The organism is Adhaeribacter soli (assembly GCF_008727925.1).
Taxonomy (GTDB): domain Bacteria; phylum Bacteroidota; class Bacteroidia; order Cytophagales; family Hymenobacteraceae; genus Adhaeribacter_A; species Adhaeribacter_A soli.
In genome coordinates this window covers 403,700-461,164 of record NZ_VTWT01000002.1, presented here as the reverse complement: position 1 = coordinate 461,164, position 57,465 = coordinate 403,700, and the positions used below count along the sequence as shown (strand labels likewise).

At 48.0% G+C, this 57,465-nt stretch carries 51 protein-coding genes (2 of these 51 only partly in view); 25 read left to right on the top strand and 26 right to left on the bottom strand.

Annotated elements, in window-relative coordinates:
* Nucleotides 1–17, bottom strand: partial view of an adenine deaminase gene (ade, locus tag F0P94_RS05365; protein ID WP_150902786.1) — the 5' portion only. 1,621 nt of this gene lie to the left of the window's left edge; only the first 17 of its 1,638 coding nucleotides appear in the window; its start codon is at nt 15–17; its stop codon lies beyond the left edge, outside the window.
* Between the two features lie 252 nt (nt 18–269).
* Here ade and cmk point away from each other — a divergent pair, with 252 nt between their 5' ends.
* From cmk to F0P94_RS05345, 4 genes are all read left to right on the top strand, one after another.
* Complete coding sequence (gene cmk / locus F0P94_RS05360; protein ID WP_150902785.1) at nt 270–971, top strand: (d)CMP kinase; 702 nt, start codon at nt 270–272, stop codon at nt 969–971.
* Between the two features lie 14 nt (nt 972–985).
* Nucleotides 986–1,870 (top strand): 4-hydroxy-3-methylbut-2-enyl diphosphate reductase, encoded by an 885-nt coding sequence (locus tag F0P94_RS05355; protein ID WP_150902784.1) that lies wholly within the window; start codon nt 986–988, stop codon nt 1,868–1,870.
* 219 nt (nt 1,871–2,089) lie between these two features.
* Nucleotides 2,090–2,653, top strand: coding sequence for a DUF502 domain-containing protein (locus tag F0P94_RS05350; RefSeq protein WP_150902783.1), 564 nt, complete (start codon nt 2,090–2,092; stop codon nt 2,651–2,653).
* 224 nt (nt 2,654–2,877) lie between these two features.
* Nucleotides 2,878–3,687 (top strand): alpha/beta fold hydrolase, encoded by an 810-nt coding sequence (locus F0P94_RS05345; RefSeq protein WP_150902782.1) that lies wholly within the window; start codon nt 2,878–2,880, stop codon nt 3,685–3,687.
* An 84-nt stretch (nt 3,688–3,771) separates the two neighbouring features.
* Here F0P94_RS05345 and F0P94_RS05340 read toward each other — a convergent pair whose 3' ends face one another.
* A complete protein-coding gene (locus tag F0P94_RS05340; protein WP_150902781.1) occupies nt 3,772–4,341 on the bottom strand; it encodes a hypothetical protein in 570 nt (189 codons plus the stop codon).
* Between the two features lie 152 nt (nt 4,342–4,493).
* Entirely contained in the window at nt 4,494–5,006 is a 513-nt protein-coding gene (locus F0P94_RS05335) for a hypothetical protein (protein ID WP_150902780.1), read from the bottom strand.
* A 183-nt stretch (nt 5,007–5,189) separates the two neighbouring features.
* Here F0P94_RS05335 and F0P94_RS05330 point away from each other — a divergent pair, with 183 nt between their 5' ends.
* From F0P94_RS05330 to F0P94_RS05315, 4 genes are all read left to right on the top strand, one after another.
* Nucleotides 5,190–5,660 carry an ATP-dependent zinc protease family protein gene (locus tag F0P94_RS05330; RefSeq protein ID WP_150902779.1) on the top strand — a complete coding sequence of 157 codons (471 nt, stop codon included), beginning with the start codon at nt 5,190–5,192 and terminating at the stop codon, nt 5,658–5,660.
* Nucleotides 5,660–6,574 (top strand): 30S ribosomal protein S6--L-glutamate ligase, encoded by a 915-nt coding sequence (rimK, locus tag F0P94_RS05325; protein ID WP_150902778.1) that lies wholly within the window; start codon nt 5,660–5,662, stop codon nt 6,572–6,574. Before F0P94_RS05330 ends, rimK begins: the two co-directional genes overlap by 1 nt.
* 505 nt (nt 6,575–7,079) lie before the next feature.
* On the top strand, nt 7,080–9,452 hold the full coding sequence (locus F0P94_RS05320) for a TonB-dependent receptor (protein ID WP_150902777.1): 2,373 nt from the start codon (nt 7,080–7,082) through the stop codon (nt 9,450–9,452).
* A gap of 5 nt (nt 9,453–9,457) precedes the next feature.
* Nucleotides 9,458–10,423, top strand: coding sequence for a DUF4249 domain-containing protein (locus tag F0P94_RS05315; protein WP_150902776.1), 966 nt, complete (start codon nt 9,458–9,460; stop codon nt 10,421–10,423).
* 304 nt (nt 10,424–10,727) lie between these two features.
* Here F0P94_RS05315 and F0P94_RS05310 read toward each other — a convergent pair whose 3' ends face one another.
* The 5 genes from F0P94_RS05310 to F0P94_RS05290 form a co-directional block, all read right to left on the bottom strand.
* Nucleotides 10,728–11,285, bottom strand: coding sequence for a hypothetical protein (locus F0P94_RS05310; protein ID WP_150902775.1), 558 nt, complete (start codon nt 11,283–11,285; stop codon nt 10,728–10,730).
* A gap of 70 nt (nt 11,286–11,355) precedes the next feature.
* Nucleotides 11,356–12,138, bottom strand: coding sequence for an SAM-dependent methyltransferase (locus tag F0P94_RS05305; RefSeq protein ID WP_150902774.1), 783 nt, complete (start codon nt 12,136–12,138; stop codon nt 11,356–11,358).
* 477 nt (nt 12,139–12,615) lie between these two features.
* Nucleotides 12,616–13,281: an oxidoreductase gene (locus F0P94_RS05300; protein WP_150902773.1), complete on the bottom strand. Its 666-nt coding sequence runs from the start codon at nt 13,279–13,281 to the stop codon at nt 12,616–12,618.
* A gap of 115 nt (nt 13,282–13,396) precedes the next feature.
* Nucleotides 13,397–14,233, bottom strand: coding sequence for a CvfB family protein (locus tag F0P94_RS05295; RefSeq protein WP_150902772.1), 837 nt, complete (start codon nt 14,231–14,233; stop codon nt 13,397–13,399).
* Nucleotides 14,234–14,646: 413 nt separating this feature from the next.
* A complete protein-coding gene (locus tag F0P94_RS05290; RefSeq protein ID WP_191906926.1) occupies nt 14,647–16,527 on the bottom strand; it encodes a BamA/TamA family outer membrane protein in 1,881 nt (626 codons plus the stop codon).
* A 207-nt stretch (nt 16,528–16,734) separates the two neighbouring features.
* On the opposite strand from F0P94_RS05290, the gene F0P94_RS05285 reads away from it, so the two are divergent.
* From F0P94_RS05285 to F0P94_RS05280, 3 genes are all read left to right on the top strand, one after another.
* Nucleotides 16,735–18,000 carry a putative DNA modification/repair radical SAM protein gene (locus F0P94_RS05285; RefSeq protein WP_150902770.1) on the top strand — a complete coding sequence of 422 codons (1,266 nt, stop codon included), beginning with the start codon at nt 16,735–16,737 and terminating at the stop codon, nt 17,998–18,000.
* Nucleotides 18,001–18,068: 68 nt separating this feature from the next.
* Nucleotides 18,069–18,233: a hypothetical protein gene (locus F0P94_RS19595; RefSeq protein ID WP_191906925.1), complete on the top strand. Its 165-nt coding sequence runs from the start codon at nt 18,069–18,071 to the stop codon at nt 18,231–18,233.
* Between the two features lie 254 nt (nt 18,234–18,487).
* Nucleotides 18,488–19,267, top strand: coding sequence for a TIGR03915 family putative DNA repair protein (locus F0P94_RS05280; RefSeq protein WP_150902769.1), 780 nt, complete (start codon nt 18,488–18,490; stop codon nt 19,265–19,267).
* Between the two features lie 192 nt (nt 19,268–19,459).
* Here F0P94_RS05280 and F0P94_RS05275 read toward each other — a convergent pair whose 3' ends face one another.
* The 7 genes from F0P94_RS05275 to F0P94_RS05245 form a co-directional block, all read right to left on the bottom strand.
* A complete protein-coding gene (locus tag F0P94_RS05275; RefSeq protein WP_150902768.1) occupies nt 19,460–20,518 on the bottom strand; it encodes an MJ1255/VC2487 family glycosyltransferase in 1,059 nt (352 codons plus the stop codon).
* Between the two features lie 65 nt (nt 20,519–20,583).
* The gene (locus F0P94_RS05270; protein ID WP_150902767.1) at nt 20,584–21,435 is read right to left on the bottom strand and encodes a DUF1571 domain-containing protein; all 852 of its coding nucleotides are present in this window, start codon (nt 21,433–21,435) and stop codon (nt 20,584–20,586) included.
* 351 nt (nt 21,436–21,786) lie between these two features.
* Nucleotides 21,787–22,470 (bottom strand): YdeI/OmpD-associated family protein, encoded by a 684-nt coding sequence (locus tag F0P94_RS05265; RefSeq protein WP_150902766.1) that lies wholly within the window; start codon nt 22,468–22,470, stop codon nt 21,787–21,789.
* 193 nt (nt 22,471–22,663) lie between these two features.
* The gene (gene rplS, locus F0P94_RS05260) at nt 22,664–23,020 is read right to left on the bottom strand and encodes a 50S ribosomal protein L19 (protein WP_150902765.1); all 357 of its coding nucleotides are present in this window, start codon (nt 23,018–23,020) and stop codon (nt 22,664–22,666) included.
* Nucleotides 23,021–23,136: 116 nt separating this feature from the next.
* Entirely contained in the window at nt 23,137–23,814 is a 678-nt protein-coding gene (gene trmD, locus F0P94_RS05255; protein WP_150902764.1) for a tRNA (guanosine(37)-N1)-methyltransferase TrmD, read from the bottom strand.
* Nucleotides 23,815–23,817: 3 nt separating this feature from the next.
* Nucleotides 23,818–24,399, bottom strand: coding sequence for a ribosome maturation factor RimM (gene rimM / locus F0P94_RS05250; protein WP_150902763.1), 582 nt, complete (start codon nt 24,397–24,399; stop codon nt 23,818–23,820).
* Between the two features lie 14 nt (nt 24,400–24,413).
* On the bottom strand, nt 24,414–24,953 hold the full coding sequence (locus F0P94_RS05245; RefSeq protein ID WP_150902762.1) for a 30S ribosomal protein S16: 540 nt from the start codon (nt 24,951–24,953) through the stop codon (nt 24,414–24,416).
* 167 nt (nt 24,954–25,120) lie between these two features.
* On the opposite strand from F0P94_RS05245, the gene F0P94_RS05240 reads away from it, so the two are divergent.
* From F0P94_RS05240 to F0P94_RS05230, 3 genes are all read left to right on the top strand, one after another.
* On the top strand, nt 25,121–25,870 hold the full coding sequence (locus tag F0P94_RS05240) for a WbqC family protein (protein WP_150902761.1): 750 nt from the start codon (nt 25,121–25,123) through the stop codon (nt 25,868–25,870).
* Between the two features lie 360 nt (nt 25,871–26,230).
* Entirely contained in the window at nt 26,231–27,187 is a 957-nt protein-coding gene (locus tag F0P94_RS05235) for a glycosyltransferase family 2 protein (protein ID WP_150902760.1), read from the top strand.
* Nucleotides 27,180–28,316, top strand: coding sequence for a sulfotransferase (locus tag F0P94_RS05230; protein ID WP_150902759.1), 1,137 nt, complete (start codon nt 27,180–27,182; stop codon nt 28,314–28,316). The genes F0P94_RS05235 and F0P94_RS05230 overlap by 8 nt, the downstream gene beginning before the upstream one ends.
* A 265-nt stretch (nt 28,317–28,581) precedes the next feature.
* On the opposite strand, the gene F0P94_RS05225 is transcribed toward F0P94_RS05230, so the two are convergent.
* The 6 genes from F0P94_RS05225 to F0P94_RS05200 all read right to left on the bottom strand — a co-directional run bounded on the left by F0P94_RS05225 (nt 28,582) and on the right by F0P94_RS05200 (nt 35,592).
* Nucleotides 28,582–29,028, bottom strand: a complete 447-nt coding sequence (locus F0P94_RS05225) for a hypothetical protein (protein WP_150902758.1) — start codon at nt 29,026–29,028, stop codon at nt 28,582–28,584.
* Nucleotides 29,029–29,164: 136 nt separating this feature from the next.
* Nucleotides 29,165–29,905, bottom strand: a complete 741-nt coding sequence (locus tag F0P94_RS05220; protein ID WP_150902757.1) for an acyl-CoA desaturase — start codon at nt 29,903–29,905, stop codon at nt 29,165–29,167.
* Nucleotides 29,906–30,098: 193 nt separating this feature from the next.
* Nucleotides 30,099–30,776 carry an RluA family pseudouridine synthase gene (locus F0P94_RS05215; protein WP_150902756.1) on the bottom strand — a complete coding sequence of 226 codons (678 nt, stop codon included), beginning with the start codon at nt 30,774–30,776 and terminating at the stop codon, nt 30,099–30,101.
* Between the two features lie 34 nt (nt 30,777–30,810).
* The gene (locus F0P94_RS05210) at nt 30,811–31,323 is read right to left on the bottom strand and encodes a DUF6756 family protein (protein ID WP_150902755.1); all 513 of its coding nucleotides are present in this window, start codon (nt 31,321–31,323) and stop codon (nt 30,811–30,813) included.
* A gap of 179 nt (nt 31,324–31,502) precedes the next feature.
* The gene (gene panB / locus F0P94_RS05205) at nt 31,503–32,318 is read right to left on the bottom strand and encodes a 3-methyl-2-oxobutanoate hydroxymethyltransferase (RefSeq protein WP_150902754.1); all 816 of its coding nucleotides are present in this window, start codon (nt 32,316–32,318) and stop codon (nt 31,503–31,505) included.
* Nucleotides 32,319–32,961: 643 nt separating this feature from the next.
* The gene (locus F0P94_RS05200) at nt 32,962–35,592 is read right to left on the bottom strand and encodes a putative LPS assembly protein LptD (RefSeq protein ID WP_150902753.1); all 2,631 of its coding nucleotides are present in this window, start codon (nt 35,590–35,592) and stop codon (nt 32,962–32,964) included.
* Nucleotides 35,593–35,755: 163 nt separating this feature from the next.
* Between F0P94_RS05200 and F0P94_RS05195 the strand changes: the two genes are divergently transcribed.
* Both F0P94_RS05195 and F0P94_RS05190 read left to right on the top strand, forming a co-directional pair.
* Nucleotides 35,756–36,535, top strand: a complete 780-nt coding sequence (locus F0P94_RS05195; protein WP_150902752.1) for an N-acetylmuramoyl-L-alanine amidase family protein — start codon at nt 35,756–35,758, stop codon at nt 36,533–36,535.
* A gap of 17 nt (nt 36,536–36,552) precedes the next feature.
* Nucleotides 36,553–37,566 carry an MlaD family protein gene (locus F0P94_RS05190; protein ID WP_150902751.1) on the top strand — a complete coding sequence of 338 codons (1,014 nt, stop codon included), beginning with the start codon at nt 36,553–36,555 and terminating at the stop codon, nt 37,564–37,566.
* A 769-nt stretch (nt 37,567–38,335) separates the two neighbouring features.
* On the opposite strand, the gene F0P94_RS05185 is transcribed toward F0P94_RS05190, so the two are convergent.
* On the bottom strand, nt 38,336–40,288 hold the full coding sequence (locus tag F0P94_RS05185; RefSeq protein ID WP_191906924.1) for a T9SS type B sorting domain-containing protein: 1,953 nt from the start codon (nt 40,286–40,288) through the stop codon (nt 38,336–38,338).
* 1,491 nt (nt 40,289–41,779) lie between these two features.
* On the opposite strand from F0P94_RS05185, the gene F0P94_RS05180 reads away from it, so the two are divergent.
* The 3 genes from F0P94_RS05180 to F0P94_RS05170 all read left to right on the top strand — a co-directional run bounded on the left by F0P94_RS05180 (nt 41,780) and on the right by F0P94_RS05170 (nt 44,801).
* Nucleotides 41,780–43,408, top strand: a complete 1,629-nt coding sequence (locus tag F0P94_RS05180) for an acyl-CoA carboxylase subunit beta (RefSeq protein WP_150902969.1) — start codon at nt 41,780–41,782, stop codon at nt 43,406–43,408.
* A 79-nt stretch (nt 43,409–43,487) separates the two neighbouring features.
* Nucleotides 43,488–43,850: a four helix bundle protein gene (locus tag F0P94_RS05175; RefSeq protein WP_150902749.1), complete on the top strand. Its 363-nt coding sequence runs from the start codon at nt 43,488–43,490 to the stop codon at nt 43,848–43,850.
* A 57-nt stretch (nt 43,851–43,907) separates the two neighbouring features.
* Nucleotides 43,908–44,801 carry a transglutaminase-like domain-containing protein gene (locus tag F0P94_RS05170; protein WP_150902748.1) on the top strand — a complete coding sequence of 298 codons (894 nt, stop codon included), beginning with the start codon at nt 43,908–43,910 and terminating at the stop codon, nt 44,799–44,801.
* A gap of 338 nt (nt 44,802–45,139) precedes the next feature.
* Here F0P94_RS05170 and F0P94_RS05165 read toward each other — a convergent pair whose 3' ends face one another.
* Both F0P94_RS05165 and F0P94_RS05160 read right to left on the bottom strand, forming a co-directional pair.
* The gene (locus F0P94_RS05165) at nt 45,140–45,751 is read right to left on the bottom strand and encodes a thioredoxin family protein (RefSeq protein ID WP_150902747.1); all 612 of its coding nucleotides are present in this window, start codon (nt 45,749–45,751) and stop codon (nt 45,140–45,142) included.
* A gap of 14 nt (nt 45,752–45,765) precedes the next feature.
* A complete protein-coding gene (locus tag F0P94_RS05160) occupies nt 45,766–46,401 on the bottom strand; it encodes a 4'-phosphopantetheinyl transferase superfamily protein (RefSeq protein ID WP_191906923.1) in 636 nt (211 codons plus the stop codon).
* A gap of 164 nt (nt 46,402–46,565) precedes the next feature.
* On the opposite strand from F0P94_RS05160, the gene F0P94_RS05155 reads away from it, so the two are divergent.
* From F0P94_RS05155 to F0P94_RS05135, 5 genes are all read left to right on the top strand, one after another.
* Nucleotides 46,566–47,534 (top strand): WD40 repeat domain-containing protein, encoded by a 969-nt coding sequence (locus F0P94_RS05155; RefSeq protein WP_150902745.1) that lies wholly within the window; start codon nt 46,566–46,568, stop codon nt 47,532–47,534.
* Entirely contained in the window at nt 47,494–48,648 is a 1,155-nt protein-coding gene (locus F0P94_RS05150; RefSeq protein ID WP_150902744.1) for a DivIVA domain-containing protein, read from the top strand. Before F0P94_RS05155 ends, F0P94_RS05150 begins: the two co-directional genes overlap by 41 nt.
* A gap of 375 nt (nt 48,649–49,023) precedes the next feature.
* Nucleotides 49,024–49,383, top strand: a complete 360-nt coding sequence (folB, locus tag F0P94_RS05145; RefSeq protein ID WP_150902743.1) for a dihydroneopterin aldolase — start codon at nt 49,024–49,026, stop codon at nt 49,381–49,383.
* 388 nt (nt 49,384–49,771) lie between these two features.
* Nucleotides 49,772–50,251: a DUF6252 family protein gene (locus F0P94_RS05140; protein WP_150902742.1), complete on the top strand. Its 480-nt coding sequence runs from the start codon at nt 49,772–49,774 to the stop codon at nt 50,249–50,251.
* 149 nt (nt 50,252–50,400) lie between these two features.
* Nucleotides 50,401–53,271, top strand: coding sequence for a TonB-dependent receptor domain-containing protein (locus F0P94_RS05135; RefSeq protein WP_150902741.1), 2,871 nt, complete (start codon nt 50,401–50,403; stop codon nt 53,269–53,271).
* A gap of 309 nt (nt 53,272–53,580) precedes the next feature.
* Here F0P94_RS05135 and meaB read toward each other — a convergent pair whose 3' ends face one another.
* Nucleotides 53,581–54,564 (bottom strand): methylmalonyl Co-A mutase-associated GTPase MeaB, encoded by a 984-nt coding sequence (meaB, locus tag F0P94_RS05130; protein WP_150902740.1) that lies wholly within the window; start codon nt 54,562–54,564, stop codon nt 53,581–53,583.
* Nucleotides 54,565–55,098: 534 nt separating this feature from the next.
* On the opposite strand from meaB, the gene F0P94_RS05125 reads away from it, so the two are divergent.
* Entirely contained in the window at nt 55,099–56,493 is a 1,395-nt protein-coding gene (locus tag F0P94_RS05125; protein ID WP_150902739.1) for a DUF5723 family protein, read from the top strand.
* 159 nt (nt 56,494–56,652) lie between these two features.
* On the opposite strand, the gene F0P94_RS05120 is transcribed toward F0P94_RS05125, so the two are convergent.
* On the bottom strand, nt 56,653–57,465 hold the final stretch of the coding sequence (locus F0P94_RS05120) for a T9SS type B sorting domain-containing protein (RefSeq protein WP_150902738.1). Its footprint extends 1,467 nt past the window's final position; 813 of the gene's 2,280 nt are visible here — the last part of the coding sequence; the start codon falls outside the window, past its right edge; its stop codon occupies nt 56,653–56,655.

Genomic DNA, 57,465 nt, shown 5'->3' with positions numbered 1-57,465 from the left:
AAATCTCGTTTATTCATAAGGAGCAGGTGCTGATAATTTTGATTTTAAAAGCGTTAATGGAACGGTAAATTAGCTTATCTTTGCCGAAAAAACCGCGATTTGAGAAAGATATTTTCATATTTCCTGTTACTGCTGATGCTCACGGTTCTGCTGGAATCGAGCTGCAGTCCGCGGGCGCGACGTTACAAAAACCGGAAACCGCCTAAGGCAGGCAAGGCGATTCCGTGTCCTTTAAAAGACTGCTAGCTTACCTTTAGAGTACCCGAATTATGAAGAAAATAGTTGTTGCCATCGATGGTCATTCTTCCTGTGGTAAAAGCACCACGGCCAAACTGGTAGCCAAAGAACTGGGCTATGCCTACATCGACACCGGCGCCATGTACCGGGCCGTAACGCTGTATTTTCTTCAGAACTACATCGATGTGGCCGACGACCACGGCATAAAAAAAGCGCTCGAAAATATTTCGGTAACCTTTAAGCGCAACGTTAAAACCCACCGGAACGAAACCTACCTGAACGGCCTGAACGTGGAAGACGAGATCCGCAAAATGTACGTAACCGACAAGGTAAGCGAAGTAAGCGTGATCCCGGCCGTGCGCCACGCCATGGTGAAAGAGCAGCAGAAAATGGGTAAAAAGCGGGGCGTAGTAATGGACGGTCGCGACATAGGAACCACTGTTTTTCCGGATGCCGAAGTAAAAGTTTTTATGACCGCCGACGTAATTACCCGCGCCCAGCGGCGCCAGCAGGAATTACTGGCCAAAGACCAGATGGTTGATCTGGATATTATTATCGAGAACCTGAAAAAACGCGACCACATCGACTCTACCCGGGCCGAAAGTCCGTTGCGCCAGGCTCCGGATGCCGTACTGCTCGACACTTCTCATATTACCATCGATGAGCAGGTAGATTTTGTAATGGATAAAGTGGCAGCAAAAATTTTCACAAAAGAATTTTCTGAACGGATTTAGTGTTGAAGTAGCGCATGGAAATTACAATCGATAAGAATTCTGGTTATTGCTTCGGAGTAGAGTTTGCCATTCAGATGGCCGAAGATGAAATGCAGGAAGTGGAAGAGCTTTATTGCCTCGGCGATATTGTACACAACAGCATGGAAGTAAAGCGCCTTTACGAAAAAGGCCTCCGCATTATAGACCACGAACAGCTTAAAAACCTGCACGACTGCAAAGTGCTGATCCGGGCGCACGGCGAACCGCCGGAAACCTACCAGATCGCGCTGCAAAACAACATTGAACTCATCGATGCTTCCTGCCCGGTAGTATTGAAATTGCAGAACCGCGTAAAGCACGCCTACGATTCTATTTCCCAGCAGAACGGTCAGATCGTGATCTACGGGCAGCAGGGCCACGCCGAAGTGATCGGTATTGCCGGCCAGACCCGCGACGAAGCCATCATCGTGACCACCGAGGCTGACTTGGATAAAGTGGATTTCAGCCGTCCGGTAACGCTTTTCAGCCAGACCACCAAAAGTACCAAAGGGTTCTACCACATTAAGAGCGTAATTGAAGAACGGATGCTGGCGGCCCAAGGCTCGCTCCAGAAGCTCGATGCCAACGACAGCATTTGCCGCCAGGTAAGCAACCGCGAACCACAGCTAACCGTTTTTGCCCGCCAGCACGACGTAATCATTTTTGTTAGCGGCAAGAAAAGCTCCAATGGAAAAGCCCTTTATGCGGTTTGTCAGCGCGAAAACCCGCAAAGTTATTTTGTAGAGAACGGAGAGGAACTGGATGCCGCCTGGTTCGATAATGCCAATTCCGTAGGCATTTGCGGCGCCACCTCCACCCCAATGTGGCTCATGCAGCAGGTAGCAGACCATATCCGGGAAATAACCCTGCAAAGCGCCTGAGCAAAGCCAGAAAACGGTAGCATTCCTGCTTAAAAAGTAATAACCGAAACCGTACAGAATATCGTAACTTTAAGCCCTGCAAATGCAGGGCTTTTTGTTTGACCGTCTTTCAAATTAAAGAGTCGGATATCAGACAAATTCCTTTTCAGCTGTGACTAAATGCTTTCAGTTTTAACAGAAATAGCACATTAGCACATTAAAAAATTAGCTCATTATTGCATGAAACGCCTTTTTAAATACTTCCTGAATGGCTTCCTGATCATAGCGCCGATCACGCTTACCATTTACATAATCGTAGCCGTAATTGCCTGGCTCGATGAAATCTTTGATATCGGGGAATTGCCGATGATTGGCCGGATCCCTGGACTGGGTATCTTCATTATCATTATCCTGCTTACTGTTGTCGGTTATCTGGGTTCCTCGTTTTTAGTGCGGCCTTTCCTGGTACTTGCCGAGCGCATTCTTACCAAAGTGCCGCTGGTAAGCATTATTTACTCTTCCCTGAAAGACCTTTTCGATGCCTTTGTCGGCGATAACCAAAAATTCAATTGCCCGGTAATGGTAAAAATGCACGACACACCCGAAACCTTCCGCATGGGCTTCATTACCCAGGATAACCTCGAAAGCCTGCACATGGAAGACCTGGTAGCCGTTTATTTTCCCGATTCCTATAATATTTCCGGCGAACTCTGGTTTGTGAAAAAAGACAATGTCCGCTTTATCCAGCTACCAAGCAGCGAAGTGATGAAGTTCGTCGTTTCTGGCGGTGTGGCGAAATTGTAGTTGTTGGTTGCTGGTTGTTCGTTGTTGGTTTTTTGGGAAAAGGGTAGGGTTTGGGTTGAAAAAACAGGTCGTGATGGTGGAAAACCCGGTGGTAAAGACGCGATGCATCGCGTCTCTACAGCAAATGAAAACCGTCACCCGGAATTCCATATTTCCAAATTGCTCCATTTTCAAATTTCCAAATTAACAAATTAGCACATTAAAAAAAATAGCACATTAAAAAAATGCCTTTCATAACCGAAGGAAAAACTAAACTGCACTACCGGAAACTGGGGCATGGGCCGCGGGTGCTGCTGGCGTTCCACGGTTTCGGACAGGACAGTTCCTATTATGAGCCGGTGGCCGATGCCATCAAAGACCAGTACACCATCTTCGCCTTCGATCTGTTTTACCACGGCCAGAGCTGGCTCGATAAACCGCACGCGCCGCTTACCAAAGAATTCCTGACTACCTTAATAAACCGATTTCTGGAAACAGAGAATATCAAGTCGTTTTCGGTGGCCGGTTTTAGCATGGGAGGGAAGTTTGCTTTAACGGTACTGGAGGGTTTTACGGACAGAATTCATAGCATTTTTCTGGTTGCGCCCGATGGTATTAAAACCAGTTTCTGGTACAACGTTGCTACTTATCCCGGTTGGTTGTCCGGCTTATTTAAGCGCACGGTGGTAAAGCCGGAGCCCTTTTTTAAATTCGTGCGGGTAATGGGGCGCTACAAACTCATGCACCCCGGCATTTTGCGGTTTGCCGCCCACCAGATGAACAGTCCCAGTAAACGCCTGAAGATCTACAAAAGCTGGACCGGCTTCCGACTGCTCGTTTTCGACATTAACCAAACCATCGAACTGCTCAACAGCACCCGAGTTCCCCTCGTGCTTTTCCTCGGCCATTTCGACCAGATCATCACCGCGCAAGGCCTGAAATTCTTTACCGATGCCCTGCAAAACTGCCAGGTAATTACCCTGAAAACCGGGCATTCTCATCTTTTAGCCGAAGTAGGAAACTACCTGCACCAGCATCCGGATTTTAAGAAGTGAAATCGAATCTATAAGAAACCAAAAAGTCCCGGAGCAATCCGGGACTTTTTCATATCAATTTCATAGCATTAACACGCCAAAAACTTACGGCTTTTCTTCCAGCAAATTGGCCACCTGCATTTCCTTTTTAGCCTGGATCTGGCGGAACAGAAATACCCGTTTATCGATCTTCAGCGCTTCAAAGGTCAGAGTGTAAGGCCGCTCTTTCTCATCCGTCAGGTTTACGGTTACGGCCGTAATATTAGGCGTTTTGGAATTGGGGCGGGTGCCGGTAACTGAAACCAGAGTGCTGTTATTTACCCGGAACGAATCGGCGGCCATCTGGCCTTTCAGCGCGTCGATTTCCTGTTGCAGGTTGCTTTCCAGCTGGTCTGCGCCTACGCTGCTCACAATATCCTTCATTTCATCGGTTGTGGCATTGTTTTTCTTTAAATCCTTTAATTCCGCATCGCTGGGCAGGTAAATGGTAAGCCGGTCGGTGTTGCCGGTTTGCAAAGCGGTGTATAATTCCTTGCCAAGTTCCTTAACGCTGGCTTTGCCGCGGGTAGAAGGCAGCGGTTTCTTTTTTCCAAACAGCGGGTTTTGCGCTGAAGCGGTTCCGATAAATAAAAGCACTAGCAAAAAGCTGAAAGCCCACGTGAAAGTCTTCTTCATGATAATTCCTCCCTCGGTTTGTTCTTAGATTTGTAATAGATTGGTTTTGTTTGTTTTTAGAACTATACGCGGAAAGAAGCTGGTCATGTTGAAATAAAATTGTAATTTATTTGTACTTACCTGATATGATGGTAAACGCCTGAATTAAAAAGTTAAATTTCGGAGGTAAAATCGAGCTGTTTGAAAAGAAAGTAGCGGTTGCGGATCTGAAAGGCTTCGAAAAGCACGTACTTTTCATTGGCTGCCGCATCGGCAATGGCCACCCGTACCTTATATAAAAGCGGGTTCTTCGGATCTTTCCGGGTAGCTTTGGTAGCAGCCAAAGTCCAGGCCGACCAGTTGAACATGCCCGCACTGGCCCGGTCCATCATAAAGGAAAATTGTTTCTGCAGGTTTTGCCGCACGGTATCCGGCGTGGTTCTTTCCAGTACCAGCCGCATATCTTCGGAGCTTTTTCTTCGCAAAGCCTTCAGGTCGGTTTCATCGGGCAGGAAATTATCCAAGCCACTGAACTGGTTTTGCTGCAAAGCATTAAAAACCGCCTGACCCAGTTCCTGCATCGTAGCTGCGCCATGGCCTTGCCGCGAAGCAGCGTTTTGCGCCTGGACCTGAAAGGCGCTGCAGAAAAGGAATAAAACTGAAAATATGAACAGAAACTTCTTCATAAGCAGGAACTTGATTTGTTCTGGGTATACGGCAATTGCCTCTAACTGATATACTTAAGAGCGGGTAATCTGAAAAGGGTAGGTTTTTTGCCCGAAAAGTGAAAAATAATGTTGGATCGGGTCAGGGCATAAAGGGCCGGAAACCGTATCTTGGAAGCGGAAATAAGTACAGAATTTTACCCGATGCACAAACGTCCTCAAAAGCGAACCATTGGCCGCCGCGAGCTGGTCGATTTTCCGGAGCTTGAACTCTATGAAGTGGAAGCGAAAGTTGATACCGGTGCCTACACTTCCGCCCTGCACTGCACCGACATCCGCGAAGAAACCCTGGAAGACGGCTCCATCGTGATCCGTTGCAAATTCATGGACGAATCTCACCCGCATTACAACAACAAGGTTTTCGAGTTCCGGGAGTTCGATCTTCGCGATATCAAGAATTCGTTCGGCGATGTGCAGCAGCGTTACGTAATCAAAACGCCGATTCAGTTGTTTGATAAAACCATTTTAGCTGAATTTTCGCTTTCCGACCGGAGCGATATGCGTTACCCCGTTTTAATAGGCCGGGTGCTGTTAAAGCGGCATTTTATCGTGGATGTTTCCCGGAAAAATGTGGCTTATAAAAAACGTCAGAGACAAAAACAAAACAAAGATTAATGAAAATTGCCATTCTTTCGCGTGACGCTAAACTATATTCTACCCGCCGCCTGGTGGAAGCTGCCCAGCAACGCGGCCACGACGTACTGGTGCTCGACCACCTCAAATGCGATTTGCTCATCGAAGCCGGGCACCCTTACATTATGTACAAAGGCGAAAAACTGACCGGTATCGATGCCATTATTCCGCGCATCGGGGCTTCGGTTACGTTTTACGGCACGGCCGTAGTACGCCAGTTCGAAATGATGAAAGTAAAAAGTGCCGTAGATTCCCAAGCCATTGTGCGTTCCCGCGACAAGCTTCGCTGCCTGCAGATCCTGTCCAAAGCCGGACTCGGCATGCCGAAAACCGCTTTTACCAATTACGGCGTTAAAGTAAAGGAACTTATTCAGCAAGTAGGCGGTGCACCTTTAGTAATTAAGTTACTGGAAGGCACCCAAGGCTTGGGTGTAGTGCTAGCCGAAAACGAAAAAGCCGCCGAATCGGTGATCGAAGCATTTCATAACCTGAAAGCCCGCATTATTGTGCAGGAATTCATCTCCGAAGCCAAAGGCGCCGACATCCGGGCCTTTGTGGTAAACGGCCAGGTAGTAGGCGCCATGAAACGCCAGGGCAAAGAAGGCGAATTCCGCTCCAACCTGCACCGCGGCGGCACCGGCAGCCTCATAAAACTTTCCCGCGCCGAAAGGGCCGCTGCTTTGCTTGCAGCCAAAACCCTGGGCCTGGACATTGCCGGAGTAGACATATTGCAATCCAAACGCGGCCCATTAATTCTGGAAGTAAATTCATCGCCCGGCCTGGAAGGCATCGAAAAAGCCACCAAACAGGACATTGCCGGCAAGATCATCGAATATACCGAAGAGTTAGTGAAAAAGAAACGGGCAAAAAAAGAGAAAAGAGAAACCGGCCATTAAAAACCACAAACGCCAGAACCACTGGCCGAACAAATGTTGGGGCGATCCTTGTGGTCGCCCTTTTTCCTGTACCAGCAATAAAATATCAGAATCAGAATTTTCAGAATTAAAGAATTTTTAGAATTTCCCGTTGTAATACATACCAAAAGAACCTGATTTTACGGAAAATTAAGAGATTGTGTAGCTGGGTTTAAATGGCGGAGGTACAACCACCCCCAACCCCTCCTTGAAAAAAGGAGGGGAGCTTTACTTCACTCCAGCCTTCTCTTAAAATAGGAGAGGGACCTGTTTTAAAAAACAAATTCCCCTGCATAATCAGAAAAAATAACCAACCCCTAAGGGTACCCACCAGGAAAGTTGTCTGAAGAATAAGTTGTACCTTTGTTAGAAAGGAATTTCAGGGAAAGCGGCTTTATAATCACGAACTTATAATAGCAGCTGACGCCGGAAGATCATTCCCGATAAAAGTACCACCCGAACCAGGCCCTTAACTTTTTCGAAGAAAATGCTACCATTTTTCCCGGCTTTCCGGCAATCCAGAATCCGTTTCCCGAAGGTGATCGGCAGTTTGCTTTTCCTGCTGCTGCTTTCCGGCATAGCACAGGCGCAAACCGCTAAATTCACCATTAACGGCTTTATCCGCGACAGCGAATCAGGCGAAAACCTGATTGGGGTAAGTATTTACAACCCTAAAACCGGCCAGGGCACTTCCACCAATAACTTCGGTTTTTACAGCATCACCCTGCCCCAGGATACCGTTTCGCTGGTCATTACGTACGTGGGCTACGAGCGTATGGCCTACACCACCTACTTGAACCGCAACCTGGAGCAGAATTTCAGCCTCCGGAATAACAGTCAGCTGGAAGCCGTGGAAGTGATCGGGGAAAGAAGCGAAAAAATAAAGGAAAGCACCCGCATGAGTACCGTTTCGGTGCCCATTGCCCAGATCAAGAAACTGCCGGCGCTTTTCGGGGAAGTGGACGTACTGAAAACCCTGCAGTTGCTGCCTGGGGTACAATCTGGTGGTGAGGGTTCAAGCGGCTTATACGTGCGCGGCGGCAGCCCCGACCAGAACCTGATTTTACTCGATGGCGCGCCGGTGTACAATGCCTCACACCTCTTCGGTTTCTTTTCCGTCTTCAATGCCGATGCTTTAAACAATGTGGAACTGATAAAGGGAGGTTTCCCGGCGCGTTACGGCGGCCGCCTTTCTTCGGTGCTCGATATTAACATGAAAGAAGGCCACATGAACGAGTACCACGGCGAAGGTTCGGTAGGCATTATTGCAGCCAAAGCTACGGTAGAAGGCCCGATCAAAAAAGATGTTTCCTCTTTTATCATTTCTGCCCGCCGCACCTATATCGATGTCCTGATGCGCCCGTTCATGAACATTCAAACCGGGGTGGCAGGCTATTATTTCTACGACCTGAACGGAAAAGTAAACTACAAATTCGGGCAGCGCGACCGTCTTTACTTAAGCGCCTACACTGGTTACGACAAGTTCTACGTGCGTTTCAAAATGAGCGATGAAGAAAATAATTCGAGGCTGGGCTGGGGGAATTTAACTACGGCGCTTCGCTGGAACCACATCGTAAACAACCGGCTTTTTGCCAACACGCATTTTACCTACACCAAATACCAGTTCGACGTCGGAAACGAGTATAATTCCACGTATCCGGACCAGAACGGCGAACTGAAAACGGATAAGTTCCTGCTGCATTATTTTTCCAACATCCGCGACCTGAGCCTGAAATCCGATTTCGATTTTACCCCGACCGCCAACCATTACATCCGCTTCGGCGGCCAGTACATTCTGCACAGCTTTAAACCGGGAGCCCTGCAGGTAAAAGATAACTTCTCCGACGGAGCCAACAACATCGATAAAGGAACCCAGGTTTTAGGCCACGAGGCAGCCGTGTACATTGAAGATGATATAAAACTGACTGACCGCCTGAAAGTAAATGCCGGCTTGCGCTTCAATAATTTCCTGGTCGATAAAAAGGTTTATCCATCCTTGGAACCCCGTCTTTCAGCCCGTTACCTCCTTACTGAAGACCTGGCCTTGAAAGCATCGTACGCCAAAACCACCCAGTTCATTCACCTGCTTACCAACAGCACCATCGGCTTGCCGACCGACCTTTGGGTGCCGGCCACGAAGAAAGTGAAACCACAGTCGGCGGAGCAGGTGGCCCTCGGCCTGGCCCGCACGGTTTTCGACGATAAGTTTGAAGTAAGCCTGGAAGGGTATTACAAGAAAATGAACCACCTGATCGAGTTTAACGAAGGTGCCGACTTTTTAGGGACCACCGATAATAACTGGGAAGATAAAGTTACTTCCGGCCAGGGCTGGTCTTACGGCATGGAGTTTTTTATTCAGAAAAAGTTGGGCAAAACCACCGGTTGGGTAGGCTATACGCTGGCCTGGGCCACCCGGAAATTCCCCGACCTGAATAACGGCGAAATTTACCCGTACCGCTACGACCGCCGCCACGATGTTTCCATTGTGGTTTCGCACCAGCTTACCGAAGACATCGATGTTTCGGGTACCTGGGTTTATGGCACCGGCAACGCGGTTACCTTAGATGAAGTGCAGTATTACATGGGCGGTTCCGGCCCGATCGGGGATTCCGGCAGCCGCAATAACTTCCGGATGGCGCCTTACCACCGCATCGATTTCAGCCTGAACCAGACCAAAAAGAAAAGCTGGGGCGAAGTGGTGAACAGCTTTGGCGTGTACAATGCCTATAACCGCAAAAACCCGTATTTCATTTACTTCGACGAAGGCTACAGCTACGGCAACGGTCAGCGCCGCCCGAAATTCAAGCAGATCAGTTTGTTCCCGATCCTGCCTTCGTTCACCAAAAGCTTTAAATTTTAAACGCTATGCTTTCTCTGAAAAAAGTAAGAAACCTGGCCCTTCTTTTAGCGGGAACGGCAATTTTACCTGCTTGCGAAACCACCGTAGAAGTACCCATTCCGGAACATACGCCTAAACTGGCGGTACGCTGTACCATCGGCAACGAAAAGCTGGACAGCAGCCTGTACGCATATTTTCCTACCTTCCGGCCTTTTGTAAGCTTCAGCCAGAGCATTCTTTCTACCCAGGAAATGGACGGTTTGAACAATGCCAGTGTGGTAATTACCGATGCCAATGGCAAAGTTGTGGAAACTTTCACGAACGATGCCGAAACGAACCATTATTTCGGCAACGGCTACTACAAACCGGTTACAGAATTCACGCCTCAGGCCGGTCAGCGCTATACCTTAACCGTTTCCGCGCCTGGCTACGAACCGGTAACCAGCACTTTAACTCTGCCGAACGAAATTTCTGGCATTCAGGGCTCCTTTACCAAAACCGGCGATGAGTACTATTCTGTAAACGGTCGGGTTACGTTAACGATCCCGGATAAAGGCAACGAAAACAATTATTATCTGATCTACGGCGTGTTGTTAGATGAACAGAAAAAGATCTCGGAGCGGAATTATTTCGATGAAGAGGAAGACGATTCCGGCATTGGTACCGACATCAACGACATTCATTTTTCCGATGTGCGCTACAACGATTTTTACGGTTTCCGGCCTTTCGACGACAAGAGTTTTAACGGCACCACAGTTACCATTTCCCGAAAAGTGAATTGTTACGGTACCGATTCTTTTCAGCCGAAGTACCTCCGCCTGATCGTGAGCAGCATTACCGAAGACAATTACAAATTCCTGAAAAGCCTGCAGCTCTATAACGATTCCAACGGAAACCCATTTGCCGAACCGGTACGGGTAAAAGGCAATATACAGAACGGCTACGGTTGCTTCGGTGGTTTCACCAATACGTACTTCGATATTCCGCTGTAAAAAGGGTAGGAGCTGTCTCAAAAATCCACCTGTCATCCTGAGCGAAAGCGAAGGACCTCGTTGGCTCTCAGCACCAAAGCCAGATGTAACGGTTTTATTAGTAGCCGACGAGTTGATTCAGCGCTACGCTCGCAAGTTACGCGCTCCCTCACGCTCACTTGTGCTCAACATGATCGCCATTTTTGAGTTAGCCTCCAGATTTTCGGAGGAAAAAGCAAGAAAGTATTTTGTGCTCCAGAAAGATATCTTTGCCGGTTCAAAACTCCAAACCTCACAGGTCTCTAAGACCTGTGAGGTTTTTCTACTAGAAGGCGTACTTAATGGAAAGCGCCGCATCGATGCCGCCCAAGTGACCGCTTACGTTGCTCAGGTAGGGTTTAAAATCGACACTTAAGGCCAGGGGAATAAAAGCGAATCCATATTCCAAGCCGATGATGCCGTCGACGCCGGCTTCCACGAAGCTACCGTCTCGGGCGTGCCTTTCCGGTTCGCTGGGCTGGAAATATTCATTGTATTTATAATACCCCACATGAAAGCCCGCGCCATAATACCAGAGCAAACCTTTGGCTTCGAAAGCATTCCGGTGCCACTCGTACATCAGGGTGCCGGTAATGCCTTTTTTATCGTAGTGCCGGGTTAAAAGTGCTTCCAGCGCATTTCCTTCGCGCAAAAAGCGCTTTGCCGTCAAGCCGTATTGCGGGCCAAGGCGTGCCCCGATCGCGGTACGGTAATGAATAACCGGGCCGCCGTTCAGGTTGTGGAGTTGTTCATACTGGCGCATCTGGGCCTGGCCTTTAAAACCAAGCAAAAGCAGTACCCCGAGGCAGAATATAACTTTTAGAAGTAAGGCGTGGTTATTCATATGCAGGTGGTCTTCAGGTGTATGTACGCAAATGGCAGCGTTGGGTAACAGGCGTAGCGCACTTCCGGCTTTAATTCTTTTCCTCTTTGTAAGATTGCAGATAAGGCTCCCGGTCGGTGCGGCGGCCGATTAGCCGGAAAAAGGAGATCAGCCCGTTTTTATCCTTCGCCAGGGCGCGGGCAAACGCATCTTTTTTCGTTTTTCCTTCGAAATAGCGGACGTATTCCTGCCGCACAATGTCTTTAGCGGGTAGTTCTTCGGCACATTCGATCTGCACCAGGCCGGTTTTCTCCCACAGTTTCCGCCACCAGTCTACTGTATGAATAAAGTACCAGTAATGGCTGTAGTCTTTCTTTAAAAAAGCGGGCACCTGGGTCGGCGTTTCTATTTCGCGGGTAAAGCAAACGTCTACGATGGCAATTACGCCGCCGGGCTTCAGGAAACGGCAAATGTAAGGCAGGTACTTCTCATCGGTCCCGAAATACGTGTAGGAATCTACCACAATCACTGCATCGAAATAACCTTCGGCAAAAGGCAGCGCGCGGGCATCGGCCTGGATCGGGAAAACGCTGTTTTCGCACGCACCTTCTTTTATCCGCTCCAGGTTCTCGGTGGCCGAAATGGCTTCGTCTACCGCCCAGACCTGCACCCCAAATTCCCGCGCCAGGAAAACCGAGCTGATCGCTTTGCCGCAACCCAGGTCCAGTACGCGCATGCCACGTTTCAGTTTTATTTTCTCGGTAAGACTTTCGAGGTTGAAAAGCACATTTTCGCCCATAGAGTGCTGCTGCACCCATTCCGGGTCGTAGGAAGTAGCGCGGGGAAAAAAAGAAACCAGGTTGCGGGAACTCATATAGAAGCAAAGGAAATTACTCCCCGCATTACGGCGCCTCTTACCTGGTGGTTGGGAAATTTTAGAAGAGTTGAATTGCTTCCGGTAAGGAAATCATGCCCTGCATCCGTCAGCTAAAGCAGATGGCAATGAATTTCCGGGTTGTTGAAAATTAGAAATAATGGTGTGAAACCGATTACTGGACAGACTAAAAGGAATGCTTAATCTGAAAGGGAGTCAGGCTATGAAATCTACTTTAATAAAAATCGGGTTTAATGTCCAGATACTAATATCCAATCACCCTACGGGCAATGCCGTCATTTTAAGGATTATGAATTAAAAATAACCGCTGTTTCAGACATCTGTGTCTGAAACTTATTCTGGTGCGGACATCCGTGTCCGCGTTTATACATCCGGGGACAAAGATGTCCCCGCCAGATTGCTTCCAGACACGGATGTCTGGAAGAGCGCTTTTGCTTTAAGTCGACTGCATTGTCTTTACGGCGTAGCTAGCATACTAATTTCATCGGATTCGTGGATCTGGATGCCGCCGCCGTCATCGATGGCCATTACGAGCATGGCTTTGGCAACGTCGCGCGCGGGTACAGCCCGGTATTTTTTAAGGGGGCCCAGCATAACCGGTTTTAAGGCCGTCATCACCACTTCGCCAACTTTTTCGCCGATCCGGGTTTCCGGGCGTTCGCCGAGCAGGAGGGAAGGCCGGAAAATATGTACGGCCGTGAAGGAAAGCTTTTTGATGGCTTCTTCCATTTCTCCCTTCACCCGGTTATAAAAAATAAGCGAATCCGGGTCGGCGCCCATGGCGGAAACCACTAAGAACTGGCTGGCAAACTGCCGGGAAGTAATTTTGGCCAGGTCCACCACATAAGTATAATCTACTTTATAAAAGGCTTCTTTCGAGCCCGCTTTTTTCATGGTAGTGCCCAGGCAGCAAAAAATATCGTCGGCAATTATGCCGGGAGTAGTGGCCAGCTGATCGAAGTCAACCACTTTTTGCTCCAGTTTCGGGTGCTGCACGTCCAGCGGCCTCCGGACCAGGGCTGTAACTTTGGCGTAACGGTCGCTTTGGAGGAGCATGCGCAGGCAATAGCTGCCAACCAGGCCGGTAGCGCCGGCAATAAGAGCAGTTTTCTGTGGGGCCATGTTTCGGGTTCGTTAAAGTAATGCAACCGGTTTACTGAATAAATCGCAATCCTGTTGTCTGGACCTGTCTGGGAAAAAGGACTTCCTCCTCAAACCGACCAAAACCAAAAAAGTTTTATTCTTCGCGCTGCAGTCGGATCAGGTCTGGTTCAAGGGAAATCAAGCCCTGGCGGTAGAGCGTGCCGATGGCTTTTTTAAAGGTCTTTTTGCTCATGCCCAATAAACGGTAAATTTCCTGAGGCTCGCTGTTGTCGGAAAGCGGAAGCACGCCGCCGGCAGCCCGTAATTTTTCCAGGATCTCCTGAGAAGCATCTTTTACTTCGGCGTAACCGGCCTGTTGCAGGCTCACGTCAATTTTGCCGTCTTCGCGCAATTTGCGGATATACCCTTCAGTTTCGGTACCAATTTCCAGGTTCCGGAAAACTTCGTTGTGGTAAAGTACTCCACCGTATTGCTGGTTAATGATCACGTTGTAGCCTAAATCAGAAGTGCCGGTTATTAGCAGATCTACCTTCTGGCCTTCGCTCAGGTTTTCATCGGCAGGTTTCAGGTACTTGTTTATTTTGGCAGTGCCCACCAGGCGGTCCGAAGATTCGTCGAGGTAAATGTAAACCACGTAGGTTTTGCCCGGCTGCATGGGCTCGCGCTGGTTATGGAAAGGCACGAACAGGTCTTTTTCCAGGCCCCAGTCCAGGAACGCGCCCAAACGGCTGGCATCCTTCACCGGCAAGGCGGCAAACTGACCGGCAGTAGCTTTGGGGCGGAGGGTGGTGGCAATCATCCGGTCTTCGGAATCGCGGTAAACGAACACGTTCAGCTTGTCGCCCAGTTGTACGCCTTCCGGAATGTACTTGATAGGCAGCAGAATTTCGCCGTCTTCGGAATCGAGGTAAAGCCCGAAATCCACGAATTTTGCCACTTCCAGTTCATTGTATTTGCCGATCTCGACCATGGTTGTAAGATGTAGTTTGTAAATGCTGCTAAATAAAGATTAAAACTAAAGAATTAGCTGCAGGTTTCCGTTATTTCCGGCGATTTAACCCAAAAACTTATTCCGGAACCTGCTTTGATCAGTTCTGAACCTGCAAGTTTAACTCAAAGTATTGCGGACTTTTCAAGGGTTTAGAAAAACATTCTCTCCTAGGTCTGTGTCGCACAGACCGAAGCACTGTCTCTAAATTTTGTAGCTTTTAGTTGGCGGCAGCAAGGTGGTCTGTGCGCCACAGGCCACGGCAAACCGTTTCTTCCGAAACAACAGAAATGAGAGGCATTTAATTGAGTAAACTAAATTTGTTCATTTGGCTGGCGGAGAAATAGCCTTCTTGCCTGAAAAACAGCAGCCTTTCAGGCTTAAAAACCTAAACGTTAGCGGAAAGGCGCCACTGTCGGTTGGGAATAGTAAAAGTCCTGGAATTCGTAATAGCGGCGCGACGATTCGTAGAGCCGGAGGTTGTTGAAGCTTTCTTCGGCCGGAATGCGAGGGTAATATGCTATAAGCAATTGTATATTGCCCAAGCCAATATACTCGTTCCGGAACCGGATGCCGGCGCCAATGCCATAATAAGGTTTCTGGCTGAAGGGCGATTCTTTACCGGGTGGTGCGATCCAGCCAATGTCGGTGAACAGGATGCCGGCCAGCTTAAAGCCTATAAATGAGATGGGGGTGAAAAGGTTGCTTTCCAGGTTAATGGTAAATTTGCTTTGCCCCCGCAACGAACCCGGCCGGAAACCCCGGATGCCTTCATAGTTATTGATCTGCACAAATTCCCCCGGGTCGCGCCGTAGGCCATAGGTCATGCGGTTCCAGAAAAAATTCCGGATAAGCCAGCCGTTCAGGTTGTAAAGCCGGGTAAAATACAGCACTTCGGTATTTACCACGCCTTGCTCCCAGTTCCCCTGGTTTATAAAACTGCCGAATTCGGCGGAGCCGTAAAGGTAACCGAATCTCTGCCGGTACTTTCCAAAACTCGATCTAACGCCCAGGTATTGCCGGATGCGGGTAGTGGCGTATTCGTAGCCCAGGGTAAGCGTCATCAGGTTGCCGGCCGGAACGTCTTCGGTGCGGCCAAAGCCGAATAAATACCGGTCTTTGTAGTATTTGCGGTAACTGTAGCCCACGCTGCCCAGGTAAAGCGTGGTGTTCAGGTATTTTGTTTCGGCGGGAAGGGCGGTGTAATTAATGTTCAGGATGCGGGCGCCTACGATCAGCCGGCCCGGGTTTTCGAAGCCCAGGTTATACGATTTTAGTTTGTAAGAGCGCGCCAGCCAGAAATCTTTGGTATTGAATTGCAGGTCCTGGGTGCTGTCGGTAAGGAAGGAACGGACCCGGAACCAGTTTACGGCCGTGCCGCCGGCGTATTTGGTGGTGGTGGCGTAGAACTGCCGGTTCAGGCTAAAACCCAGTATTTCGTTTATATAATCGTTGAAATAATTGGCATCGGCGGTAATGTAAGTGCGGTAAATATTCTCTACCGTGTAGCCGCCCCGGTACTGCCACGATTGTGGCAGGTCGTCGATGCCGAGCCAAACCCGGTTGCGGATCTGGTGGCCCAATCCAAGGAAGTTCAGGTCGTTGAGCGCGATTACGCCCATGGTCTTGGGAGCATTGTAAGCGCCGGAGCCGCTAATGCTGAAAATATCTTTGGTGGAAACAATTATATCTACGCTGTCGGCGGTGGAAGTAAGTTCGTTTACCCGGATGCGGGCATCCTGAATGTGCGGCGTCTGGCGCAATAAACGTTCCGATTCTACAATGGCCTGTGGTTCCAGTTGTTCGCCTTGCCGGAAAAGCAATTTGTTTCTTACCCGCCCGCGGTGCGTTTTTATGTGAATGTGGTTGCCGGCTTTTGCAAAAATGTTTTTTGGCCCGCGGGTCGAATCGTCGAGGGAATAACCGAAGGGGTCAAGAGTTTTGATCTCGATGTTGCGGACTATTTTATAATCGTGTTCGGCAAAGGTGTAGTTGATGAGTTCCGGATCGAGACCGGTATCCTGCTGCTGCTTCCGGTTGAAACTGAACAAGGCTTTTACTGCTTTGGCCGGCAAACTCCGCCGCTTGGAATATTCCTGAAGCCCTTTCAGCAAACGGTCTGGCTCTTTCTTTTTTATGGTATCCGGCACCACGTTTTCCGGTTTCGGTTTGTACGGGGCCTGGGCGTAAGCCGCTACCGGCCAGCTTAAAAAGCAAGCCAGTAAAAGCAAACGCGACAACCAGGAAAAAAGCGGCATTTCAAAAAGTATAAGCAAAGCGATAATATACGAACGCAGGCCGCAATTTAAAAGTGTTAACCGAAAGCTTCATCACCTAACGAAAATAAAGCTTATCAGTTTTTATTCGGTTTCCCTACCCTTTCTCAGGCGGTTCTATCTGCTTTTTAGCAAAATTCCGACATTTGCTAAATAAATTAGTTTAAAAGCATTTTTATTTAGTAAAAAAGGTCGTATAATTACGTCATGAAAGAAACGGTACAGGAAAAGCTAAAAATATTAGCCGATGCGGCCAAGTATGATGTTTCCTGCTCCTCGAGCGGCGGCAAGCGGAAGAACACAAATAAAGGCCTGGGAAATGCCGAAGGCATGGGTATTTGCCACAGCTACACCGAAGACGGCCGTTGCGTATCGCTGCTGAAGATTCTGCTTACCAATTTCTGCATTTACGATTGCGCTTATTGCGTTACCCGCAAAAGCAACGACATTAAACGCGCTGCCTTTACCGTAGACGAAGTAGTAGACCTGACCCTAAATTTCTACCGTCGCAATTACATAGAAGGTTTGTTTCTGAGCTCGGGCATTTTCAAGAACGCCGATTATACCATGGAACGTTTGGTACGCATTGCTAAAAAGCTCCGGACCGAACATAAATTTAACGGCTACATTCACCTGAAAACCATACCCGGCGCCAGCGACGAACTGATCAAAGAAGCCGGCTTATACGCTGACCGCCTGAGCGTAAACATCGAGCTGCCTTCCGAAAACAGTCTGAAAACCCTGGCGCCGGAAAAGAACTATGCTGAAATCCTGACGCCCATGGCTGCCATTACCACCCAGCTAAAGCAAAGCAAGGAAGAAGTAAAACTATTCAAACACGCGCCCGCGTTTGCGCCGGCCGGGCAGAGCACGCAGCTGATTGTAGGCGCTTCCCAGGAAAACGACCACCAGATCCTTTCCCTTTCCAGCCAGTTATACCAGAACTACAACCTGAAGCGGGTGTATTATTCGGGCTACGTGCCGGTAAGCACCGACAGCCGCCTGCCGGTGTTGGTAAACCCGCCGCTGATCCGGGAAAACCGCGTGTACCAGGCCGACTGGCTCATGCGCTTCTACGGCTTTTCCGCTTCGGAAATTGCCGATGAGAAGCACCCGAACCTGGACCTGGAAATTGATCCGAAGCTTTCCTGGGCTTTGCGCAACCTGCAGGTTTTCCCAATAGAAATAAACACTGCCGACTACGAACTGATCCTCCGCATTCCCGGGATCGGGGTGAAGTCGGCGAAGAGGATTGTAGCGGCGCGCCGCTTTACGCCGCTGCACCTCGATCATTTGCACAAGTTCGGAGTAGTGCTGAAGCGGGCACGGTACTTTATTACCTGTGCCGGCAAAAGCCCCGAACTACGCGACTATACCGAACAAGCCATTCGCCGGAGAATTCTCTTCGGTGAAGGCTCCGTCCGGAATTCGCTGGTGAAACAGCAACTAGAACTGTTCCAGCAAGCCAGCTAAACGCTAAGTATTAAGCCGAAAAAAGTAAAACGAACCGAATCTTTAAACCACTAATTCTATACAACGCTATGAGATATTCAGCAAAAGTTAACCCTGTTTCCTGCCGTTGCAAACTGAACAACCTGGTACTTTACCTCAAACAACGGAATGGCCTGATCACGGTGCCGGCTCCCAAAGGAAATGCCCAGATCAACCTACGGGCCGCCGAAGCTGTTTTTGTCCGGTATATATGATTGAGTAAAAGATATTAGTATCTGGATATTAGTATCTGGATCAAAATATGTAGAAGGCCATATAGTAGATTATACAATTCATTTATCTTTCAAGGTATTCGTTTGTTTAGTCTTGCTACTTGGAAGGATATTACATATCAAAAACGCTGTAGCGTAGGGTTTAAACCCTACGCTACAGCATTTTATTCAGACAAATAGCTTATTTACATATTTCTGAGATTTGTTCAGGGAGTATCTTTTTCCGGTTCTAACCAATGCATTACTATACTTACGACGGCACGTTTGAAGGATTGCTTACCGTAATATTCGAAGTGTATGAGCAAAAAGCCTGGCCCGATAAAATTGAAAAGCAGGGGCAGGAACAACCCGGCATATTTGCGCAGAACAAATTCATTCCTACCGATGAGGTGAAAGCCGCCCGGGTTTGGACAGGCCTGAAAAAGAAGCTTTCGGAAAACGCCTGTACCGACCTTTATAAAACCTTTCTCTGGGAACAACCCGGCTTCGAAATGCTGATCTTCCGGTACGTGGAACTGGTTTTTGCCAGTCAGGCCAATATCGAAGAAAATTTCGCGGCCGATTGCGTCCGGCAGATCTCCCAGATCAGCCGCCAGATCTTCCGGGAAAAGCATCGCATGGAAGCCTTCGTGCGTTTTCAGAAAACCGCAGACAGCCTGTTCTACGCTACCATTTCCCCCGATTACAACGTACTGCCGCTGCTTAAAGACCATTTCGAAAAACGTTACGCCGACCAGCGCTGGCTTATTTACGACCTGAAACGAAGCTATGGACTTTACTACGATCTGGAGAAAACCGATTTTATTTCGCTGGAAGAAACCCAGGTTAATTCCAAAACCGGCGCTTTACCAAACAACATCCTGGAAGAAAAAGAACCGCTCTATGAGCAACTCTGGCAAACCTATTTCCACCACGTAAACATTCCGGAACGCAAAAACAAAAAGCTGCATCTCCGCCACATGCCCGTCCGTTACTGGAAATACCTCACCGAGAAAAAGCCAAGATTAAATGGTTGAATTGTTAAATTGCTGATTGTTAATTGCTGATTGTTAATTGTTTTTTTCTTCAGTGTTTTCTCATCCTATCACCTGCTGGTTAACCTGGGTGTTTATTTCTATTTCCGTTAAAGCCCAAGAAAGTCCCGGAAATCGATACCGTTTTGGACAAAAATCCTCAAAAAATTATCCAATCAACAATCAACAATTCAATCAGCAATGCAGCGTCGGTAGCAAAGTGTCTAAAGCCCGAAAAAGCTCCAGGTTGCCGTTCTGATGATAGCCCTGCAGGTTTAGTTTATAGTTATTTACGTCGTAAAGGAAGGCCCGCAGATTATCCGGCGTAATGGTATCGAAATGGCGGCCGTAGCCTAATTTCTGCAAGTAGGCCGCATTCATAAACTGCTCGAACTGGTTTTCCAGCGGAATGCTGCAGATCGGTTTGTGGAGGTAAATAGCTTCGCTGATAAGCGAAAATCCGCCGTTCGTGAGCACAGCCTTGGCACTGGCCAGGTCATCGATAAAGCCCTGCTCGCTGAAGGCTTTGAGCTGAACGTTGCCATGCGTTTCCGATTTGTTGAAGCCGTAAACCCGGAATGTTTCCAGCGGAAGTTCCTGCAGCGTACTGATCAGGTTCTTTTGCGAGGTGGATGACTGGTAAACCAAAACGTGCGGTCCATTGGAAGGCTGGGCTTTCAGAATGGCTTCGCGCATGATCGGGGGAACCACCGTAGTGCGGTCTTTCGCTAAAAATGCCGGGAAAAAGGAAGTGATCAGGTAATGCTGGCAGCGGGGTACCTTCGCCCGGACAATGTTTTTGCCGATCTGGAAATTCTTCTTCTGTTCCTCCGGAATTTTGATGTCCAAACGGCCCCGGCTCATGATCTGCATGTTGTCGATGCTGATAATGGGCAACTTGTGGTACTTGGCGTAAAAATAACTGAACGACTCGAAATCGGAAATGACCAGCTCCGGCTCAAACTCCTCCTGAATTTTACGGTATTTGTTGAAGTTTACCCGCAGGTTTTCCGGTGCCGATTTCAGGTTGTTCGTAAACGTTTTCAGCTTTGAAACGGCCGCATTATTATACGCCAGGTGAAAGCCTTTTATTTCGTGCACGCAGCCCGGAAAGCTGTGATTCAGCAGTTCAAAGGCCCGGGAGCTGGACACGACCTGCACCTGGTGGTTTTGCTGGAGCAAATGCCGGATTATAACCTGGCTCCGCGTGGCATGGCCTAAGCCTTCGCCGGGAACGCCGTAAAGGATCTTCATCTTTTTACCTGAGTTTAACAGCGTTTAAGGTACTAAACTTCTTCGAAAGAAAAAGAATTCCGGCCTCAGAACTTATACCCTTTGTAGGTTTTTGTGAATTCCGCCGGATCGATGGCGGGGTTTACCTGCAGGTTCCGGTACTCGTATTGCTCAAATAAGCCTTTATCGTCGTAAATTTTTATTTGCACCGGCAGGCTGGTTTTCGGGTCTAAAAGCAGACTGATCTTGCGGGCATAATCCGTGGGGATCTTTATTTTTTGTCCTGCTTCTCCGTCGGTATAATTATCGAGTTCCGGGTTCAGTTCCAGCAGCATGTATTCACTTAACTTTAGCTTTTGAGCAATGGTCAGCAGGTTTTCGCCTTTGGCAAGGGTATAAGGTACGTATCTGAAGTTCGGGTTTTCCAAGGTTAAACTATAGCAATTTATTCCGTTCCAGTTCACGGTGCCATTGGTGCTCAGCATGTTCTCTGCTTGGGTGCCGTATTTTTTCAGTATGAAATCAGTAACGCTCAGGATCTGGCTGAAACCCGCTTCGAAAAGCGTGTGGTGCTGACCGGCGCGCATGGTGCTGCCGTTCGGGTTCAAGCTGAGAGTGGTCCACGGGAAACTGGCGGGGCAGATAAAAGCTTCGTTGTTGTTCTGGCCGCTTACAAACAAAACTTCCATTCCCGGATTCGGCGTTTCATATTTCAGGTAAACTTTAAAAGGCTTTTGCTGCAGTTTCACTACCGATGTTTCTGCTACCATTTTGCCTTTAATGCGTTCCTGCTTGTGCAGCGTAAATTTCAGGATCTGCACCTTCCGGCCGGCTTCCAGCATCTGATCTATCAGCTGGGTCGGGGTAGGAGCAGCAGGCCGGAAAGAAAGCAGGATCAGCAGCGCGGGCAACAATCCAGAACGGAAATACTTTTTCATAAAGAACGGTAGCGTTTAGGGGTAAAAAGTTGGCTGTTCGTTAAATTAAGTAACTGATCTTACGCAAGCAGGAGAAAAGTCCCCCTTTGGAGGGGGTAGGGGGAGGATTTTCACTTTATTTGATACTCTTCCCTCAAAGGAGCCGAAGGGTATTTTTAGTAATTCTGCTATCAAACACCCCTCTAACTCCCCTCAAGGGGAGAATCTTTAATAATTCTCCTTTCCTCCCCCTGCCCCTCCAAAGGGGGACTTTTCTCCTGCTTGCGTAATGTCAGTTATAAACCGATGCCGCACGTTTCACAATCTATTGAAGCAGGAATGGGATGTTAGAGTAGGAGCAACTCTAACGCCTTACGAAGCCGTTAAAAGCGCTTTCTCCCGCGGGTTCTTCAGGCCCTGCTCCAGCTTCTTTACCGTTTCCTGAACCCGGGTTTGGCGGGTTTCCGGGCGTTTTGCCTCTGTAACCCAAACCACGTATTCCTTGCGGTTGGTGAACGACAATTTTTCGTAATTCCCGGCCGCAGTTTCGTTTTGGGCAAATGCTTCGGCAAGGTCTTCTGGTAACGTAATTACCCGCTTAACCGAATCGATGAAAGGATTGGCAGCCATGGGTTCGGAAGGCGTTTCGCGCAACGACCGGCGGCCTTTTACCGGTTTGTCGCCGGCCAGCCGGAAACTGAATGCCGACCATTTTTCATCCAGCGAAATTAAGCTTAGGGGTTGCCAGATCGTTTCGGGCATGCTTTCCCAACCTTTGTCGCGGGTAAGATCGGTCTGAATTTTTGAGGAACCTTTGTAATAAGCTACCCAGACAATTGCTTCGGCTGTGGCTCCTTGCTGCAAGATGGGCGCGAATTGCTCCAGTGTGGCTTTATCCGGCGCAAACACCAGTATAAAATCGTACTTGCCGTTAGCTTGCGTATCTACCGGGTTTTCCAGGGGAAAAAGCGTTTCCCAGGCATGTTCAGCATTTAATAAAAGCACTTTCTGATTCGCTTTCAGGCGAAGTTTTTTCAGCAGCGGGTTTTCAGCCATAAAATGTTTTTTTAAAAAGAAATCTTTCCTGAAGCAGCAGTTTCAGTTCGGTAATTAAAAATATGGGGGAAGCCGAAAAACAATTCCGCTGAAGGCAAGACCTGCCCTAAGCTACAAAAACGGAAGCACATCTAAAACAAAAAGCCCGTTCCGAAACAGAACAGGCTCTTTGCAAACTATGGGAAGTCTTAAATTATTTTCTTTTCTCCTTGATACGGGAAGCTTTACCGCTCAGGCCGCGCAGGTAGAACAGACGGGCACGACGTACCACACCTCTTCTTACTAATTCGATTTTCTCGATGTTTGGCGACAATAAAGGGAAAATTCTTTCCAGACCGATCTGGTTAGATACTTTACGCACAGTGAAAGTTTCGCCGTTGGTGTTTACATTTCTACGCTGAATAACCACGCCCTGGAACTGCTGGATTCTTTCTTTGTTGCCTTCACGGATCTTTACGTGAATGTTTACAGTATCGCCAGCTGAAAAATTTGGAATAGAGGCGCGTTTTTCGTTGAATTCTTCTTTAACTAAATCTAACAGTAGGCTCATGGCTCTTTATAGTATTAAATATTCTTTTCTGATTTCGGACTGCAAATATAAAAGAATGTTTGGAGTAAGACAAATGCAGTTCGTTAATTTTTCTTAAAACCTTAAAAATTAAGGCTTTAATCCTCCAAAAGGTCGGGCCGGCGGGTCTTTGTGCGGGCAATTGCCTGCTCGTGGCGCCAATCCTCAATTTTAGGCTGGTTGCCCGAAAGTAAAATTTCCGGCACTTTCAGCCCGTTATAATCGGCCGGGCGGGTATAAACCGGCGGCGCCAGCAACCCATCCTGGAAAGAATCGGTCAGGGCCGAAGATTCATCGTTGAGCACGCCGGGAATGATGCGGATAATGGCATCGGCCAGCACGGCAGCGCCCAGTTCCCCACCGGAAAGTACATAATCGCCGATGCTGATTTCGTGGGTGATAAACAGTTGCCGCACCCGTTCGTCCACGCCTTTGTAATGGCCGCACAAAATAATGATGTTGTTCAGTAGCGAAAACCGGTTTACAGCGGGCTGTTTCAGTAGTTCGCCGTCGGGCGTCATGTAGATCACCGCATCGTAATTGCGTTCCGCCTTCAGGCCCGAAATGCATTTATCGATCGGTTCGATCATCATTACCATGCCCGCACCGCCGCCAAACGCATAATCGTCTATCTGGCCGTGCTTGTTTATGGCAAACTTACGAAGGTCGTGCACGTGGATCTCGGCCAACTGGCGTTCCTGGGCACGTTTCAGAATGGAATGGGTAAAAAAGCTGGTCAGCAGGTCGGGCTGGCAACTGATAATATCGATCCGCATCGCTTATGCTTCTGTGTAATCTTCGTCGCCGTCAAATTCTTCTTCCTGACGGTTAGTAGGCTGGGTATAAACTTCAAGCAAACCTTCCGGCAATTTTACGAATAGCTTTTTAGCGGCTTTATCAGTTTTCAGGATAATTTCGTCGGCTACCGGAATCAACACTTCATGGCCGTTGTACATCATGGCCATCAGATCCTGGTTCGGCATTTCGTAAAAATCGGCTACCGTACCCAGTTCCCCTAAGGCTTCATCAATAATGGCATACCCGATTACTTCGTGAAAGTAGAACTGGTCTTCTTCCAGCTCCGGCAATTCGGTTAGCGGCAGGTAAAGGGCCGTTGATTTCAGCTTTTCGGCTTCCTGAATGGTATCCAGGTCTTCGAACTTAAGTATGAATTTTGCGCCGGCCAGCGGTTCGATCCGGTCAACAAAAAAAGGAACCAGTTTTCCGCCCATAAGGAGGAAAACTGATTCCAGTTCTTCGTAATCTTCCGGATAATCTACGTCGAAAAACGCAACTACCTGGCCTTTTACCCCATGCGTCCGGACGATATAGCCCAATTGAAAGCAATCATCTAACTTCATGGTAAGGGGTACTATTAAGCTTCTGTTTCAGTAGCTTCGCCTTCTGCAGCCGGAGCTTCTTCCGAAGTTTCAGCTTCTACAGCCGGAGCAGCAGCAGCTTCTGCTTTTTTACGAAGCGCTTCAGCACGGTCAGCGCTAACTTTCGCTTCAGCAGCTAAAGCAGCTTTACGAGCATCAGCTTTCTTCTGGCTTAAAGATTCTTTTTTGCCAGTGATCTTCGCTTCTTTGTTAGCTGTCCACTCTTCAAATTTGGCATCGGCCTGCTCTTGGGTAAGGGCGCCTTTGTTTACACCAATCTGTAAGTGTTTTTTGTAAAGAATACCACGGTAAGCCAGCATCGCCCGAACAGTATCGGTCGGCTCAGCACCTTTCATAACCCAGTCGAACGCTTTGTCCAGGCTGAAGTTAATGGTGGCAGGGTTGGTAAGCGGGTTGTAAGTACCCAGTTTCTCGATAAAGCGACCATCACGTGGTGCACGAGCATCAGCTACAACGATATCATACATTGCAGCTTTTTTGCGGCCTCTGCGGGCCAGTCTGATTTTAACAGCCATATTGGTTAACTAATTGTTAAGGCGACGGAACCCGTCCGTCTTTTTTGAGTGTGCAAAGGTACGTACTTATTCCGGAAATAAAAAGGGTAGGGAAAAGATAAGAAAAAGTAATTCAGCGGGTTTTGCGTAGCTTTGGGTTCTGAATAAGGAATTAAACCGGCCTGAATATGCCCGAAAGCGGAAAAAAAGTAGCCATTCTGCAATCCAGTTACATTCCCTGGAAAGGTTATTTCGACCTGATCAATTCCGTGGATGAATTTGTGCTGTACGATTGCGTGCAATACACCGATCGCGACTGGCGCAACCGGAATCGCATAAAAACGCCTAACGGTCTGCAATGGCTTACCATCCCGGTGCACGCCCCCTACCTGGAAAAATTATCGGTTTCGGAAGTAAAGGTGCTGAATCAGAAGCCTTTATGGCAGGAAAAGCATTGGAAAAGTCTGGTTGCAAACTACAGCAAAGCGCCTTATTTCGAACTTTATCGGCAGACGTTTGAGGACCTGTATTTAAAAACCGAATTTGAGTACCTGAGCCAGGTAAACGAAGCCTTCATTCAAACAATCTGCGATATCTTAGATATTAAAACCTGCATCCGGAACTGGCAGGAGTTTGAAATTTCCGGTGATAAAAACGAACGGCTGGTAAATATCTGTAAACAGGCCGGCGCTTCGGTTTATCTTTCCGGCCCGGCCGCACAGGCGTATTTAAAGGAGGAGGCTTTTGCAGCAGCCGGCATAAAGGTGGAATGGATGAATTATAACGGCTATCCGGATTACCCCCAGTTCTTTCCGCCGTTCGTGCACGAGGTAAGTATTCTGGATCTGCTTTTTCAAACCGGAGCGAACGCCAAAGATTATATGCTGAGTTTTTCCGGCCGGAATAATAACATTCGCAATAATAAGGTTAGTAACTGAGGGTAGGCAAGCTTTTTTGTCTGAACTAGGATTTATAGGATTAAATGATTCACATGATTTCTCGGCAAAAGAATTACTTCTGACACGAAGCGGATGAGAAAAAGAGAAGTTAAAAGTAGCCTGAATTGCTGCTTTAAGCTCAGTTTTGGTTTCAGAACTTTCACCGGGCTTTCAAATCAATGAGCAGATTCCGCCTCCTTTTAATTTGAATCGAATTGATACTTCTTCGAAATAAAATCCTGTCTATCTTATCAATCCTTAAAATCGTGTTCAGACAATCCTGGTACCGTAATGTATTTTAATTAATAGCCGGAATCGATTTTTTCTGCATTTTTGTACCGTTTCCACTTAACCTGAACTATGGCTGCACATGCTTCTTCTTTGCCGGTAATGTATTCGGTTGTGGTGGCAGTTTATAATTCTGTGGTTACCCTGCCTGAATTAGCATTGCGCATAGATAAGGTGCTGAAACTGGACCTGGGGCAAACCTACGAACTGATCTTTGTGAACGATGGCTCCATTAATCCGGAAACCATGCCTGCGCTGGAAAAATTGCAGGTGGAATATCCCGAAGTGAAAGTGGTGCAACTGGCCCGGAATTTCGGTCAGCATGCGGCTACATTGTGCGGCATCCGGTACGCTCAGGGGCAGTTTATTATTACCATAGACGACGACCTGCAGCATTTACCCGAAGAACTTCCCCAATTATTGGCCTTGCAGCAGTACGACGTGGTTTTTGCCAATTTCGAAGAACCTCAGCAGCCGTTTTTGCAAAGGATTGGCTCAAAACTGAAAGCCTGGCTCGATTGCCGCCTGTTTCAGAAACCAACTGCCGTTCAGTTTTCATCTTTCCGGTTAATTTCCCGGCCGGTAGCCGATTACCTCGCTACTTGCCAGGTGCCGTACCCATACCTGCCTGCCCTTATTTTACAGGCTACGAATAGTGTGGCAGCCGTAAAAGTTGCGCATGCTCCAAGGCCGGCCGGAAAGTCGGGTTATACGCTTGGCAAACAACTCGGTATTATCGGCAACATGCTAATTAACCATTCTACGGTACCTTTAAAAAGCATCAGTTTGTGTGGCATCTTAATAGCGGGTTTTAGTTTTATGGCCATGCTTTTTATTCTGCTCCGGAAATTCTTTGTGCAGGTAAACACCACCGGTTGGACCTCCCTGATCGTAACGCTGCTTTTTATTGGCGGCTTGCTGCTGCTGGCTGTGGGCATAATCGGCGAGTACCTGAGCCGCACATTAGCGGGCGTGGAAAAACGGCCCATGTACGTGGTTCGGAAAACAGCGGGTTTTAACCATGACTGAGTTTTTTATTACCGGCACCTACCGTTCCGGTACCACGCTGCTCGATAAAATCCTGCACAATCACCCAAAGGCATCCTGTTTATCGCAACCCACGCCGGCGCTTTTTCTGGAAACAAAGAAGGCCTTTCTGCAGAACCAGGGGCTACACATTCCTTATCAGGTCCACAACGATTATTTCCGGGAGAAAAGCTACCGGCCGGCAACGTTTACCCGTTTTTTAGAAGATTTTCATTTCAGGAAAGATTTACTGGAGCAGGTAAATGCCGGAAATTTAGCTTTCCACGCGCGAAGCCAGGGGTATACCAGCGTACTGCCACTTACCTTTAACCCGGAACTCACTTTCGCTGATTTTTACCGGCAGGTATTAATGAAAGCAAAAAACGGCGCAACAGCATCCGGCAGCAAAGAAGTGATCTGTGAAGAATTTTTGCCTTACCTGCTGCATCATAAAATTAAATGCCTGCTTATTCTACGCGACCCGCGGGATGTGATTGCTTCCACTTATTTTGGCAAAGGTCAGGAATTTGTGGGCTCGCCGCGTCCTTTTCTCTGGATCATCCGGAACTGGCGAAAATCGGTGGCTTTTGCCTTGGCCTTTTTGGATGAATCGGATTTACTGGTACTCCGCTACGAAGACCTGATCCGGCAACCTGTAGAAATGTTGGCTGCCCTTTCCGGCCATTTGACGCTCGACCAATTTCCTGCCGATTTCCTTCAAAAACCCTTACTCCACCAAAGCGGGCAGATCTGGAAAAGCAACTCTTCGCACGAATCCGCTTCCGTATTATCTCCGGATTCGGCAGGCAGTTACCGGAAGGTCCTTCCAAAGGATTTACAAAACTTCATAGAAACGGTGTGTTTTCCGGAAATGAAAGTACTGGGGTACGATCCTGAAATTTCAGCGCCGGACTTTGATCTGATCCGCAATTTTAAAGAGCCTTTCCCGATTACCCGCCCCGGCATAGATGCGCTTTTTTCCGAACGGGAGGAAGAAAAGAATGCCGAAATAAAGCGGTTAGCACTCTGGCAAAACCCGGAACAGGCTTCAACAGCGCTTCAGCAGGAATATTTTATTTTTGAAAAGGCTCATCGGCTGCTTCGCGAAAGGAGGGAACTATCCTTTTTATGAACGAAAAATGCTATGAATCTGGTGAAAGAAACACAACCTTTCCCGTACAGGAAAGGTTTTAAGTAGCCGGACTAGAATAATCGTATAATTTGAAAGCAACTTTCATTTTGTAATATCCTGAAATTAAGTTATTTGTATATTTTTTGGTCTTGATACTAATATCCAGATACCAATATCTTTTTACTTAATTTAAGGCTGAAAAAAGATTCAAATGCGGTAAGGAATTTATTCGAGCAATAATCAGCATTCAGATAGGTGCAGATTATTATTTGCAAAGAAAAAAGGATCTGATAATAGACTCCTGCTTACCATTTTTAAGGTATCGCACTTCTATTGCCAGCCTGTCGCCCGGAGCAAGCTTGCTTTTTTGGGCGGCTTGGTTCCGGGTAGTTTTTCCGGCAGGAGAAGTTGAACCACCTTCCTGGATCCAGGAATAAAGATCAAAGTTTTGTAACTCCTTCACAGAAGTAAAGCTGGTATTAGCAATTGGCTTTTTGTTGACAACCTGAAAAATATCGATCTTGGTTACTGAATCTACCCCTGAAGTAACTGAAAGCTTATTTTTGAAGTCCGCCAGTTTAAAACAACGTTCAGGGTTATTGGAGTCAGTCCCTGGTTTTCCGCCCAGGTAAATAGTTGATTCATTTTTCTGTTGGGCATAGCTTAGACCAGTAATGATTAAGAAGCTAACCAGGAGTAACGATTTTTTCATCTTGTTTACTTTGTGTCTGAGTAATAGAATGTTATGCTGCTAAAGGTAATGATTAATTTAAATCCTGCAAAAGCTGTTAAAAAGTAAAGCCTTCCCCGTACAGGAAAGGCTTTACTTTTTAATTATCGGCTTACACTTAAGCCCGGGCTTTTTTCATCTTAATAATGCCCAGCTTGTCCAGGGTCCAGATTACCGGATACGTTGGGTCTACTTCCCACCATCTCACGCCGAAGTTAACGCGGTTAGGTAGTTTGTGGTGGTTATTCTGGAAAAGCTCGCCGCCGGTCAGGAAATCGAAGAACAGCGAATTTTTGGATTTGTCGTTGTTGTCGAAGTTCTGGTAGCCGTATTTGTGGCCGCTCCAGTTTACGATTGCTCCGTGGATCGGCCCCATCAGGAAGTGGAATGGCAGCAACAGGTACAAATACCACATATCGGCCGGCACGAACATTACATAAAACGCAATGTAGAACAAGCCCCAGCTTACGCGGCTCCAGTACGTATCACCAAAACTTTCCAGTGCATTCCATTCCGGGTAATTGCCGTCGAAGCGTTCTTCCGGCTTCACCCGGTGCCGCAATACATCGTTGTAAATGTTCTTGGTTTGCCACATCATGCTGAAGGCATTGGTATAGTAATGCGGCGAATGCGGGTCTTTGGCGGTATCGGAAAAAGCGTGGTGCATGCGGTGCAGAATGGCATAAGCCCGCGGCGAAAGGAAAGAGGAACCCTGGCAAACGTAGGTGAAGAAAAAGAAGAATTTCTCCCAGAACGGGTTCATAGTAAACATTTTATGCGCGGCATAGCGGTGCAGGTAAAATGTCTGCACAAACAACGAAAGGTACCAGTGTACCACAAAAAAGATAAGAATGATCATTCAGAAAAGGGTAAAGTTGTCGCGGAAAAAAGTATTGCCACCTTGGGTCTGAAACACCGGCAGCAGCAAATCGTTCACAAAATTACAAGCTGCACAGAAACTTTAAAAACGCAATCCCTTATTTTCCGAGAAAATGACAAAAATCATTTTTTTGCAAGCTTCCTGAAAATGAAGCTTTTCCGATTCATCTGGCTTAAAAGTCATTCCGGAAAGTTTTCCAGGGAACTGCATTAGGAAGGGGCGCTTTAATCTTTATAGAAGTTTTCTGTACCGGGTGCTCAAATTCCAGCTGGTACGCGTGCAGGGCAATGCGTTTATCGGGCAGCAAGGCCGGTGCACCATATTTTACATCACCCGCGATCGGGCTGTTTTGCGAAGCCAGCTGCACCCTGATCTGGTGCGGCCGGCCGGTTACCGGATTCACCTGAATAAGGTAAAAATTTTCCCGTTGGGCCAGCAATTTATAGCTAAGTTCCGCCCGTTGGCTGCCGGGTTTTTCGGACGTAAAGGCTTTGGTAATATTCTTCACCGGATCTTTCACCAGCCAATGCACCAGTCGGGCTTCCTGTTGCCGGGGCCGCCGGAGCGAAAGTGCCAGATAGGTTTTTATGGTTTTGTTGCTCCGGAAAAGCTCGTTCATGCGGGCCAATGCTTTCGACGTTTTGGCTAGCACAACTACGCCACTCACGGGCCGGTCGAGCCGGTGCACTACGCCTACAAATATATTTCCGGGTTTGTTGTACTTCTCACGGAGATATTCTTTTGCCAGGTCCGGAAGGGTAAGGTCGCCGGTGGCATCGCCCTGCACCAGTAAACCGGCCGGTTTGTTCACCACCAGCAAATGGTTGTCTTCGTACAGTACGTCCAGCATTTTTTACCAGTGATTAGTGATTAATGAATAGTGATTAGTTTTCTTCTTCGGGTTGCTCCGGTGGCAGAGTTTCAGCTTCTGGTTCTTTGTAGCTTTCCGGTTTTTCGGGTAGTTCACCTAAGGCTGTGAATTCATCCTTCCGGTCGTTGAAGAGCAGCCATTCGTATTTTTTGGCAACTACATAAAACGAGGTTTTCGGCAACTGGCTCAGTACTTTTTGAATAGGCCGAATGTATCCCTGAAAAAGCCAGAGTTTCTGTTCCTGAGCTGAATCAGGCAGGAGCAGCCAGAATATCTCATTAACCGGCAGCAGCTCATCCAGGTATTCATACGGCTCGAAGGTTTGGGATTTAATAACCTGTTGCTTCCCTTTAAAGTGTTCCGGCCACTCCAGCGGACTCAGATCCGATCGGGTTTTCATCACAAATCGGCTCTCGATCCTTTTCTGGATAGCCGGCCAGTCAATAAAAGGCCCCACCGTAAACTGCTCACGCGAAAGGTTCAGCGACCGGGCCAACCCAATAATCCGCTCCCGAAAAGTAGCCATGCTTTTTTTAGTGATTAATGATTAGTGAATAGTGATTAGTAATACGGAGAAACCCGAAATAGAAGTTAGAATCAGCTTCCAAACTAAAACTACCTACTATGTAAAGCGCTACGCTAACTTTACGCACAACGGTAGCCAGCCCTACGAAATACTAATCACTAATCATTATTCACTAACCATTAATACGCTTCCTTCTCGTTCGGAAAATCGCGGTTCTTTACGTCGGCAATGTAGTTGGTAACCGCATCGGTCATGATGGTGTGCAGGTCGGCGTAGGTACGGAGGAATCTTGGTTTGAATTCTTTGTTGATGCCCAGCATGTCGTGCGCTACCAGCACCTGCCCGTCTACGTGCGGGCCGGCGCCAATGCCAATAATTGGAATGGAGAGCGTTTTGGCAACACGTTTGGCTAAGGAAGAAGGAATTTTTTCCAGTACAATGGCAAAGCAGCCAAGTTCCTGCAGCAAAAGCGCATCTTCCACCAGTTTGTTGGCTTCTGCTTCTTCTTTGGCCCGTACGTTATAGGTTCCGAATTTATAGATCGATTGCGGCGTTAAACCTAAATGGCCCATAACCGGAATGCCCGCGCTCAGGATCCGGATAACCGAATCTTTAATTTCCGAGCCGCCTTCCAGCTTGATGCCGTGTCCGCCCGATTCTTTCATGATCCGGATAGCTGAACGCAAGGCTTCGGAAGAATTTCCCTGGTACGAACCGAACGGCATATCTACAACCACAAAAGACCGCTTAATGCCCCTAACTACCGATTGCGCATGGTAGATCATCTGGTCCAGCGTAATAGGCAGGGTGGTTTCGTGCCCGGCCATAACGTTACTGGCCGAATCGCCGACCAGCAGCACATCGATCCCGGCGCTGTCAAAGATCTGGGCCATGGAAAAATCGTAGGCCGTAAGCATGGAAATTTTTTCGCCCCGCTGCTTCATGGTTTGCAGCTGGTGCGTGGTAATGCGTTTTACTTCTTTCTGAACCGACATAAAAACAGGGTTAAGCTCTGCCAAAGGTATAAAAAGAAAACTGCAAAATTAACCTGCCGGCCAGCCTGATTTAAAACTTGCATTCCAATATTTCAGGAACCTAGTACATAGTCAAGTTAATTTTTAGCAAGTGGGATTACAAATCCCGTCAAGCAAATTCCAGTAATTAACTTGACAGTGTACTAAGCTTATTCTTGATAAAAAAAGAGCGCTCCATAAAGGTAAAATTGTAGGGGCTCTTTTGTTCGCCGTTGTTGCGTGGTTTCACCATAGCAGTGAGGCTAAGCCAGTTTATTGCGTCATCCCGAACACAAGTGAGTGCGGGAGCGCGAAACTTGCGAGCGTAGCTCTTGAGGGAACTATCGCATACCGAACCGAGTGAAAGGCATTTTTTGCTACGCTCAAATGCCATAGTAGTATGTATAAGTTCCCTCGGCTTCGCTCGGGATGACCGGCTTTTGCCTTCAACCTGCTTTTTCGATAATTACTTCTTTATAAAGCACGAAACAATGTTTATTCAAATATAAAGCACGAAACAATATTTATTCAAAATTCCGAATATCCATTGCCGTTGACTAAAGTCAACGGAATAAAAAAGCCACCCGGAAAGGTGGCTTTAAATGGTAGGTTTTCAGCTAAAAAACTAGCGGTTGTAATACGTCTGGTTCCGGCTGATCTTCAGGTCGCGGAGAATAGAAGATTTTACGTTTATATTTACGTAATACCCCTGGGTAAACCCAAACGGCGTCCAGCCGATGCTCATTTCCCAGCAATGCAGGTCGCGGTAAATATCGATGCGGGTAACGGTAATGTCCTTGTTCTGAAGATCGTAGCCCGTGGTGTATTGTACTTTCCATTTTTCCGTGGGGTTTACCGAACCGCGTACCGTCAGGTTTTTGGTGGTAACGTTGTTGCGGCTACTTTCCGGCAAATACCTTGGGTTGGTGTACGAAGCATTAAAACCTAAAAAGAGGGTCCATTTAATATCGAAATCCACGTAAACCGGCAGGTTATTGGCTTGTTCGAAGGAAGTGGGTTGCGGGTTCCGGCCGAGCGGATAAGCATTGGCGCTTTCCCGCTTTTCCCGTTTCCAGTTCTCCGGGTTCAGGTCGGTGCTCAGGTCGAGGGTGGCATTGGTAAAACGCGCTATCTGAAAGCCGCCCCGGCTGATCTCGAAGCGGTTTATCCGCGTAAAGTTGTTTTCCGGGTCTATCTGATAAGGGTCATAGATCAAACTCAGATAAACATTCAGCCGGTTCAGTAAATTCGTGTTCAGGCCGATCTGGATCAGGTTCAGGTTCAGCGAGTCGGCGGCAAAGTTGTAGGAAGTGGAAAGGTTCAGGTTATCAAGCAGGCTTCGCTTCTCAAAGGTGCTGGCCGTATCGCCGCCGGTCCGTACTTTCATTTCCACCGAGTTCCGAAGGTTAAAGCCTAAGTTGCTTTGTCGGGTAGCGCCGGACGGCTGAAAAATAAAGCCTTGGTAACGGGAACGCAGTTCGTAACGGCCGTTCGGATCGGTCTGCACGTTCTGGTAAAACCCGAAATTCGGCGACTGGAAGTTCGGCGAGAAACTGTAAACAAACGAAGGGTTTATGGTATGGCGTATCGCCTCTATCTTCCGGCCCTTAACGTTATAAATACCGAAGATCTGGGTGCTCAAGCTGGCGCCGGCCGAGTAATCGTAAAAGCGGCTGAACCGGTTCAGGGTATCGATGCGCAGCGTATCGTTCACAAAACGGTAGTTCAAACGCTGTAAAAGCCAGCCCTCGTTGTAGGTAACGCTTGGCGAGAAGTTCAGGTATTTCAGCACTTTGTAACTTCCCAGCGAGATATTAAAGTTGTGCCTGGCCCCGTTCTGCCCGTTGCTCAGGATCCGCCCCAGGTTGGCAGCAATGTCTTTCAGCGTATCGCCGGCCACCACGTTGGAAAACTGGTTCCGGATGTCGCTCCGGTAGGTAAAGTATACCTGGTTGGTTATTTCCTCGTACCAGGCGCCGCGCGGCACATCACTTAAAAATCGTAAGGGATAAATGCTGTTCGTTCCCAGGGAAATCTCCGGGAAGTTCACGTTCATTACCTGCGTTTGTACGTTCTGGGTCTGGCTGGCCGCAATCGAATAGTTGAACGGCGAATTCGGAATAGACCTTTCGTAGCGGACCGAAGACTGAAACGTAGAAGCCAGGTATTGCCCCAGGTCGGTGGCGTTTACTTTATTGTGGCTGAAACTTGAAATGTTTACGTTAGCCGAAAAGCGACCGCCGCCCGGCCTCGGGATCGGGGTATGGTACCAGATAAGCTGAAACGTGCGCTGCTCCGGCCGGATAAATCTGCCGGGGCCGACAGAAGCAGTCGTATCCAGCACCAGCTCGGGGGCCGGAAAATAATCGTAGTTAAAGTTGAAACCGCCGGAATACCGGTACCGCTTAAAATAATCGGCCTGGGTAGAAAGCCCGTAGCCGCCCAAAGAGTAAATATCGCCCAGGAACTTTACCCCGATGTAATCATTTACGGCCCAGTAATAGCCACCCTGGCGCAGGTAAAAGCCCCGCTCGCGGGTTTCGCCAAAGGTTGGAATAATTACGCCGGAACCTCTTTTTTTAGGAGTAGGGAATAAGCCGAATAAAAAGCCCAGTGGGGTAGGAACATCGCCAACCCAGAGGTTGAATGGCCCGGTAACCACCCGTTTGCCCGGTTCCACTTTCATTTTATTCGCATTAATAAAGAAGTGAGGGTGCTTCAGATCGCAGGTAGTGTACTGGGCGTTGCGGCCGAATAATTCGTTTTCCGCGTTCTTCTTTACTACTTCGGCGTGAATAAAGCCTTCGCCCTGCCGCGTTACTGCGCCCGTGATCTTGCCTCGTTTACTTTTATAATTGTAGGCAATTTTCTCGGCCTGGTATTCCTGTTCGGCATCTTTAAAATAAGGCGTACCAATAAGCTTGCCGGTAGAATCGGGCACGCCGTTTGCGTAAAGCGTACTCGTTTCCCAGTTTATCTGGATCTGCTCGGCTTCCAGCGAAGTGGCGCCATAAACGATCTTGGCCGTGCCATATAAATACATGGTTTTCTGGGCCACATCGAAGCGAATGGAATCGCGGGCATTGTAGTTAATGGTGGTTTCGATATCGCCTTTAGCAGTAGTGCCAAGCCGCAGGGTATCCTGGTTTTGGGCAAGGGTATCTACTGACAAAGCAGCAGCCGGAGCTTGATTTTGTGCTGCCTGAGTTGGGGATGCTGGTGTAGCCGGAGTTGCTGCAGGCGGCTTTTGGGGCATACGGGTGCCTTTTTTTACCTGTGCGCATAGCGTTTCCGGGCGCATCAGCAAAGCCAGCGCCAGCAGGAGGAGGCCGAAAATGTGGACGAGCTTATTCAGGGTTTGGTAAAATTTTGCTTATTTTGTACAAAGTTAGAGGATTAGCTTTTAAGTAACGCACGTTGTGAAAAATATTGTCGTTGTTCCGTTTTTAGCAGTTTTATTTGTTTTTGCTTCTTTTACCGGATCAGGGCGGAAAGAGTTCAGGTTGCGCACCGTAGTAATTGATGCAGGCCACGGCGGGAAAGACCCCGGCTGCAACGGCCTGGTATCGAAAGAAGCGGAGATCGCCCTGAAAGTGGCGCTGGAACTGGGCCGCCAGATCGAAAACCACCTGCCGGACGTAAAAGTTATTTATACCCGCAAAGACGATTCCTTTGTGGAACTGATCGACCGGGCTGGCCTTGCCAATAAGAACCGGGCCGATCTCTTTATTTCCATTCACTGCAATTCCGGCCCGTCGTCCGCCTTTGGCACCGAAACCTATTGCATGGGGTTGCATACTTCCGAAGGCAACCTGAAAGTGGCCAAACGCGAAAACGCCGTAATTTTAAAGGAAGAGAACTACAAGGAAAAATATAACGGTTTCGACCCGAGTTCGCCGCAAAGCCACATTATGTTTGCCCTTTACCAAAGCGCTTACATGGAAAACAGCCTGCGCTTTGCCCAAAAGGTAGAGCACCAGTTTAAGCACAAAGTTGGCCGGAGCAGCCGGGGCGTAAAACAGGCCGGGCTGCTGGTGCTCTGGAAATCGGCCATGCCGAGCGCCCTGATAGAAATTGGATTTTTAACGAACCGCAACGAAGAAAAATACCTCAACGATAAGACCAATCAGACGTATATGGCTTCAGGTATATATAAGGCTTTCAAGGAGTATAAAGAAGAACTCGAAGCCATGAATTAATTTAAGCAAACGCATAAGTGAAGATTTCCAAAGAAGTTAAAGTTGCCCTTTTGGGTGTTGCGGCGGCCGTCGCGTTATATCTTGGTTTTACATTTTTAAAAGGAAGCGACATCTTTTCCAAAACCCGGACCTTTTATGCCGTTTACGATTCGGTAGATGGTTTAACTATTTCCAATCCGGTATTACTGAACGGCGTAAAAGTGGGAATTGTGCAGGATGTGCAGCTCATTCCGGAAAGAAAGAACCAGATCGTGGTAACCATGGATGTCGATAAAAAAATTGACATCGGCGATTCTACGGTAGCCAACCTTTCCAGCTCCTCTATTTTAGGCGGCAAAGCCATTACCTTGGTTATGGGCGCCAACGCCAAGCGCTACGAAGGCGGCGATACGCTGATCTCGTTCGTAGAGACAAGCATTACCGACATGCTCACCGCCAAAGCCATGCCGCTGGTAGGCCGGGTAGATTCTACCTTGCTCAAGATAAACGAGTTCTTCGACAAGGATGCCAAGAAAAGCCTGCAGGCTACTATGCTCAATGCCCAGGCCTCTACCGAAGCCATGAAGAACATCCTGATCATGAACCAGCGGAACCTGAACGAGATTACCACCAACCTGAGCGAGCTTACTCACAACCTGAAAAGCACCCAGCGTAAATTCGACAAACTGGCCGGCAACCTGGCTACCATTTCCGATACGCTGAAAGCTTCCGAATTAAACGAAACGATCCGGAATATGAACGCCACCGTAGCGGAGGCGCAAATGGCCGTGAAGAAGTTCAACCAAAACACCGGCACCCTGGGCAAGCTCATGAACGACGATTCGCTTTACAACAACCTCAACAGCACCGCCCGCAACATGGATGCCCTGATGGTAGACCTGAAAGCCAATCCGAAACGGTACGTCCATTTCTCGGTTTTCGGCAAATCGGCCGGCAGCGGCGATACCAAGGTTAAAAAGGCCAATGTAGTAAATACCAAAGGCTCCGGCGAAGTAAAAATAAAAGAAGCCGAAAACGTGAACAGGAAGTAACCGGAAATACCCTTCACCGAAACGCTATGCTTCTTAGGTAAAAAGCATAGCGTTTTTGCTTTTTAAAGCCTGTTTGTCTGAACACGATTTTAAGGATTATTAAGATAGACAGGATTGTATTTCGCTTAAAAATTACCCGGACGCGGCGAGGAATAAAGGAAGGGAAGTTATATTAAGTCGTAAATACCGGATTCCTTAAGATTAAAATTTTGGCAGAAGGTTATAGCGCAAGCGTCCGCTTGTGCTTTCTAACAGCAGACCAGGTAATTATGTAAGCACAAGCGGACGCCATATCCTGTCCCATAACATTCCTGAAACAACCATTTAATCCCTCATATTGGATAAAGTCCCCCTTCGGAGGGGGAGAGGGGGAGGTTCACGCATTCCTGATAAAAAACAAATACTGTAAAATCCTCCCCCTTGCCCCCTACAAAGGGGGACATGCAATAACCAACTTCAGCTTTTCAATAATTATCGTTTTTCCCAGAAAAGTTATGGGACAGGCAGCCGCTTGCACTATATCAAATAAGGGAAGTTGCTAAATATGCTTTGGTATTAAAATAGCCGAACCTGCTAAAACTTGTACAGTTTTCATTGCAAACCCTGCACAAGCTTTTATTAGCAATTTCCTTTTTGACTACCCCTGGTACCTGGATTTTAATTCTTTCCCGAAATATAATCCTGTCTATCTAATTAATCCTTTCGTGTTCAGACAATCCGGCTTGCGTAACGGCTGGTATCCAACAGCTTCCGGTAGCAAAAAACAGCCTTACTTCACCACCTCGATCCAGCCATTGTAAGTTTTTCCGGATTCTTTGTTTCGGAGCAGGTAGTAGTAGGTAGCCGCAGGAATATCCTGTTCCGGCCACTGGTTTGTGTAGTTGCTATTCTGGTAGATGCGGCTTCCCCAGCGGTTATAGATCTCCAGCTGCCAGGTTCCGGGTTCCAGTCCTTTGGGTTCGAAGCGGTCGTTTTGATTGTCGTTGTTGGGCGTGATGAGGTTAGGAATGAAAGCAGTGCAGTAGCAGCGTTCTTCTTTTACATTTACCGAACCGGTGTAGAAGCAATTCTCACCCATTCCTACGTTTACTTTGTAGGTTCCCGGCTGGCTGACGGTGATGGTTTGGGAAGTCTGGCCGTTGCTCCACTTGTAGCTCTTTCCTTGCGGAGCTTTTAACTGAATGCTTTCGCCGGAGCAAAGCAGGGTATCGGCTGGCAGGAGCCTGGCAGGAAGGGGAAGGAGCGTGATCTGCACCGAATCGCGGAGGGTTGCGCAGGCTGTAGTTACATCTACCCAGTAAATACCGGAAGATCTGGCTTCAAAAACAACATTGCTGCTGCCATCCTGCCACTTATAGCTAATCGCATCCGGATGCTGTCCGTTTATCACAAACCTGCTTTGCAAGCAGAGGATCGTGTCTTTAGGTAGCCATTTGGTAATGGAAGGACTTCTAAAATATACCGTAACCGAATCCCGCCAGCTACCGCAACTGTTGCTTATTTCAGCCCAGTACGTACCGGCTTTGGTAACGGTAAAGACCGTATCGGTGCTGCCATCCTGCCAGCGAATATTGCCGCCGCGGGTGCTTACCTGCAACTGCAACTGTTCACCGGGGCAGAGCAGCGTATCTGCTCCTAAGTTTATAGGCGGAGTAGGAATGAGCGTCAGGTTTATAGAATCTCTAACGGTAGTGCAGGCTGTGGTAACTTCGAGCCAGTAGGTGCCGGAAACGGTAGCTGTAAAGGAAGATAAAGTGCTGCCGTCCTGCCATTTGTAGCTGACCGCATCGGGATGAGTGCCGTTAATGGTGTATTGCGTCTGTTTGCAGAGGGTAAGATCGTTAGGCAACCAGGTAGCAGCAGGAACAGGCCGGTAGCTGACGTTAATGGAATCGCGCCAGGAGCCGCAGGCATTGCTGAGCTGGGCCCAATACGTTCCGGGTTGAGTAACGGTAATGCTGTTTCCGGTAGTGGAATCGGACCAGAGCACGGCAGCGCCGTTGGCATTTACCTGCAGCTGCAGTTGCTCTCCGGGGCAAAGTAAGGTATCTGCTCCCAGACTTAAACTCAGCGGCTGATCGAAGGTGATAGTAACCGAATCAGTACGCACGCCGCAACCGTTGCTTACCTGTACCCAATACGTGCCGGGCTTTGTAACCACGTAAACCGAATCGGTATTGATAGAATCCTGCCACTCGTAGGTAGCTCCGGACTGGAAAGCACGCAAAAGCAGCGTATCGCCGGGGCAGAGGCCGCGGTCAGGACCCAGGTTGGGCTTGGTAATACTAACCGGAATGTAGATGGTCTGGTTAAGCGTATCGGAAGTGAAGTTGAAGTGCACAATGGCCTGTACCTGCTTAGGGCCGGGCGTGGCGTAGAAGTGTTTCGGGTTAAAAGCCGTGCTCTTATTCAAAGCCCCGGAAGCCGGATCGCCGAAGTCCCAGCGCACCGAATCTACGTAGGCATTGTTGCTGAGCTGGAAGCGGGCCGTGTCGCCGAAGCAGGTTTGTTGCAGGTCGATTTTCGGCCGGTAAAAGTAGCTTTGGATGAAGGTGGGAAGAAAGAAGCCGCTTTGAATATTACCAATATTTAATGGATTGAGGTTAAAACCATTTAAAATGAAGCGGCAAGCTAGGCCCTTTAGATTTGGGCGGTTAATAACATTTAAAAAGCCTTGCTGGTTTGTTGTCATGTATATTTTGCCATCCGGTCCTACTTGCATGTAACCAGGCACATTCAAATATGCGAAGTGGTGTATGACTACTGCACTGTTAGCGATATCGGTTATTGTTCCCGCTTCCAGATCAAACTGCAAAAGATCCGGAAATCTGGCTGGACCTGTAAGCCCACTATTTTCCCGAATGCAGTATAACTTTGTTCCATCCGGGGAGAATTCAATTGTAGATAATCCCCGGTTAGAAGGCAAATTGCCTTTATCTGTTACAATTCCTGTTGAAGCATCAAAATTTAAAAGCTGGATGCCGTTATTAGGTGAATTATAATCTGTGAAAGCGATTGTTTTGCCATCAGGAGAAACTTTTAATCGCATATCGATAGAAGTTCTGGCCAAAGCAGGTATACGACTGACTACTGGTATTACATTTAGCCCGGCAGGTGAAATAAGATGAGCTTCAAAGATATGTACGGAATCAAGCTGATTTATTAACCAGAAGTCACGGTTATTTCGATGCTGGGCACCTATAAAATCTGAACCTGCAAAATTTGCAAAAGGAATATTTAAAGAAGTTACACCACCTAAACCATTGTTTAAGCTCATGTCAATGACCGAATAATTTTTATTTCCCGGACTTGAAAATGCATGACTGTCAAAAACAAAGTATTTTGATGGTTGAGCAGGCCATGGAAATATCAATGTGTTATTCCATGTTTGATGATAACCTATACTATTAGCCATTGGCTGATGATTCTTATTCCAGATAAAAGCTCCGCTTGAGCCTGGTAGTACATAATTGTACCCTGTATAAAAAAGAAGATTTCCATTGGCATCAGACATGGATGCATTACCTAAACCGTGAGTTGTTTGGCCACCATACACAGCGCGAGGAGGATTATAATTGAAGTTTATGCCGGCACCAGCACCAAAAAACCAGTTATTAGCTTCTTTCTGGGCTTGGGTTGGAAAGCTGAACAAGCTTAAATTGCAGATTAGAAGTAGCAGGTATTTTGAAATATGCCTGGGAAGTAAAGCTGTTTTCATGCGCGTGAGATAAGAAATAACACTGCTAAATTAATCCTTTTTCCTGAACAGCAATAAACAACTTGTTATTTATTGCAGAAACTAAGCTTACCTCACCAGAAGAAGAGTTGCTCTGAAGACTGGCTATTTCAGTATCGGATTTTCAGGGGGTAGGTTTGTGATCTAAGCCTTTCATAGTAGGAAGTTTATAGACCTTTGTTTACCAGGCATGGGCGAACCACCAACTGACTGCCGCTTCAAATTTCTTTTTATTTAAGAAGCCTTGTTCATTGTCCCCCGACCAACGGTTCAGGTAATTCAGGAAAGTAATTGATTGTGGAATGAAGCGGCCCCGCTTTTTAGGGGAGAAGAAGCTTAAACGAAAGGAAAATTCCGGATTAGCAGCAAAAATGAGTTTCCGGCCAAGGTACCGGCTGCCATTCCCAAATTTTAGTAACTTTGTCCGCTTGCTCTGCGGGGCAGTACAATGCTTTTCATTCCTCATTCTTCTCGTTCATGGATATCGAATTCAATAAAAATGAAGATGCGCTGAAACAACTCAGCTTCCAGTTAAAAACCAAACTCAAGAAAATTTACCTGGGTGGGGGCGAAAGCCGCATCAAAGCCCAGCACGCCAAAGGCAAACTTACCGCCCGCGAACGCATCGATTATTTAATAGACGATGAATCGGAATTCCTGGAAGTGGGCGCTTTTGCCGGCGAAGGCATGTACAAGGAATACGGAGGCTGCCCGAGCGGCGGCGTGGTTACCGGCATCGGTTACGTAAAAGGCCGTCAGTGCATGATCGTGGCCAACGATGCTACCGTGAAAGCCGGCGCCTGGTTCCCGATCACGGCCAAGAAAAACCTCCGCGCCCAGGAAATTGCCATGGAAAACAAGCTGCCGATCATTTACCTGGTAGACAGCGCCGGCGTTTTCCTGCCGATGCAGGACGAGATCTTCCCCGATAAAGAACACTTCGGCCGCATGTTCCGCAACAATGCCATTATGAGCTCCATGGGCATTATTCAGATATCGGCCGTTATGGGAAGTTGCGTAGCCGGCGGGGCGTACCTGCCAATTATGAGCGACGAAGCCATGATCGTAGACCAGACCGGTTCTATCTTCCTGGCGGGTTCTTACCTGGTAAAAGCCGCCATCGGCGAAACCATCGATAACGAAACCTTAGGCGGCGCCACTACCCACTCCGAAATTTCCGGCGTTACCGACTATAAATTTGCCAACGACCAGGAATGCCTGGATGCCATCCGCAACATCTTCGATAAAATCGGCGACTACGACAAAGCCGGTTATAACCGCGCTACGCCGGCCTCGCCGAAGCTCGACGAAAAAGAGATCTATGGCCTCATGCCCGTAGACCGCGTGAAGCCTTACGATGTAATGGACATCATCAACCGCCTGGTAGATAATTCCGAATTCGAGCCTTACAAAGACCTTTACGGCCAAACCCTGGTTTGCGGCTTAGCTAGAATAGACGGTTGGGCAGTAGGGATTGTGGCCAACCAGCGCAAGATCGTGAAAAGCAAAAAAGGCGAAATGCAAATGGGCGGCGTAATTTATTCCGACTCCGCCGACAAAGCAGCCCGCTTCATCATGAACTGCAACCAGAAGAAAATTCCTTTGGTGTTCCTGCAGGACGTATCCGGCTTTATGGTGGGCTCCAAATCGGAGCACGGCGGCATTATAAAGGACGGCGCCAAAATGGTAAATGCCATGGCCAATTCGGTAGTTCCTAAATTCACGATCCTGATCGGGAATTCTTACGGTGCCGGTAACTACGCCATGTGCGGAAAAGCCTACGACCCGCGTTTGATCTACGCCTGGCCAACCGCACAACTGGCCGTAATGAGCGGCGCGGCAGCGGCTAATACGCTGCTTCAGATTCAGGTTGCCTCTTTAAAAGCCAAAGGCGAAGAAATTACCCCGGAGGCCGAAAAAGAACTTTTAGATAGAATAACGGCCAGTTACAACGAACAGCTATCGCCATACTACGCCGCTGCAAGATTATGGGTAGACGGTATCATCGATCCACTGGAAACCCGCAAGGTAATTTCCATGGGCATAGAAGCCGCCAACCACGCCCCAATCGAAAAGCCGTTCAACGTAGGGGTAATTCAAACTTAATTAATGATTAATGAATAATGATTAATGTTTAATAGCCGCAATAAACAAAGGTTCGTACAAAGCGATTTAAGGTTTGCTTATGACGGACAATGTGATCAAATCCAAATCATATGCTTTTGCGTTGCGTATTGTTAAGCTCTATAAACATTTATCAGCCGAAAAGCGAGAGTTTGTGTTATCAAAGCAATTATTGCGAAGCGGTACTTCCATTGGGGCAAATGTAACAGAAGCGGTAGGTGGAATTACCAAAGCTGATTTTTCAGCAAAACTTTCGATAGCCTATAAAGAAGCGCTTGAAACCGAATATTGGTTACAGTTATTAAAAGATTCAGGCTTTCTGGATGAAAATGCCTTTAACTCCATTTTTAAGGATTGCGTAGAATTGAGCAAAATACTCTTTACCATTTTAAAAACAACCGGAAGAATCAGAAATGCTGACTAATAAAGAAGTGTATTCTCCCGGTTATTAAACATTAATCATTAAACATTAATCATTAAATTGACAAACAAGGAAATAAAAGCCCTGATCTCGCTGCTGGAAGACGATGACCCGGAAGTGGTGGCGCATGTATCGGCCCAGATCAATAGTTTAGGCGAAACCATTATCCCGTTCCTGGAAGAAGCCTGGGAGGAAAGCCTGAACCCGGACTTTCAGAAGAAAATGGAAGACCTGATCCATGACCTGCAGTTCGATAGTTTGCGCAACCGACTGAAAGCCTGGAAAGAAGAAGGCGCTACCGATCTGCTGAAGGGGATGTGGCTGGTAAATACGTTCCAGTATCCGGATGTCGAATTTGCCAGCATAACCAAAACCATTGAGCAAATTTATTACGAAGCCTGGCTGCACGTAAAGCCGGAAATGCACCCTTACGACCAGGTAAAAGCGCTGAACTACGCCCTGTTCAAGGTGTATAAGTTTTCGGCCAACACCGTTAATTTTCATGCCCCGGCCAACTCCATGCTGCATTTGGTGCTGGAAAGCCGGCGCGGGAACCCGCTTACGTTGTGCGTAATTTATTTAACCATTGCCCAGAAACTAGGCTTACCGGTTTACGGGGTGAATCTGCCGAACCTTTTTATTCTAACTTTCAAGCATCCGGTAGTAGAGCAGTTTTACATTAACGTGTACAACAAAGGCTTAATGCTAACCAAGGCCGACATCGATAATTACCTGCTGCAACTGAACCTGAACCCGGTAGATATTTTCTATCAGCCGGCTGATAACCTGGCCATTGTGCAGCGGGCCCTGCGGAACCTGGCCTTTTCCTTCGAAAAGCTCAGCGATCTGGAAAAAGCCACCGAAGTAACCAAACTGCTCGACGCCATTACCGACGAAAAAGACAACCTGAATGCCGGCGAAGAGGAGGATGAAGAGGAAGAAGGCGAAGAATAAAATGCTATCAGTCTGAATAGAAATAGCCGCTCCAGGATCGCTGCAGCGGCTTTTTTATTGGAAAGAATACCGTTTGAAATGAATGCTATTCAGGAAATTGAAAAAGGTAGATATTTCGTTACGCAAGCAGGAGAAAAGTCCCCCTTTGGAGGGGGTAGGGGGAGGAATTTTCGTTATTTGATTTTAAAAATGATCAGATAAATCTCCTGTCCTCCCCCAACCCCCTCCAAAGGGGGACTTCAAAAAAACTTACGTAACGTCAGTTAAAAAATTCAAATCCCATTTCCTCATTCCCTCATTTTCAAATCTCCAAATCTCCAAATCTCCAAATTTCCAAATCAATACTTCTTGATCAAACAGCCCGTAGCGCGTTTATCAAAAGCCTGCACATTCCGGTCGTTCAATACCGCATCTATGGCATTTTTCAGATAGTTGTCTTTTACGCCGGTTTCCAGTTGCGGATTATCATCTATGGCGCCTTTGTATTTTAGCACGAATTCCTTGTTTACGTTGTGCAGCACAAATACTTCCGGAGTTTTCGTAGCGCCAAACTGCTGACTGATCTTCTGACCTTCGTCGGCTAAATAAGGGAAGTTGTATTTGTTGTCGCTGGCTTTTTTTGCCATATCGGCTACCGTTTCGCCGCCTTCCGCGCCAATAGCAGGGTTAATGAAAATGAATTTCACGCCCCGGTTCTGGTAGGCATTATTCAGGCCCATCAGGCGGTTTTCGTAAAGGCGGGAGTAAGGGCAAATATCGTTCGTAAACACAACCACCACCGTTTTGGTGTTGTTGAAGTTGCTGAGCGAAACGTTTTGCCCGTTGCTGTCTTTCAGGGTGAAATCGTTCACTTTCTGGCCTAGCTGGTAACCTGCCTGGCCAAAAGCTGAAAAGACAAAAGCAGATACGGTAAGGGCCGCCGCGAATAAGGTGATTTGAAGAAGTTTCATAAATGTAGGTTCTCTCAGGCGAGGCAGTACGTCAGAATAAAGTTATTGTTTTTCTCGTAATGAACCGCGTAGTTTTTGTTGAAATCCTGTAGCGTGATACTGCCGTCTAAAACGCCGCTTTCTAATTCGTTTATGGGGCCTAAGCCTAAATTTTCTTTGAAGAGCAATTTCTTCCGGCTGTACAATTTATACAACGTTTCTTTGGCGCTCCAGTACAAACAGGTCCGGGCCACATCGGCATTGGCAAAGGCCTGTTCTTTTTCGCTTAAAAACTTGTAAGCCAGCTGCATGATCTTCTCCCGGATAATTTCAATATCTATGCCAACTTCGTAGCAACTCGAAACAATAACCGCCACCTCGCCGCCCGACTGGGAAATGGAGATCTGAAAATCGGTTTCCGGAAAAACGGGCTTGCCGTTCTCATCGGATTGCAGCAGGAAATTTTCGGAAGTGAAATCCTGCAAAAGCAGATATGCCAGAATGCGGCTGGCAAGCCACTCGCGCTGGCGGTTTTCATTCTTAAACGATCTGATCTCCTGTTCAGGTCGCACTTTTTTAAGCAGGTCGGTAAGTTCCTGAGTGGTTTCGGTAATCGACCAGAAGCCCAGAAAAGTATCTTCGTTTATTTCGCGGATATCGGTTATTGGCATGGCAGGTAGCATTCAAACTGTTCAGCATGAGAACAATTGAAAATTATGCAGGTTTGGGGTGTAGACAAGGAAAAGGGGCAGATGGTTGGCTGGCTGGTTAAATAAATCTTATTTTCGGGTGAAACTTTGTAAATTTATAAAATAAAACTAACTGTTGCGCTAAAATGGCCAGTCCTCTGGAAGTTACCAAAACTGCAACCTTAACCGGGCACCGCGATTGCGTGTATACGCTGGAACGGTCGGGCAAGGATACAATTTTTTATTCGGCTGGCGGCGACGGCTTTGTAGTGGCCTGGAACCTGAACGAGCCGGAAAACGGCGACCTGATCGCGAATGCCGAAAAATCGGTTTACGCCCTGAAATATTTAGCCGATAAAGACCTGCTGGTGATCGGGCAGAATTTTAAAGGCCTGCAAATAGTAGCGCCGGAAGCCAAAAAACTGGTACAAACTGTAGCCCTGCCGCCGGTAGCCATTTTCGATCTGGCTTATTCCGAAAAAGAACAATTGCTTTACGCCGGTCTGGCCGACGGTACGCTGGTAATGCTGGAAACAGTAGGTTTTACGGTAAAAAAAGTCGTGAAGCTGTCCGATAAAAGTTTGCGATGCTTTGCCCTGAATGAAGTACGAAACGAGCTGGCTGCCGGCTATTCCGACCACTCCATCCGGATCTTCGATGCCCAAACCTTAGAGCTGAAACAGCAAGTAGATGCCCATGCCAATTCGGTTTTTACGCTGGCTTACACACCCAATGGCAAATTTTTGTTAAGCGGCAGCCGCGACGCACATTTACGCATCTGGAACCCGGAAAAGAACTACGAAGAACACCTTTCCATCATTGCGCACCTGTTCACCATCAACCACCTTACCTTTAGCCCGTGCGGGAAATATTTTGCTACCTGCAGCATGGATAAGTCCGTAAAAGTATGGGATGCACAAACTTTTAAGCTGCTGAAAGTAATCGATAAGGCCCGGCACGCGGGTCACGGAACATCGGTTAATAAATTATTTTGGTCAGCCCACGAAAATGCGTTAGTTTCGTGTAGCGATGACCGGACAATTTCTGTTTGGGATATTAAAGTTAAAATGAGGTATGAAGATTACACCGTTAGAAATCAGACAAAAGACGTTTGAAAAAGCATTCCGTGGGGTTGATAAAGATGAGGTTCAGGCGTTTTTGCTCACGCTCTCGCAGCAGTGGGAGAAGATGAACGATGAAAACAAAGACCTCAGAATGAAGCTGGAAGTAGCTAACCGCGACGTGCAGAAAATGCGCGAGGTGGAATCTTCCCTTTATAAAACCCTGAAAACCGCCGAAGACACCAGCGCCAGCATGGTAGAGCAAGCCAACAAAGCCGCCGACCTGAAGATCCGCGAAGCCCAGTTGCAGGCCGACCAGCTGATGAATGAAGCCCGCCAGAAAGCCCGCAGCCTGATAGAAGATGCCTACAAGCAATCGGAAAAAGCCATTGCCGAAATGCAGCAGGAAGTAAAAGCCCTGGAGCAGGAGCACCAGCGCATGGAAACTTACGTGGAAAATCTGGTTCGTGACCTGAAGAATCTGGCCAATGACGCATTAGATAAAGTTGAAAAGTCGCAGGCAAAACCTAAACCTTCTTTGTCGAGTATCTTATCAAGAGCCGCCAATGTAAAGGTGAAAGAAATAGAAATGGACAACGAACTACTCCGCGAAGTACCGGTAAAAACCGTAGCCGAAATCACGCCAAAAGCCAATACCTATAAAAACCCGGAAAGCGCGCCGGCCAACCGCCCATTCGTAATGAACGGTGGCGGCAGCGAAGAAGCCATTCCGGAATCGCCGAAGGAAAATCCGCAGCCCATGAAAGCGCCGGAACATACGCCTTCCACCTCGCCGGGCACCGCTCCGGAGCGCCATACTGAGCCCCAGCAACCAAAACCACTGGAGCCGGTAATTCAGCCCGAGATCCTGCCGAGCACCAAACCGGAGCCCAGCATTAATCCGGCCACTCCGGGCGTAACGCCGCCAAAACCGGAAGTGCCGCAGCCAGAAACCCCGGTGCCAAACATCCCGAGCCCTAGCGTACCAAGTCCGGAAAAAGATATTCCAAGCATTCCCAGACCGGAAATTGAAAGACCAGCGCCGGAAATTACTCCGTTAACGCCAGGCACGCCGGAAATTCAGCCACCACTCACCGAACCCGGTAAAGGCCCGGTATTCCAGAAGGAAAAAGCCGTTGCTGAAACCTCGTTTTTCGATGATTTGTAGGAGACGTTAGATACAGGACTTAAGACATAAGACAAAAGCAGCTTCAGAAATTGGGGCTGCTTTTTTGTTTTCGGGAAGGGAGTACTTTTTATCATGTCGCAAGTTTAGGCGGAGCCGCAACTTGTGACTTTTTCAATTAGCCAGTTTGTAACTGGCGGAAGCATCTGGTCAATTATACCCGAATTTCATGGTACCCGCTTTGATTGCCTTGCAGGCAAGGTCAGTTACAAACTGACCAAATGTTTACCCACAAGTTACGGCTCCGCCTAAACTTGCGGGATGAGCTGCCTTTTTATTTTCCAATGGAAATAATTTCCCATCTTCACATCTTCAAATTTTCAAATTTCCAAATTCCCCAATCAGCACATTAAAATCATGGGTCAGATAGCATTAGAAGGCATGGAGTTTTTTGCGTTTCACGGATTTTACGACGAAGAACAGAAGATCGGCAATAAGTACGGCGTAGACCTTTACATCCAGACCAACCTCCAAAGCGCAGCCGCTTCCGACGACCTGCACGAAACCGTGAACTACGAAACCCTATACAAGATCGTGCACGAGCAAATGAAACAGCCTGCTCGTCTGCTGGAGCATATCGGCCAGCGGGTAATTGCGCAGGTGATCCATAATTTTCCGAAGGTGAAAGGCGTGAAAGTAAACATTTACAAGTTCAACCCACCGTTGGGAGGGATTTGCCACCGGGCCATGGTTACGCTGGAAGAAACGGTAGGGTAGAAGCCCAAGTCGGATAATATTCTGGTAAATTCATAGGCAACAGGAGATGGATTACCGGGAAATGACTGATAACAATAAGAAATAAATATATTTGCTTTATCAGCACCTGTTAGCCTTATTTATGAAAAAGCATAACCTGCTTACGATGTTCCTTTTATGAATTGCTGCTATATGCCGGTTTCAAACAGGAAACATTTGTCCCAGCTTTCATTGCCGTCTGCTTTAGCTGAAGGTTCCGTCAGCTAAAGCAGACGGCAATAAATAAGTTAACTTAAAAATCCTGTCTGTCTTATCAATCCCTGAAATCGTGTTCAGACAACCATGTGTAACGCCAGTTAATAAATAAAAATCTCCCAAACCTTTTTAACCGATCAAATTTTACCCATTCATGAAATTGAAATTATTTTACGCCTGTGCGTTTGCAGCGGCCTTAGTTTTTACCAGTTGCGAAAAAAAAGACAAAGACCCGGTAGTTAAACCAAAGCCTGCGAACAGTTTTACTGCAAAAGTAGATGGCGCAGATTGGGCTGCAGTAGTACCGATGGCTGCTAACCAGGACCGCGATTTTGTATTAGGTGGCGCCAATATGAACGGAGAAAGTATCGGACTATTTACTTCTTACCAACCGGATATTAAGCAGCTCGGAACCTACGCGGTAAGAGCCATTTACGTGGTTGCTCCTCCCGGTTCGTCGTTTGGTCCTACCTGGGCTAATCCAAATGCCAGTGTTACCATTACTAAATGGGATACGGTAGCAAACCTGGTTTCAGGGACCTTTACTTTTATGGGAGTTGCCGATACTTCAACCGGAGCTAGTGGTACTAAAACAATTACCGACGGCTCTTTTACGGATATTCCGCTCCAATAAATAAAATATAGCTATCAGAAAAACGGCCGCCTGAAAAGCAGCAGTTTTTATTTAACCGGGTTTATTGGTAAAAAATATTCTGAAGCTTAGGGTTAAACCTTTCCCACCAACTTATATCTAATCCGGCAGAACTTGCGTTTAGTGCATCTATGAAAAGCCTTTTTTTTACTTTTTGCTTTAGTTTAACAGCGTTTTTTAGCGTTGCCCAGGGCGTTACCGTTTCGGGCAGCATTCAGGATAAAGTTACGAATGAACCGGTGTCTTTTGCCCAGGTACTGCTGGTGCGCTTGCCCGATTCTACCATGAAACCCGCCCAGGCCGATATGGATGGCCGTTTCACTTTTACCAATGTGGCCGATGGGCGCTACCAACTCCGGATCTCGTTTATCGGGTATGAGCCGGTGCGGCAATTGCTAACCGTTGCGGGGCAGCCGGTAAACCTGGGTACCATTGCCATGAACCAGGAAACCAAGCTTCTGAAAGAAGTGGAGGTGATCGGCAAAACCCCTACAGCCATACAGAAAGGCGATACTTCCGAATTCAATTCCCGTTCCTTTAAAACCAACCCCGATGCCAGCGCCGAAGACCTGGTGCAGAAAGTGCCCGGCGTAACCATGCAGGACGGCAAAGTACAGGCCCAGGGCGAAGAAGTAAAGCGGGTGCTGGTAGACGGCAAAGAGTTCTTCGGCGACGATGCAGCGGCTACGCTCCGGAACCTGCCGGCCGAAGTGATCGACAAGATCCAGGTTTTCGACCAGCAAAGCGAACAGGCCCGTTTCAGCGGCTTTAACGACGGCAACACCACCAAAACCATAAACATTGTAACCAAACCCAATATGCGGAACGGCAAATTCGGTAAAGTGTATGCCGGTGCCGGAACCGATAACCGCTACCAGGCCGGCGGCAACCTGAACCTGATGAACGGCAACCGCCGCCTGACCATTATCGGCCAAACGAACAACATCAACCAGCAGAATTTCTCGGCTTCCGATCTGTTAGGCGTTTCCGGCGGTGGCGGGCAAGGTGGCAGAGGCGGCCGGGGAGGTATGGGCGGCAGACCGGGAGGCGGACCTGGCGGCAACTGGGGTGGCGGTGGCGGCGCTTCCGATTTCCAGGTAAGCACCCGCAACGGCATTTCCAAAACCCACGCTTTCGGCCTGAACTATGCCGATAAATGGGGCAAGAAAATGGATGTAACGGGCAGTTATTTCCTGAATGCTACCGATAACCTGGCCAACCAGAACGTATTCCGGGAATATGTGCTGCCTTCCGATTCCGGGCAGGTTTATAGCGAAAACTCCCGTTCCACCGCCATGAACATCAACCATCGTTTTAATTTCCGCATGGAGTGGGAGATCGACTCGATGAACTCGATCCGCTTGCAGCCCCGCCTTACCCTGCAGCAAAACGAAGGGTCTTCTAACCTCTTCGGGCAGACATTGGGTCTGGGACAATTCCAGAACAGTACCCGCAACCAGCTCAATACCGACCTGTTAGGCTATAACTTTGCCAACGACCTGCTTTATCGCCGCCGCTTTGAAAAACGGGGGCGCACTTTTTCGGCTAATTTCAGTACGGTTTGGGCCGGAAACAATGGCGAACGTTCCCTTTTAGCCGAAAACCGGTTTATGCGCAACGATACTATGCAAACCGATCTGCTGAACCAGTTTTCTGACCTGAATACCAATGGCCCAACCTTCGGCGCTAATTTAACCTATACCGAACCGGTGTCGGAAAACGGCAGCCTTTCGGTAGATTATAATGCCAGTTTGCGCCGCAACGAAGCCGACCAGAAAACCTACGATTATTCCGAAACGGAAGCGGCGTATACGGCTTTCAATACCGGGCTTTCCAACGTTTTCAATTCCGATTACCTTACCCAGCAGGCCGGTTTGGGCTACCGCTACAGCAAAGGGAAAGATTTCCAGTTTATGGTGCGTGGTATGTACCAGTACGCGAACCTGGAGAGCGAACAGGAATTTCCGTTCCTGACCAGTATAAACCGGAATTTCAACAATTTCCTGCCTTCGGCCATGTTGCGCTACAACCTGACCAAAGACCAGAGCCTCCGCTTTTTCTACCGTACAAGCACCAACGCGCCATCAATAAACCAGTTGCAGAACGTGATCGATAACTCGAACCCGCTGCTGTTAACCACCGGTAACCCGGACCTGCAGCAGGATTACCGCCATTTCCTGGTGATGCGCTTTGCAAGTGCCAAACCGGAAAAATCGACGAACTTCTTTGGGGTTTTAAGCGGGGAACTGGCCAATAACTACATTGCGAACAGCACCATCATTTCCCAGGAAGATGCCGTATTGCCGGGTGGGGTAGCGTTTTTGCGCGGTGCCCAGTTAAGCCGCCCCGCCAACCTCGATGGCTTTTACCGCCTCCGTTCCTTCGTGAATTATGGTATGCCGCTGGGGCTTATCAAATCTAACCTGAACCTGAATGCTTCGGCTACTTTTACCCGTTTGCCGGGGCAGATCAACAACCAGCTCAATTATTCGAATACCCAGGCGTACAGTGCGGGCATTGTGCTGAGCAGCAACATCAGCGAAAACCTGGACTTTACCCTTTCCACCAATCCGAGCTACAACCTGGTGAAAAATACGCTGCAAACCCGTTCCAATAATAATTACTACAACCAGAATTCCTCTTTGCGCCTGAACTGGATCATCTGGAAAGGATTATTTGTGCAGACCGATCTGTCGCACCAGTACTACAGCGGCCTTTCTGCCGGCATCGATCAGAATTACTTACTCTGGAATGCGGCCATTGGTAAAAAGCTGTTCAAAAATAACCAGGGCGAGATCAAACTCACCGGTTTCGATTTGCTGAGCCAGAACAACAGCATTCAGCGCAACATCTCCGAAACCTACATCGAAGACGTGGAAACCAACGTGCTACAGCGCTATTTTATGCTGGTGTTCACTTACAACATCCGGGCATTTGGTAGTGGAAAAGCTGTTCCGGAACCGGCAGAAAGGCCCGGTATGGAACGTCCCTTCAGACCTTAAAAAGTAAAGCGCTTCCGGATTCCGGAGGCGCTTTTTTTATGTTTACCGCCTCACCGGTAATGAACCAGAACCCACGATAAAGTAGAAAATACCGGCAATACGCGAACCCATCCTCGGAGGGCTTAGGGGTGGGGCTGTCAACTAAAGTATTTACTGCTGAGCGTTACGGTTTCCGTTGACTAAAGTCAACGGCAATAGATACAACAAAAACAGAAATTTGAATTCTCCTTTTAAGAATCTTGCTATCCATTGCCGTTGACTTTATCAACGGGACTTCTTAAGTTGAAGGCATTGGGCTTAGGGGTGGGTTCAGTTGCTAAACTTCAGCAGCTCCTCCGCCGCGGCAAACGCCGAAACTTCACCCTGAAGCACTTTTTTCTCTAATTCGGGTAGCGTTTCTTTTACTTCGGGTTTGGCAAAAAAGCGGTCTAATAAGGTCTGGCGGATGCTTTCGTGGAGCCAGTGTAAATTCTGGTGCTGCCTTTTTTGTTCGAAATAACTACCGTTCTGAACTGTTTCCAGGTAAGCTTCTATGGTTTGCCATACCTCGGTAATGCCGGTATTTTCCAGTGCCGAAGAAATGGCAACTTTGGGGCTCCAGCCGGAAGCCGTGCGCGGAAATAAATGCAGGGCGCTCTGGTATTCGGCGCGGGCAGCCCGGGCTTTCTGTAAATTCTGCCCGTCGGCTTTGGTAATTACTACGGCATCGGCCATTTCCATGATACCTTTTTTAATGCCCTGCAGTTCGTCGCCGGCGCCGGCCAGCATGAGCAGCAGGAAAAAGTCTACCATTTCGTGTACTGCTGTTTCGCTTTGGCCTACACCCACCGTTTCCACAAAAATTACCTCAAAACCGGCCGCTTCGCACAAAATAATGCTTTCGCGGGTGCTTCGGGCCACGCCGCCCAAACTCTTGCCTGCCGGCGAAGGGCGGATGTAAGCCTGTTTGTTTCCGGCCAGGGTTTCCATGCGGGTTTTATCACCCAGAATGCTGCCGCCAGTCCGCTGGCTGGTGGGGTCGATAGCCAGCACGGCCAGTTTTTTTTGCTGTTCACGGGTTACAAACGTGCCGAAAGCTTCGATAAACGTACTTTTTCCCACGCCTGGAACGCCGGTAATACCAATCCGTACGGAATTACCGGAAAAGGGCAGGAGTTGCTGAATGATCTCGCGGGCCAGTTCCTGATCGGAGGGAAGAGTGCTTTCTACTAAGGTTATAGCGCGGCTCAGGCCCAGGCGGTCGTGGGCTAAAATGCGTTCAACGTAATAAGCGGCAGGAAATCTTTTGGCCAAAACAGGAGCACAGTTTCGTTTAAATTGCAGCGAAGATACTAAACCCACAAGAAGTTTAAGAGACCCGGGCCGGATATTTCGGAAATTCAATTCCGATTAAGAAGGGCTGTCTCATGCTGTCGAATTCTCCCCTTGAGGACAAGTACATAGTCAAGTTAATTTTTAGCAAGTGGGATTACAAATCCCACGGCTCGGTTAAGACGGGATTACAAATTCCGTCAAGCAAAAGCTATAATTTAAATTGACAGTGTACCAGCTAAAACAGAAGCTTTGAGTTTGCAAGCGTATCTTATATAAGGGGCGGTTAGCGGTTGATTCTTGTAGAAACCCCTCTTTTTGAGACTGTCATCTCCCTGATTTATAAACTTCAGGTCAAATAAAGGTCTAAGTTTTAAACTCAGACCAGCGTGCATGAGCATGAAACGCCTATGCGATGGCTAGGGCTTTCCGCCCGTAAATTCCCGAAACAAAAAATGCATTCAGGAATAATTTTCCCTTATTTTTGCTTTGTTTAGAACCCTGTCCCGATTTTCTATGAAAAAAATTCTACTAGCTGGTTTTCTGGCGGTTGCCGCTGCCGGAAACGTATTTGCCCAGAACGAGTTAAGCAATTTTACCGCTACCGGCCGGGGCGGGGTTGTGAATACCTTCGCTACCGATTACCAGGCCATTGGCATTAACCCGGCTAACCTGGGGCGCTCTGGCAATGCGTTATTTTCCTTTTCTTTGTTTGAGGTAGGGGCAGGGATCAATTCGAAATCGCTAACCCGCAAGCAGCTGAATAAATTTATCTCGAACGTAGATGAAAGGTTAACGCAGGCGGAAAAGCAGGAGTTTGCCAAAGCCTTTAATAACGAAGATGCCCTGAACGTAAACGTGGATGTTTCTACCCTGGCTATTGCGTTCCAGATCCCGAAGTTTGGCGGCATAGCAGTCAGCAACCGGCAGCGGGTAGCCAGCCACATCGGGCTTAATAAAAATGGCGCCGATATTTTATTCCTGGGTAAAAACGCGCCGGTCTTTACCGGATATCAGGAAGGCGATACGATCAGTATTCGTAAAACGTTAGCGCCTACCTCCATTCAGATGTCGCTTTTAAACGAGTGGAACGTAGCGGCCGGCCTTACCGTGCTGGATCTGGAAGCTTTTAAACTACAGGTAGGCGTTGGGTATAAGCATATTCAGGGAATTGGCGTGCTCGATATTGTTATAGATCAGGACCAGGTAACGGCCTACACGGCGCTTTCTCCGGAATTTGACGTGAATTACGGCGATCTGGTAAATGACCCTAATTTTAATACCGCCGATATCGGAACCGGTCTGTTCAAGCCGGTTGGCAAAGGCCATGCGTTTGACCTTGGGGTAAGCGCCGAGATCGGGGAGAAGATCCTGGCCAGCGTGGCAGTAACCGACATCGGGAATATGACCTGGCGCGGCAACCTGCTTACGGCTAACGACCAGTACATTACCAAAGTAACTTCCGAAGGTATTAACAGTTTTAACTTTTTTAAGGAAGTGGCCAATATTGCCGGCGGCGGCTCCGATAGCTTATTCTCCTACCAGCCAAATAAATCGTTGAAAACCAAAACGCCGGGCAAACTACGGACCGGTTTCGGGTTTAAGTTCAGCGACAAAGTAGAAGCCGGGATCGATGCCACTTTTCCTTTGAACGAGGTAGCCGGTAACCTGGTAAATCCATTTGTTGGGGTAGGGGTAGATTACAAGGTACTTCCGCTGCTGAAAGTGAGTTCAGGCCTGACGGCCGGCGCCGGTTACGGAGCAAGCGTTCCCCTGGGCCTGACGTTTGTTACGCCGGTTTACGAATTAGGGGTAGCCACCCGCGATATTGCAGGATTAATTGGCCAGGAAGATCCTTACCTTTCTGCCGCTTTTGGTTTCCTGCGTTTTAAATTCGGCACGCTGGATTAATTCAGAAAACCGATCGGTATAAGAAACGGTAGCGAAATGCATAAAAAAGAGGCTGTCTCCATTTCGAGGCAGCCTCTTTTTTATGCGGCACCAACCTGACAAGTTTATTTAAAATTAATTTTCAGAAGCTTTATTCTTATTCCTGATACAGGCGCATTTTTAATGTACCACTTCCACCCAGCCTTTAAAGGTGCGCTTGGTTTCCGGGTCTTCGAGTAAATAATAATAAGTACCATCGCTGATCTTATCTTTCGGCCAGTCGTTGCGGTAGCCTTTCTCATCGAATAAAAGCTGGCCCCAGCGGTTAAACAGTTTCAGGTGCCATACGCCTTCCGGGATTTCTTTCAGCACCAGTTTGTCATTTTTCTCGTCGCCGTTGGGGGTAATGATATTGGGAATTACCGGCACCGGCGGCGGCGGACAAGATTTGAAGGTTACGTTAATGGTGTCGCTGATGGTACAGATGCTGTGGGTAACCTGCACCCAGTATTTTCCGCTTTTAGTAGGTTGGAGTGATAAAAACCGGGAGCCATCGCTCCATAAAACGCTTCTGCCACTGCCTGGATCCGTGGCGCGCAGAGTAACAGGTTCGCCTTCACAAACCACAATGTCATCCCCTAATTCCACCCGCGGCGAAGTAATCATTGTAATATCAATGAAATCCATATTGGTGCAGCCATCCGGGGAGGTTACGTACACAGTGTATCTGCCTGACTTGGTTACCGTAATGGTTTGGGTTGTTTCTTTCCCGGGGTGCCAGTAATACGTACAGCCCGGGTTCTTGGCATCCAGGGTAACGGTAGCCACATCGCAAAGGATCTGGCTGGCGCCCAGGCTAACCTGCGGCAAGGGGCGGAACGTAACTTTTATCGAATCGCGGGTGGTGCAGAAACCATTGGTTAATTCGAGCCAGTAAATGCCGGAAACGGTTGGGGAAATGGCAAAGCCGGTTTCGCCGGTGCTCCATAAATA

What these genes read in the sequence shown, in the direction of transcription:
- cmk (WP_150902785.1), top strand. Translation starts at nt 270, where the DNA reads ATGAAGAAAATAGTTGTTGCCATCGATGGTCATTCTTCCTGTGGTAAA.
- F0P94_RS05355 (WP_150902784.1), top strand. Translation starts at nt 986, where the DNA reads ATGGAAATTACAATCGATAAGAATTCTGGTTATTGCTTCGGAGTAGAG.
- F0P94_RS05350 (WP_150902783.1), top strand. Translation starts at nt 2,090, where the DNA reads ATGAAACGCCTTTTTAAATACTTCCTGAATGGCTTCCTGATCATAGCG.
- F0P94_RS05345 (WP_150902782.1), top strand. Translation starts at nt 2,878, where the DNA reads ATGCCTTTCATAACCGAAGGAAAAACTAAACTGCACTACCGGAAACTG.
- F0P94_RS05340 (WP_150902781.1), bottom strand. Translation starts at nt 4,341, where the DNA reads ATGAAGAAGACTTTCACGTGGGCTTTCAGCTTTTTGCTAGTGCTTTTA.
- F0P94_RS05335 (WP_150902780.1), bottom strand. Translation starts at nt 5,006, where the DNA reads ATGAAGAAGTTTCTGTTCATATTTTCAGTTTTATTCCTTTTCTGCAGC.
- F0P94_RS05330 (WP_150902779.1), top strand. Translation starts at nt 5,190, where the DNA reads ATGCACAAACGTCCTCAAAAGCGAACCATTGGCCGCCGCGAGCTGGTC.
- rimK (WP_150902778.1), top strand. Translation starts at nt 5,660, where the DNA reads ATGAAAATTGCCATTCTTTCGCGTGACGCTAAACTATATTCTACCCGC.
- F0P94_RS05320 (WP_150902777.1), top strand. Translation starts at nt 7,080, where the DNA reads ATGCTACCATTTTTCCCGGCTTTCCGGCAATCCAGAATCCGTTTCCCG.
- F0P94_RS05315 (WP_150902776.1), top strand. Translation starts at nt 9,458, where the DNA reads ATGCTTTCTCTGAAAAAAGTAAGAAACCTGGCCCTTCTTTTAGCGGGA.
- F0P94_RS05310 (WP_150902775.1), bottom strand. Translation starts at nt 11,285, where the DNA reads ATGAATAACCACGCCTTACTTCTAAAAGTTATATTCTGCCTCGGGGTA.
- F0P94_RS05305 (WP_150902774.1), bottom strand. Translation starts at nt 12,138, where the DNA reads ATGAGTTCCCGCAACCTGGTTTCTTTTTTTCCCCGCGCTACTTCCTAC.
- F0P94_RS05300 (WP_150902773.1), bottom strand. Translation starts at nt 13,281, where the DNA reads ATGGCCCCACAGAAAACTGCTCTTATTGCCGGCGCTACCGGCCTGGTT.
- F0P94_RS05295 (WP_150902772.1), bottom strand. Translation starts at nt 14,233, where the DNA reads ATGGTCGAGATCGGCAAATACAATGAACTGGAAGTGGCAAAATTCGTG.
- F0P94_RS05285 (WP_150902770.1), top strand. Translation starts at nt 16,735, where the DNA reads ATGAAAGAAACGGTACAGGAAAAGCTAAAAATATTAGCCGATGCGGCC.
- F0P94_RS19595 (WP_191906925.1), top strand. Translation starts at nt 18,069, where the DNA reads ATGAGATATTCAGCAAAAGTTAACCCTGTTTCCTGCCGTTGCAAACTG.
- F0P94_RS05280 (WP_150902769.1), top strand. Translation starts at nt 18,488, where the DNA reads ATGCATTACTATACTTACGACGGCACGTTTGAAGGATTGCTTACCGTA.
- F0P94_RS05275 (WP_150902768.1), bottom strand. Translation starts at nt 20,518, where the DNA reads ATGAAGATCCTTTACGGCGTTCCCGGCGAAGGCTTAGGCCATGCCACG.
- F0P94_RS05270 (WP_150902767.1), bottom strand. Translation starts at nt 21,435, where the DNA reads ATGAAAAAGTATTTCCGTTCTGGATTGTTGCCCGCGCTGCTGATCCTG.
- F0P94_RS05265 (WP_150902766.1), bottom strand. Translation starts at nt 22,470, where the DNA reads ATGGCTGAAAACCCGCTGCTGAAAAAACTTCGCCTGAAAGCGAATCAG.
- rplS (WP_150902765.1), bottom strand. Translation starts at nt 23,020, where the DNA reads ATGAGCCTACTGTTAGATTTAGTTAAAGAAGAATTCAACGAAAAACGC.
- trmD (WP_150902764.1), bottom strand. Translation starts at nt 23,814, where the DNA reads ATGCGGATCGATATTATCAGTTGCCAGCCCGACCTGCTGACCAGCTTT.
- rimM (WP_150902763.1), bottom strand. Translation starts at nt 24,399, where the DNA reads ATGAAGTTAGATGATTGCTTTCAATTGGGCTATATCGTCCGGACGCAT.
- F0P94_RS05245 (WP_150902762.1), bottom strand. Translation starts at nt 24,953, where the DNA reads ATGGCTGTTAAAATCAGACTGGCCCGCAGAGGCCGCAAAAAAGCTGCA.
- F0P94_RS05240 (WP_150902761.1), top strand. Translation starts at nt 25,121, where the DNA reads ATGCCCGAAAGCGGAAAAAAAGTAGCCATTCTGCAATCCAGTTACATT.
- F0P94_RS05235 (WP_150902760.1), top strand. Translation starts at nt 26,231, where the DNA reads ATGGCTGCACATGCTTCTTCTTTGCCGGTAATGTATTCGGTTGTGGTG.
- F0P94_RS05230 (WP_150902759.1), top strand. Translation starts at nt 27,180, where the DNA reads ATGACTGAGTTTTTTATTACCGGCACCTACCGTTCCGGTACCACGCTG.
- F0P94_RS05225 (WP_150902758.1), bottom strand. Translation starts at nt 29,028, where the DNA reads ATGAAAAAATCGTTACTCCTGGTTAGCTTCTTAATCATTACTGGTCTA.
- F0P94_RS05220 (WP_150902757.1), bottom strand. Translation starts at nt 29,905, where the DNA reads ATGATCATTCTTATCTTTTTTGTGGTACACTGGTACCTTTCGTTGTTT.
- F0P94_RS05215 (WP_150902756.1), bottom strand. Translation starts at nt 30,776, where the DNA reads ATGCTGGACGTACTGTACGAAGACAACCATTTGCTGGTGGTGAACAAA.
- F0P94_RS05210 (WP_150902755.1), bottom strand. Translation starts at nt 31,323, where the DNA reads ATGGCTACTTTTCGGGAGCGGATTATTGGGTTGGCCCGGTCGCTGAAC.
- panB (WP_150902754.1), bottom strand. Translation starts at nt 32,318, where the DNA reads ATGTCGGTTCAGAAAGAAGTAAAACGCATTACCACGCACCAGCTGCAA.
- F0P94_RS05200 (WP_150902753.1), bottom strand. Translation starts at nt 35,592, where the DNA reads ATGCCCCAAAAGCCGCCTGCAGCAACTCCGGCTACACCAGCATCCCCA.
- F0P94_RS05185 (WP_191906924.1), bottom strand. Translation starts at nt 40,288, where the DNA reads ATGCAAGTAGGACCGGATGGCAAAATATACATGACAACAAACCAGCAA.
- F0P94_RS05180 (WP_150902969.1), top strand. Translation starts at nt 41,780, where the DNA reads ATGGATATCGAATTCAATAAAAATGAAGATGCGCTGAAACAACTCAGC.
- F0P94_RS05175 (WP_150902749.1), top strand. Translation starts at nt 43,488, where the DNA reads ATGACGGACAATGTGATCAAATCCAAATCATATGCTTTTGCGTTGCGT.
- F0P94_RS05165 (WP_150902747.1), bottom strand. Translation starts at nt 45,751, where the DNA reads ATGAAACTTCTTCAAATCACCTTATTCGCGGCGGCCCTTACCGTATCT.
- F0P94_RS05160 (WP_191906923.1), bottom strand. Translation starts at nt 46,401, where the DNA reads ATGCCAATAACCGATATCCGCGAAATAAACGAAGATACTTTTCTGGGC.
- F0P94_RS05155 (WP_150902745.1), top strand. Translation starts at nt 46,566, where the DNA reads ATGGCCAGTCCTCTGGAAGTTACCAAAACTGCAACCTTAACCGGGCAC.
- F0P94_RS05150 (WP_150902744.1), top strand. Translation starts at nt 47,494, where the DNA reads ATGAAGATTACACCGTTAGAAATCAGACAAAAGACGTTTGAAAAAGCA.
- folB (WP_150902743.1), top strand. Translation starts at nt 49,024, where the DNA reads ATGGGTCAGATAGCATTAGAAGGCATGGAGTTTTTTGCGTTTCACGGA.
- F0P94_RS05140 (WP_150902742.1), top strand. Translation starts at nt 49,772, where the DNA reads ATGAAATTGAAATTATTTTACGCCTGTGCGTTTGCAGCGGCCTTAGTT.
- F0P94_RS05135 (WP_150902741.1), top strand. Translation starts at nt 50,401, where the DNA reads ATGAAAAGCCTTTTTTTTACTTTTTGCTTTAGTTTAACAGCGTTTTTT.
- F0P94_RS05125 (WP_150902739.1), top strand. Translation starts at nt 55,099, where the DNA reads ATGAAAAAAATTCTACTAGCTGGTTTTCTGGCGGTTGCCGCTGCCGGA.